Source organism: Salinibacter sp. (genome assembly GCF_036626415.1).
Taxonomy (GTDB): Bacteria; Bacteroidota; Rhodothermia; order Rhodothermales; family Salinibacteraceae; genus Salinibacter.
Map to the genome: position 1 here is coordinate 1 of NZ_JAZKRW010000004.1, position 54,501 is coordinate 54,501.

The 54,501-nt window shown below is 67.0% G+C and carries 37 protein-coding genes; 23 read left to right on the forward strand and 14 right to left on the reverse strand.

All coding sequences use genetic code 11. The annotated features are described in order from the left end of the window. Positions 1-332 precede the first annotated feature (332 nt). The 7 genes from murD (at position 333) to ftsZ (ending at position 9,495) form a co-directional block, all read left to right on the forward strand. Entirely contained in the window at positions 333-1,700 is a 1,368-nt protein-coding gene (murD, locus tag V5A20_RS01210; protein WP_332326562.1) for a UDP-N-acetylmuramoyl-L-alanine--D-glutamate ligase, read from the forward strand. 118 nt (positions 1,701-1,818) lie between these two features. Further along, complete coding sequence (locus tag V5A20_RS01215) at positions 1,819-2,988, forward strand: FtsW/RodA/SpoVE family cell cycle protein (RefSeq protein WP_332316786.1); 1,170 nt, start codon at positions 1,819-1,821, stop codon at positions 2,986-2,988. Positions 2,989-3,049: 61 nt separating this feature from the next. Continuing rightward, positions 3,050-4,162 (forward strand): undecaprenyldiphospho-muramoylpentapeptide beta-N-acetylglucosaminyltransferase, encoded by a 1,113-nt coding sequence (gene murG / locus V5A20_RS01220; protein ID WP_332316787.1) that lies wholly within the window; start codon positions 3,050-3,052, stop codon positions 4,160-4,162. 75 nt (positions 4,163-4,237) lie between these two features. Beyond that, entirely contained in the window at positions 4,238-5,659 is a 1,422-nt protein-coding gene (murC, locus tag V5A20_RS01225) for a UDP-N-acetylmuramate--L-alanine ligase (protein ID WP_332316788.1), read from the forward strand. Between the two features lie 129 nt (positions 5,660-5,788). Further along, positions 5,789-6,568 carry a cell division protein FtsQ/DivIB gene (locus V5A20_RS01230; RefSeq protein ID WP_332316789.1) on the forward strand — a complete coding sequence of 260 codons (780 nt, stop codon included), beginning with the start codon at positions 5,789-5,791 and terminating at the stop codon, positions 6,566-6,568. Between the two features lie 136 nt (positions 6,569-6,704). Continuing rightward, positions 6,705-7,964, forward strand: a complete 1,260-nt coding sequence (gene ftsA / locus V5A20_RS01235; protein ID WP_332326563.1) for a cell division protein FtsA — start codon at positions 6,705-6,707, stop codon at positions 7,962-7,964. 217 nt (positions 7,965-8,181) lie between these two features. Then, a complete protein-coding gene (gene ftsZ, locus V5A20_RS01240; protein ID WP_332314805.1) occupies positions 8,182-9,495 on the forward strand; it encodes a cell division protein FtsZ in 1,314 nt (437 codons plus the stop codon). A 361-nt stretch (positions 9,496-9,856) separates the two neighbouring features. Here ftsZ and V5A20_RS01245 read toward each other — a convergent pair whose 3' ends face one another. Both V5A20_RS01245 and V5A20_RS01250 read right to left on the reverse strand, forming a co-directional pair. Continuing rightward, positions 9,857-11,560, reverse strand: coding sequence for a S8 family peptidase (locus V5A20_RS01245; protein WP_332314806.1), 1,704 nt, complete (start codon positions 11,558-11,560; stop codon positions 9,857-9,859). Positions 11,561-11,596: 36 nt separating this feature from the next. Further along, on the reverse strand, positions 11,597-12,169 hold the full coding sequence (locus V5A20_RS01250; protein WP_332314807.1) for a hypothetical protein: 573 nt from the start codon (positions 12,167-12,169) through the stop codon (positions 11,597-11,599). Between the two features lie 261 nt (positions 12,170-12,430). Here V5A20_RS01250 and V5A20_RS01255 point away from each other — a divergent pair, with 261 nt between their 5' ends. After that, on the forward strand, positions 12,431-13,600 hold the full coding sequence (locus tag V5A20_RS01255; protein ID WP_332326564.1) for a glycosyltransferase: 1,170 nt from the start codon (positions 12,431-12,433) through the stop codon (positions 13,598-13,600). A gap of 33 nt (positions 13,601-13,633) precedes the next feature. Continuing rightward, positions 13,634-18,691: a C25 family cysteine peptidase gene (locus tag V5A20_RS01260; RefSeq protein ID WP_332326565.1), complete on the forward strand. Its 5,058-nt coding sequence runs from the start codon at positions 13,634-13,636 to the stop codon at positions 18,689-18,691. On the opposite strand, the gene V5A20_RS01265 is transcribed toward V5A20_RS01260, so the two are convergent. Then, entirely contained in the window at positions 18,675-19,841 is a 1,167-nt protein-coding gene (locus tag V5A20_RS01265; protein ID WP_332326566.1) for a glycosyltransferase family 4 protein, read from the reverse strand. The two genes, V5A20_RS01260 and V5A20_RS01265, sit on opposite strands and share 17 nt — an antisense overlap. A gap of 165 nt (positions 19,842-20,006) precedes the next feature. Here V5A20_RS01265 and V5A20_RS01270 point away from each other — a divergent pair, with 165 nt between their 5' ends. The 3 genes from V5A20_RS01270 to V5A20_RS01280 all read left to right on the forward strand — a co-directional run bounded on the left by V5A20_RS01270 (position 20,007) and on the right by V5A20_RS01280 (position 23,120). After that, the gene (locus tag V5A20_RS01270) at positions 20,007-20,906 is read left to right on the forward strand and encodes an alpha-1,2-fucosyltransferase (protein WP_332314811.1); all 900 of its coding nucleotides are present in this window, start codon (positions 20,007-20,009) and stop codon (positions 20,904-20,906) included. Between the two features lie 42 nt (positions 20,907-20,948). After that, entirely contained in the window at positions 20,949-21,920 is a 972-nt protein-coding gene (locus tag V5A20_RS01275) for a glycosyltransferase family 2 protein (RefSeq protein ID WP_332326567.1), read from the forward strand. Between the two features lie 129 nt (positions 21,921-22,049). After that, a complete protein-coding gene (locus tag V5A20_RS01280) occupies positions 22,050-23,120 on the forward strand; it encodes a mannose-1-phosphate guanylyltransferase (RefSeq protein WP_332326568.1) in 1,071 nt (356 codons plus the stop codon). 36 nt (positions 23,121-23,156) lie between these two features. Here V5A20_RS01280 and otsB read toward each other — a convergent pair whose 3' ends face one another. The 5 genes from otsB to V5A20_RS01305 all read right to left on the reverse strand — a co-directional run bounded on the left by otsB (position 23,157) and on the right by V5A20_RS01305 (position 29,228). Further along, the gene (otsB, locus tag V5A20_RS01285) at positions 23,157-23,855 is read right to left on the reverse strand and encodes a trehalose-phosphatase (RefSeq protein ID WP_332314814.1); all 699 of its coding nucleotides are present in this window, start codon (positions 23,853-23,855) and stop codon (positions 23,157-23,159) included. Positions 23,856-23,994: 139 nt separating this feature from the next. Continuing rightward, the gene (locus tag V5A20_RS01290; protein WP_332314815.1) at positions 23,995-25,359 is read right to left on the reverse strand and encodes an alpha,alpha-trehalose-phosphate synthase (UDP-forming); all 1,365 of its coding nucleotides are present in this window, start codon (positions 25,357-25,359) and stop codon (positions 23,995-23,997) included. A 186-nt stretch (positions 25,360-25,545) separates the two neighbouring features. Then, a complete protein-coding gene (locus V5A20_RS01295; RefSeq protein ID WP_332314816.1) occupies positions 25,546-25,851 on the reverse strand; it encodes a hypothetical protein in 306 nt (101 codons plus the stop codon). Positions 25,852-25,931: 80 nt separating this feature from the next. Next, positions 25,932-26,888 (reverse strand): glycerophosphodiester phosphodiesterase family protein, encoded by a 957-nt coding sequence (locus tag V5A20_RS01300; RefSeq protein WP_332314817.1) that lies wholly within the window; start codon positions 26,886-26,888, stop codon positions 25,932-25,934. A gap of 12 nt (positions 26,889-26,900) precedes the next feature. Next, positions 26,901-29,228 (reverse strand): S9 family peptidase, encoded by a 2,328-nt coding sequence (locus V5A20_RS01305; RefSeq protein WP_332314818.1) that lies wholly within the window; start codon positions 29,226-29,228, stop codon positions 26,901-26,903. Positions 29,229-29,470: 242 nt separating this feature from the next. On the opposite strand from V5A20_RS01305, the gene alr reads away from it, so the two are divergent. From alr to V5A20_RS01325, 4 genes are all read left to right on the forward strand, one after another. After that, positions 29,471-30,694 carry an alanine racemase gene (gene alr, locus V5A20_RS01310; RefSeq protein ID WP_332314819.1) on the forward strand — a complete coding sequence of 408 codons (1,224 nt, stop codon included), beginning with the start codon at positions 29,471-29,473 and terminating at the stop codon, positions 30,692-30,694. Between the two features lie 169 nt (positions 30,695-30,863). Further along, positions 30,864-31,577, forward strand: a complete 714-nt coding sequence (locus V5A20_RS01315) for a response regulator transcription factor (protein ID WP_332314820.1) — start codon at positions 30,864-30,866, stop codon at positions 31,575-31,577. A gap of 53 nt (positions 31,578-31,630) precedes the next feature. After that, positions 31,631-33,097, forward strand: coding sequence for a sensor histidine kinase (locus tag V5A20_RS01320; RefSeq protein ID WP_332326569.1), 1,467 nt, complete (start codon positions 31,631-31,633; stop codon positions 33,095-33,097). A gap of 335 nt (positions 33,098-33,432) precedes the next feature. Further along, complete coding sequence (locus V5A20_RS01325) at positions 33,433-35,712, forward strand: alpha-ketoacid dehydrogenase subunit alpha/beta (protein WP_332326570.1); 2,280 nt, start codon at positions 33,433-33,435, stop codon at positions 35,710-35,712. Between the two features lie 15 nt (positions 35,713-35,727). Here the strand turns inward: V5A20_RS01325 and V5A20_RS01330 are convergent, their stop codons facing one another. From V5A20_RS01330 to V5A20_RS01355, 6 genes are all read right to left on the reverse strand, one after another. Continuing rightward, positions 35,728-36,297: a DUF2231 domain-containing protein gene (locus V5A20_RS01330; RefSeq protein WP_332326571.1), complete on the reverse strand. Its 570-nt coding sequence runs from the start codon at positions 36,295-36,297 to the stop codon at positions 35,728-35,730. A 283-nt stretch (positions 36,298-36,580) separates the two neighbouring features. Continuing rightward, positions 36,581-38,158, reverse strand: coding sequence for a polysaccharide biosynthesis protein (locus tag V5A20_RS01335; RefSeq protein ID WP_332326572.1), 1,578 nt, complete (start codon positions 38,156-38,158; stop codon positions 36,581-36,583). 29 nt (positions 38,159-38,187) lie between these two features. Beyond that, positions 38,188-39,423, reverse strand: coding sequence for a glycosyltransferase family 4 protein (locus tag V5A20_RS01340; RefSeq protein WP_332326573.1), 1,236 nt, complete (start codon positions 39,421-39,423; stop codon positions 38,188-38,190). 9 nt (positions 39,424-39,432) lie between these two features. Next, entirely contained in the window at positions 39,433-40,071 is a 639-nt protein-coding gene (locus V5A20_RS01345; protein ID WP_332314826.1) for a NeuD/PglB/VioB family sugar acetyltransferase, read from the reverse strand. Continuing rightward, the gene (locus tag V5A20_RS01350) at positions 40,064-40,681 is read right to left on the reverse strand and encodes a sugar transferase (RefSeq protein ID WP_332314827.1); all 618 of its coding nucleotides are present in this window, start codon (positions 40,679-40,681) and stop codon (positions 40,064-40,066) included. The genes V5A20_RS01345 and V5A20_RS01350 overlap by 8 nt, the downstream gene beginning before the upstream one ends. A 4-nt stretch (positions 40,682-40,685) precedes the next feature. Next, positions 40,686-41,852, reverse strand: a complete 1,167-nt coding sequence (locus tag V5A20_RS01355) for a DegT/DnrJ/EryC1/StrS family aminotransferase (RefSeq protein WP_332314828.1) — start codon at positions 41,850-41,852, stop codon at positions 40,686-40,688. Between the two features lie 714 nt (positions 41,853-42,566). Between V5A20_RS01355 and cysD the strand changes: the two genes are divergently transcribed. The 7 genes from cysD (at position 42,567) to V5A20_RS01390 (ending at position 54,294) form a co-directional block, all read left to right on the forward strand. Then, positions 42,567-43,478 (forward strand): sulfate adenylyltransferase subunit CysD, encoded by a 912-nt coding sequence (gene cysD, locus V5A20_RS01360; protein WP_332314829.1) that lies wholly within the window; start codon positions 42,567-42,569, stop codon positions 43,476-43,478. Positions 43,479-43,621: 143 nt separating this feature from the next. After that, the gene (cysN, locus tag V5A20_RS01365; RefSeq protein ID WP_442978379.1) at positions 43,622-45,526 is read left to right on the forward strand and encodes a sulfate adenylyltransferase subunit CysN; all 1,905 of its coding nucleotides are present in this window, start codon (positions 43,622-43,624) and stop codon (positions 45,524-45,526) included. Positions 45,527-45,843: 317 nt separating this feature from the next. Next, positions 45,844-46,266 (forward strand): type VII toxin-antitoxin system MntA family adenylyltransferase antitoxin, encoded by a 423-nt coding sequence (mntA, locus tag V5A20_RS01370; protein WP_332314831.1) that lies wholly within the window; start codon positions 45,844-45,846, stop codon positions 46,264-46,266. Beyond that, positions 46,253-46,669 carry a type VII toxin-antitoxin system HepT family RNase toxin gene (hepT, locus tag V5A20_RS01375; RefSeq protein ID WP_332314832.1) on the forward strand — a complete coding sequence of 139 codons (417 nt, stop codon included), beginning with the start codon at positions 46,253-46,255 and terminating at the stop codon, positions 46,667-46,669. Before mntA ends, hepT begins: the two co-directional genes overlap by 14 nt. A gap of 51 nt (positions 46,670-46,720) precedes the next feature. Then, a complete protein-coding gene (locus V5A20_RS01380; protein ID WP_332314833.1) occupies positions 46,721-48,565 on the forward strand; it encodes an SLC13 family permease in 1,845 nt (614 codons plus the stop codon). Between the two features lie 217 nt (positions 48,566-48,782). Then, entirely contained in the window at positions 48,783-49,907 is a 1,125-nt protein-coding gene (locus tag V5A20_RS01385; protein WP_332314834.1) for an FIST signal transduction protein, read from the forward strand. Positions 49,908-50,187: 280 nt separating this feature from the next. Continuing rightward, positions 50,188-54,294 carry a PAS domain S-box protein gene (locus tag V5A20_RS01390; protein ID WP_332326574.1) on the forward strand — a complete coding sequence of 1,369 codons (4,107 nt, stop codon included), beginning with the start codon at positions 50,188-50,190 and terminating at the stop codon, positions 54,292-54,294. Positions 54,295-54,501 lie beyond the last annotated feature (207 nt).

The window sequence follows — 54,501 nt, forward strand, 5'->3', positions numbered from 1 at the left end:
ACGAGGCCCTCGGCCTCCACGAGGCGAAAATCGTAACGCGCTTTTGGATTGTGACGGCCATCACCGTGATTGCTGCCCTGCTCGTCCTCCGCATCCGCTGATTCTGGATGAGGGGACCTCGGTCCTCAAACCCGGCTGGTGGACTGTTGAATCGCTGACTCTTTACAGACTGTGACTCGTAATGCGCGAACCGTGAATGCGTGAACCGTAATCGATGGTCGACAGACGTCCTCACGCATCACTCCACACGCATCATGCTCCGTAGAGGGAGCAGCAATGAGAAATTCGCCCCCGCAAAAAAACGTTCGGGCCTGTTCATGACCCCAGAGGATGTGCACACAAAACGAGCCACCGTGGTGGGCGGCGCCCGGAGTGGGCGCGCCGTGGCCCGGCTGCTGGCCGAGGCGGGGGGTGAGGTGTTCCTGACCGAGCAGGGCGACCTGCCGGACGGCACCGCGGCGGCCCTCGACGCGGCCGGGGTGGACTACGAGTCCGGGGGGCACACGGCAGCGGCCCTCGACGCCGACTTCCTCGCGCTCAGTCCGGGGGTGCCCACGCAGTCAAGCATTGTACAGCAGGCGCTGCGGGCCGGGCTCGACGTGTACTCCGAAATCGAGGCGGCGTCCTGGTTCTGCGACGCCCCCATCGTGGCGATCACCGGCACCAACGGAAAGACGACCACGACGAGCCTCGCGGGGCACGTCTTCCGGACGGCCTTCGCGGACGATCCGGGCCGCGAGGCCATTGTGGCCGGCAACATCGGGCATCCGTTTTCCGACTGCGTGCTCGACGCCGAGCCGGAGGACGTGGTGGTGCTGGAAGTGTCCAGCTTTCAGCTCGACCACGTCGACACGTTTCATCCGCGCGTGAGCGTGCTGCTCAACATTACCCCGGATCACCTGGGGCGCTACGACCACAACTTTGAGGCCTACGCCCGGGCCAAGTTCAACATTTTCCGCAACCAGGAGGAGGGGGATGCGATGATCTACAACCGCGACGACCACGACGTGCGGGGCGGCGCGAAGCAGGCGGCGGCCGAACAGGACGTTCGCCCGCTGGCGATTACGACGGACGGGGTGCCGGCGGCCGGGGCCGGGCTGCAGGACAATCGAATTGTGCTTCGAACGGATGACGAGGAGGAACCGCTTATGGCTCAGGACGAGCTCGCCCTTCGAGGTCAGCACAACGTGTACAACTCGCTCGCGGCCGCGGTCTCCGCCCGTGTGATGGAGGTCGAGAACGACGTCATCCGCGAGAGCCTGTCCGGCTTCGAGGGCGTGCCGCACCGGCTGGAGGCGGTGCGCACGGTCGACGACGTGCTGTACGTCAACGACTCGAAGGCCACCAACGTGAACGCCGTCTGGTATGCCCTGGAGAGCTTTGACCGGCCCATTGTGCTGATTGCCGGCGGGCGGGACAAGGGCAACGACTACACGGACCTCAAGCCGCTCGTCCGCGACCGGGTGCGGGCGGTGGTGGCGCTCGGGGAGAGTGCCGAGACGGTGGTGCGGGAGCTCGGGGCCGAGGCGAGCGCGCACCGCCGGGCCGACACCATGGAGGCGGCCGTGAGGCAGGCCCAGCGCGCGGCCCGGCCGGGCGACGTGGTGTTGCTGAGCCCGGCGTGCTCCTCCTTCGACATGTATGAGGACTACGAGGAACGGGGCGACACCTTTCGCCGCCTCGTGGAGACGCTTCTATAGCGTATTGCGTGTTGCGTATTGCGTACGCCGTCGGAGAGATGGACCATTTACGCAATACGTACTACGCACTACGTACTAGGCCGAAGATTTGAGACTTCTGACGTAGCATGGACACTCGATGAGCTTCATTCAGACCCTCCAACATAAGGTCACCGACCGCCCCCCAGCGGACAAGTACGTGGTGTGGATCGTGTTGGCGCTGTCGGCGGTGGGGGTCGTGGCGGTGTACAGCGCCGTCACGTACCTGGCAGAGGTGCGGGTCGGAACCGAGCCGGTGCACTTCCTGCTGCGTCACCTTGTCCGCGTGGGCATTGCCCTCGGGGCGATGGGGGTGGTGAGCCTGATTGATTATCGCACGCTGGCCCGCTACAGCCGTGTCGCGCTCGTGGGCGCCCTGGTCCTGCTAGTCGCCGTGAAGGGCGTCGGCTTCTTCTCCGAGGGGGCCGACCGCTGGCTGCAAATTGCGGGGATCGGGTTTCAGCCGTCGGAGCTTGCGCGGGTGGCGCTGATCTTCTACGTGGCGGTCCTGCTCGTGCAGAAGCAGGACTACGTGAAGAGCTTCAGCCGCACGTTTCTGCCGGTGCTGGTGTGGGTGGGGCTCGCGGTGGGGCTCATTGGGCTCGACGATCTGTCAACGGCCCTCGTGCTGCTGCTCGGCGTGCTGCTGATGAGCTTCGTGGGGCGCGTGAGCCTCCTCCAGATCGGGGGGCTCGTCGTGCTGGGCGGTGTGATGGCGTTTGGCGTCCTGTCGACGTCGCCCGACCGCGCCGCCCGCGTGGAGGCGTACCTCGGCATGAATGTGTTTCCGAACACCGACATGGAACAGGTCATGGACGCGAGGGGGGAGCAGTATCAGTCGCGGCAGGCCCGGATGGCGTTTGCGGCGGGAGGGTTGACCGGCGTGGGGCCGGGGAAGAGCGTCCAACGCGACTTTCTCCCGGAGCCCTACAACGACTTTATTTTCGCCATCATCGCCGAGGAATACGGGGTCCTCGGGGCCCTGGCCCTGCTGGCCGGATTCTTCGTGTTGCTTTTTCGGGGATACCTCCGCATTGCGCGGGACGCCCCCGATCCCCTTGGCCTCATCCTGGCGGTCGGGGTCACCACGCTAATCGTGACGTACGGGTTCGTGCACGCGGGGGTGGCGAGCGGGCTGTTGCCCGTGACCGGGCTTCCGATGCCGTTCGTTTCGTACGGCGGCACGTCCCTGTTGGCCAACGGCATCATGGTTGGAGTCCTGTTGAATATCTCCCGCCACGCGGGACCGCGGTCCGCCGAGCGGGGGTGAGGGGCTCCGGTTCAATATTCTTCGGGCCTTCGGGCCCATCGACGACGATTTCGAGATTCTCATGAGCACGCGCGCTCCGCACATACTGATGGTTGGAGGGGGCACCGGGGGACACGTGTACCCGGCCATCGCCATTGCCGACGCGGTGCAGGCCCTCCGTCCGGACGCCCGGGTCGTGTTTGCGGGCACGCAGGACCGGCTGGAGGCGCGGGCGGTGCCGGACGCGGGCTACGCCCTCCACCCCATCACGGCGCAGGGCCTCCAGCGTCGCGCCACGGCGTCGAACCTCCTGCTCCCAATCCGCGTGGCGCAGGGCCTGATGCAGAGCTGGCGCCTGGTGGGGGCCATCGAGCCGGACGTGGCGGTGGGCACGGGCGGGTACGTGGCCGCCCCGGTGCTGATGGCAGCGTGGCTGCGCGGACGGCCCCTGCTGGTACAGGAGCAGAACGCCTACGCGGGCCTCACCAACCGGGTGCTCGCGCGCCTCGCTGCGCGCATCCACCTCGCCTTCCCCGAGGCGGAGGACTGGGTGCCCGCCGACCGCGCGGTGGTGAGCGGGAATCCCACGCGCCAGGCACTTCGAGACGCAGATCCCGCCACGGCCCGGGCCGCCTTCAACCTTCCGGAGGATGGGCGCGTGGTGCTGGCAATGGGGGGGTCGCTGGGCAGCGCGGCGATCAACGGGGCGGTGCGGCGTACCCTGGGCGCCCTACTGTCCGAAGACGACGTACACGTGGTGTGGCAGACGGGAAAACGGTACTACGACGACATTGCCGAGGCGGTGGACGAGCACCCGCAGCTTCACATTCTGGAATACATCGATCGGATGGAGCACGCCTACGCCGCGGCCGACCTCGTGGTGTGCCGGGCCGGGGCCCTTACCTGCAGCGAGCTAATGGTGACCGGCACGCCCGCCGTGCTCGTGCCCTCCCCCAACGTCACGGCCGACCATCAAACCAAGAACGCGCGGAGCATGGAACAGGCCGGCGCCGCCGTCCGGCTGGAGGAGGCGGACCTCGACGCCCGGCTGGAGGCGGTGCTCCTCGACCTGCTCGACGACCCCGAGCGGCGGGCGCAGATGGCCGAGGCCGCCCGCGACCGGGCCCGCCCCGACGCCGCGGAGACCATTGCCCGCGACGTCCTCGCCCTTGCCGACCAATACCGTACGAACTGACTGCCGACCCTCAATCCCTGACGATCCGCTCCGGACACTCCGGCGAGGACCCTCAACCCGAACGAATTGACTTCGATGGCTGAACTCCGCACACAACCGGCTTTGGGCCGCATCCGCCAGGTCCACATGGTGGGCATCGGCGGCATCGGCATGAGCTCCATCGCCGAGGTGCTCCTCAACCGCGGCTACACCGTGACGGGCTCGGACCTGGAGCGGAGCGACGTGACCGAGCGCCTCGAGGCGGACGGGGCTACCGTCTATGAGGGGCATGCCGCCGAGCAGGTGGGCGAGGCCGACGTGGTGGTGTACTCCAGCGCCGTCGATCCCGAGGAGAATCCGGAGACCCGCGAGGCCGAGCGCCGCCGCATTTCCCTCATCCCCCGGGCCGAGATGCTGGGCGAACTCATCCGGATGAAGTTTGGGGTTGGCGTGGCCGGGACGCACGGCAAGACGACCACGACCTCGATGGCAGGGCTCGTCGTGGCCGAGGGCGGTTTCGATCCGACCGTGATCGTGGGGGGGAAGGTGACGGCGTTTGGGTCCAACGCCATCACGGGGGAGGGCGACGTCCTCGTGATCGAGGCCGACGAGTACGACCGCACGTTCCTGCGCCTCACGCCGTCGCTGGCCGTCATCACGAGCATCGAGGAGGACCACCTCGACGTGTACGAGGACCTGGACGACATCAAGGCGGCCTTCACGCAGTACGCCAACAGCGTGCCGTTCTTCGGGGCGGCCATCCTCTGCCTCGACGACCCGAACGTGCAGGCCATCGTGGGCGACGTGGAGCGCCGCATCGTCACCTACGGCACCACCCGCCAGGCCGAGGTGCGGGCCGAAAACATCCGGCGGGACGAGATGACGACGCGGTTCGACGTGGTGGTGCGGGGCGAGCGCCTCGGCACCCTCGAGCTGCACGTGCCCGGCCTGCACAACGTGCGCAACGCGCTCGCCGCCGTGGCAGTGGGGCAGGAGCTTGAGATCTCGTTTGAGAAGGTGCGGGACGGGCTCGGCATGTTCACGGGCGTTCGCCGCCGGTTCGAGAAGAAGGGGGAGGTGGGCGGCATCACGGTCCTCGATGACTACGCCCACCACCCGACGGAGATTGAGGCGACCCTCGACGCCGCGCATCAGGGCTTTCCCGACCGTCGTGTGGTCGCGGTCTTCCAGCCGCACATGTACTCCCGCACGCAGAATTTCATGGACGCATTTGCGCGCTCGTTCTTCAATGCCGACGTGCTCGTGTTGACCGACGTGTACGGGGCACGCGAGGCCCCGATTGAGGGGGTGAGCGGCGGGCGCCTGGCCGAGCGGGCCGAGCAGTTTGGCCACCGCGCCGTTCACTACGTGCCGGACACGACGGACCTGCCGGGTCGTCTTCAAGAGCTTGTGGAGCCGGGCGACGTCGTCCTGATGCTGGGGGCGGGAGACATCTGGCGGGCCAGCGAGGCGTTCGTGGATTTGCTCAATGAGAAGGAGGCGGAAATTACCGAGTAGTGCGTGTTGCGTAGTGCGTAAGGCGTCTATCTACAGCGACACACGCAATACGAAATACGCAATATGAAATACGCAATACGAAATATGAGCCACGCTTGACGAGAGCCTACATACTTTGACGCTCCACTCATGACTTCTGAGTCGGCAAACACATTCGGACGCCGGGCCCTTCGCCTTGGAGGCGTGGGGCTCCTCCTCGCGGGGGTTGTCGCGCTGGGCCTGCTGGGGTGGCAGTGGCGGGCGAACGCGACGGTCGACCGTGTGGCCGTTGCCGGCACGCAGCATGCCCCGGCCGACACGGTGCGTCGCCTCGCCCGGGTGGACCGCGGCACGGCGATGATGGCGGTGGAGCCGTCGCTCGTAGCCGACCGCGTGGCTCGCCATCCGTGGGTGAAGGGAGCGACCGTCGAGCCGCAGTGGATGAACGGCGTCCTCGCACTTACGGTGACGGAGCGCACCCCCGCAGCCCTGGCGGTGGATGCGCAGGGCCGTCCGGCCTACTACCTCGACCGGGGCGGCCACGCGATGCCGCTCCCCGACAGCGCCGGGTACGACGTGCCGCTGGTGCGAGGCCTCGAGGCCGAGGCGCCCTGGACGCACCCCGACACGATACAGGCCCCGTCGTCGCTGCGCCGGGTGCTGAGGGCCCTCCCCAAGGCGGACGTGACCGACCTCGTTGCCGAGATTGAAGTGGGGCCCGACGACACCATCCGGTTCATGACAACCCCGATCGGCCCGCACGGGGCCCTGCCGGTGCGCCTTGGGCGTGGCGACGTGTCCCAGAAACTGCGCACGCTCCGCGCCTTTGCCCGGCAGGTGCTCGCGACCGCGTCCGACGAGCCGATCGCATACATTGACCTCCGCTTCGACGGACAGGTGGTCACCCGAACACAACCGCTCGACGGATAATGAGCACGATCCATCTCGCATAATGCGCTGCCCTTTGCTCAGTGATGGGTGAGGCGTGACGCGCGAGTCGTGAGACGGCGCGCGCAATCACGCGTCCCGACTTACGATTCAGCCTGACATTGACCCCCAAATTGCCATGAATGAAGACATCGTCGTAGGAGTCGACATCGGCACGACCAAGGTGTGCGCGGTCGTCGCCGGCAAGGACGAGCTCGACCGCGTGAACATTCTTGGGGTGGGCATGGCCCCCTCCGACGGCCTCAACCGCGGGGTTGTCGTCAACATCGACCGCACCGTGGCGGCCGTCCGGGAGGCGGTGGAGGAGGCCGAGCGGGCCGCCGGCGTGGAGGTGCAGAGCGTAGTCGTGGGCATTGCGGGCGACCACGTGCAGAGCTTCCAGACGCGCGGGGTCGTCACGATCAACGCCAACGAGATTACTCAAAACGACGTGCAGCGCCTCCTAGAGGACACGACGCACGTCGCCCTGCCCGCCGACCGTGAGATCCTGCACGTCATCCCGCAGGAGTTCATCGTGGATGGGCAGGACGGCGTGGCCGACCCGGTGGGCATGAGCGGGGTGCGCCTGGAGGCGGACGTCCACATCATCACCGGCCTCGTCTCCGCCGCCAAAAACATCTATCGCTGCATCGAGAAGGCCGGCTTCCAGGTGTCCGACCTGGTGCTGGAGCCGCTCGCCTCCTCCTTCAGCGTGCTGCACGAGGACGAGAAGGAGGTGGGTGTGGCCCTCATCGACATCGGGGGAGGCACCACCGACATTGCCGTCTTCGAGGACCACACCATTCGCCACACGGCCGTCATCGCTGTGGCCGGCGACAAGGTGACCGACGACATCCGCAAGGGCCTCGGCGTCATGCGCGACCAGGCGGAGCAGCTGAAGCGCCAGTTCGGCGTGGCCCTGGCCGACGAGGCCGACGCGGACGAGAAGATCGAGATTCCGGGCATCGGCGGGCGGGACGAAAAGACGATCGGGCGCGACGCCCTGGCACAGATCATCCAGCCCCGCATGGAGGAGGTGTTGGAGATCGCCGCGATGGAGATCAAGCGCAGCGGCTACGGCCGACACCTGGGCGTGGGCTGTGTGCTCACCGGCGGCGGCTCCCTCGTCCCCCATACCGACGAGCTGGCCGCCGAGGTGCTCGGCATGGAGGCCCGGGTGGGGCGCCCCATGGGCCTGAGTGGCGGGCTCGTGGAAGAGGTCAGCGACCCAAAGTTCTCGACCGGCGTGGGCCTCGTGCTCTACGGCATGCGCCCCGACATTATCGGCGGCACCACGCTCTCGGAGGAGGTGCGGGCCCACCAGAACGGCCAGGCCCCCGGAGAGACGCTCATGGCCCGCATCGCCAACCGCATGAAAGCCTGGTTCGACGAACTGTAAGTGGTTGAACGCTGCCAGGGGAAAGGTTGAACGTTCACTCGTTCTGCCGGTCTACGCCCAGTTTGCCAACGTTCAACCCTTCAACTTTTCAAGCTTCAACTTCAACACCGACCATTTCACACCGATGGCCCGGCACTCAACGGCTTGAAGCCGCTCACTTCAGGCCCGCCGGGCTGCGCTCTCACACTCTCAATACCACAGACCCACTGGAGGGACCATGGACCAAGATTTTAGCTCAAAATTTTCGTTCGACGACGCTGCAAATGAGGAAGCCAAGATCTGCGTCATCGGCGTCGGCGGCGGAGGCGGCAATGCCATCAACAATATGGTGCAGAAAGGCATCCACGGCAGCGTCGAATTTATCGCCGTCAACACCGACGCCCAGGCGCTCAGCGAGAACCGCGCGCCCCAAAAGATTCAGGCGGGCCAGGACCTGACAAGCGGCCTGGGGGCGGGGGCGCGGCCCAGCATTGGGGCCGAGGCCATCGAGGAGAACAGCAAGGAAGTCAGGCAGGCCCTCGAGGGCTACGACATGGCCTTTATCACGGCCGGGATGGGAGGGGGCACGGGCACTGGCGGCGCGCCCGTGGTGGCGGCCATCGCCCGCAGCCTCGACATCCTGACCGTCGCCATCGTCACCAAGCCCTTCGACTGTGAAGGGTCGCGGCGCATGAACACGGCGCTCGAAGGAATCGAGCTGCTGCGCGAGAACGTCGACACGCTTATCGTCATCCCCAACGAGCGGCTGCTCGACATTGCCGACCCGGACACGAGCCTCATCGAGGCGTTCGAAAAGGCCGACGAGGTGCTCTACAACGCCACCCGCGGCATCAGCGACCTGATCACGGTCCACGGCCTGATCAACCTCGACTTTGCCGACGTGCAGACGACCATGAAGGATGGCGGGACGGCCCTCATGGGCTCGGCCACGGCCACCGGCGAAAACCGCTCGGAGAAAGCCGCGGTGCAGGCCATCAGCAGCCCGTTGCTCGACGGCCTCTCCATTGCGGGGGCCACCAACGTGCTGGTCAACATCACCAGCGGCCCGTCGCTCGGGATTCGCGAGGCCACCCAGGCCACGAGCGTCATTCAGAAGGAGGCCGGCGAGGACGTGGAGGTCATCTTTGGCACCGTCATCGAGGAGGACATCGAGGACAAGCTTCGGGTGACCGTCATTGCCACAGGCTTCGACCGCGACAACGAGCCGGAGAACGACGGCGGCGATGGGCGGCGTACGGTGCCGCTCGAGGACCAGGAGGAAGACGACGAGACGGCGGAGTACAAAGGCGAAACCAACCTCCGACAGCTCGACACCCCGGCCTACGAACGCCGCAACGCGCCCCTTCGCTCTCAGTCGTCGGAGGGCGACTCTCCCGACGAGACGGACGCGGACGACCGCGACGACGCCCCCAACATTCGTCGCCTAGAGGCCGACGACCTGGGAGAGCGAGAGGACCGCGACGAGCGCTCCCGCGCCGACGAAGAGGATGACACCGACACCCCGGCCTTCCTCCGAAAGATGATGGACTGACGGCACTGTCGAGACGCGATGCTCGAAGGGGGCAGGCAGGGGCAGCGGCGTCCGTGAGCCGCATCGCTCCCGGGTCGGCCGCCCTTCGCGGATTCTCAGTCGCCACCAAGCGGGCCCTCCAGCCCCACCACAGGTCGACCGGAGCAGCGGCGGGACTCTGTCCTGGTTTGGGGCAGAACAGGTCCTGTCGGGTCTCGTCCCGCCGACTGCCCGGACGCCTGATCGCAACGTCTGAGCAGCGTTGCGGCACTGTGGTTGTGTGCAAGAGGCCTCGGGCGTTTCCGGCTGGCCTCTGCCACGCACGCAAGAGCCACGCCCGGCCCTGCGCCGGCGCGTGGCTTTTCGTGTTTGGTGGAGACGGTTACCGCGCGGCGGTCCTCTCGTCGGCCCGCCGGAGGGCGGCTGGGGCGTTTACGATGGCCCCGGTGTCGGAGAGCGTGCCGAACGGGACGGACTTAGAGTCGCCGGGGCGCGTGACGAGCTGGTCCCGATGGGGCGTCGCCGTGTTGAGGATGATGGTGCGAACGTCGGTGGCACTCAGGGACGGATAGTGGGCCATGATGAGGGCGGCCAGCCCGCTCACCATGGGGGCCGCCATGCTCGTTCCGTCGTTGCGCTTGTACGCGTTGCCGGGGACGGTAGAGTAAATGGAGTGCCCCGGTGCGAAGACGTCGACGCGTTCTTCCCCGTAGTTGCTGAACGGAGCGGCCAGCTTTTTGCCGCCCTTCCAGGACGAGGCCCCCACCTCGATCCACCGCTGGGCCCGCCCGCCGCCGTCGTAGTAGGGCGAAGGGAAGTTGTTGGTCGAATCCACGTTGGCCCCGTCGTTTCCGGCGGCGTGGACCATGAGAACCCCCATCGAGTCGGCGTATTGGACGGCGGCGTCGACCACGTCCTTGTGGGGGGAGTAGGCCTTGCCGAAGCTCATGTTGATGACGTCGGCCCCGTTGTCGACCGCGTACCGGATGGCATTGGCCACGTCTTTGTCCCGCTCGTCCCCATTGGGCACTGCGCGGACGGACATGAGGCGGACGCCCCGCGCAATGCCGTCGATGCCGACCGTGTTCGCGCGGGTGGCGCCGACGATGCCGGCCACGTGTGTGCCGTGCCCGGGGTCCGGGCCCTCCGCGTCGCTGTTCCCGTACCGGCGCTCGGTCTTGTCCGCGTAGTCGTCGCCCACGATGGGACGTGGGTTAAAGTCGGGGTTGTAGTTGTACTCGACCTGCCGCGCCAGCTGGTCCTTGTAGTCTGCGAGGTCGGACGGAGCGAGGTCCTGGTCGTAAAAATACTGGAGGGTCTGCTGGGCCCGGCGCACGTCCTGGCGGGGGCTGGACACCGAGCGGACGGCCGACGGGGTGAGGCTGTCGGTGTCGAGGTGGGTCTTCAGCACGTCCACGGACGCCTGGACGGCCTTCTGGGCCTTCCGGACCCCTGTGAGCCGCTTGCGGGCCTCGCGGCGCTTCTCTTGAAACGTGCGCTTGATCTCCTGATACCGCTCGTATTGGTCCCGCTCGTCGGGGGCGACGGCCGCCGAGTCGACATCGGCGAAGCGCTCCCGCAGGTCGACGTAGATCCGGGTGAGCTCGTACGTGTCCTGGTTGACATTTTTGCCGTCGGGGCCCCCGATGAAGTTCCAGCCGTGCACGTCGTCGACGTAGCCGTTGCCGTCGTCGTCCACGCCGTTGTTGGGGCGTTCGTCGGCGTTGGTCCAGGTTTCGGCCGACAGGTCTTCGTGGTCGAGGTCGAGGCCGGAGTCGATAATGGCGACCTGCACGGTGTCCCGGGGCGCCCGATCCCGAAGCACGGTCTGGTAGGCCGCCCGGGTGTCGAGGCCGGGGCCGCTGCGCGGAACGCGATCGAGGTGGTACCAGTCCTGCGGGGCGCGCTCGGGGGCCGGGGGCGCGTCGGCCGTCTCGGAGGTTGTTTCGGAGGTTGTGTCCGAGGCGGCCGGGGCGGAGGCCGTGGTGGTGTCCGGCGTGGTTGGCGTGGTGGCCGGACGGCTTCCGGAGCAGCTCACCAGCAGAAGGGCCACGAAAAGGGCGGAGAGGGGCGGTGCGTTCTTCATGGAGCGAGAGATCCTGGAGGGACAGGGGCAGAAAGGCTACGCCACGATCGGACCGTGGAGGTCGCGCTTCAGGTCCGGCGGCAGGCCGGTGTGCTCGTCGCGGAAGCCACCGAGGTCGTCGATCGTTTCGCTGGAGAGGCGCTGCACGAGGGCGTCGATGGCTGGACCGCCCATCAGCAGGGGGAGGTGCGTGAGCAGCAGTTCGTCTCCCTGACAGTGGGCCACGACCTGGTACTCCTCGAGCTCCTCTCGGGGCGTGTCGTGAACCACACATCGACGCGTCCAGTCGGCCGGATCGTGCGAGTCGGCGTCGAGGAGACGTCCGGTCCGCGCGGCGAGGTCGACGTGTTCGGACAGATAGGCCTGACACCGGCGCTTCGAGGATGCGGAAACGGACTGCTGCATCGTGGCGTGGCACTTCATGCAGAGGGCATGCCCGAAGACCGTTTCCCGGACGTCATAGGCCTCGTATTGGCGGTAGCCCTTCTCGATCAGGTACTCGGTGGGGCCGTCCAACAGCGACCGGTCGCAGGCGAGACACGTGGCGATCGGGTCTCCGGTCTCGATGGAGTGCAGCGACTCGGGAATTGGGATCCGTTCGGGAAGCACAGACGGGGCCCGGTGCGTGTAGGGAGCGTGCGAAGAGACTGCCTCCCTCTTTTGAGGCAGTGCCCCTTTGTAAATGCGAGCGTTGGGGAAGGTTCGGTTTTGCCCCGCCCGCCGCTCTGGATTGGAGGGGGCTCCTCCTTGCAGCGTCCGTTCATCGGCGGCACCCTGCCCCGAACACCGGGCAGACCGCGGTGTATCTTCACCGTGTGGTTACATGCTCAGACTGGAATGCTCAGACTTGAAAGGGGCTGCTCGGCCGCCATGCACGTTCTCGTTGTTCCGTCCTGGTATCCGACCACCGAGGCGCCCCTGGAGGGGATCTACTTCGCGGAGCAGGCGTGCTGCCTGCAGGCACACGGGATGGAGGTGGGGGTGGTGTACCCGGAGCAGCAGAGCCTGCGCCGGGCCACCGCGGGGGCGCTCCGGCGCAAGCACTTCCAGACGGAATGGACGACGAACCACGGGGTCCCGACCCTCCGCCGGTACGGGTGGAATGTGTGGTGGCGCTTCCCGCCTGGCTTTCGCCTCCGGATCCGTGGTGCCGTGCGCCTTGCGCGACGGTACGTGGACCGCCGCGGCCTCCCCGATGTGATTCATGCCCACAGCGCCCGCTGGGCCGGAGCGGCCGCGGCCCAGATAAGCGACGCGTTGGGCGTGCCGTACGTGCTGACCGAGCATTTCAGCGGCTTCCTTCGGGGGACGATGTGGCCGTGGCGCCGGCCGCTCGTGGACCGGGGACTCCGCCATGCAAGCGGCCTCGCGGCCGTCAGTACGGCCCTCAGAGACGTTCTCAGGGCCCGGAGAGGGGCTGCCTCCGAGGACGTGGCAGTCCACCCGAACCCCGTCCGGGCCTCGTTTTTCACGCGCCCCCCCGAGGGGCGTCCGTCGCCGCCCCCATTGCGCTTCGTGACGGTGGCCGGGCTGAACCCTCGCAAAAACGTGGGTGGACTGATCGAGGCGTTTGCGCGGGCCTTCGATTCCTCCCAGGCGGCGGTGCTCAGCATCGTGGGCGACGGGCCGCGGCGGGCGGCGCTGGAGGCGCAGGCGCGTCGGCTCAACGTTGCGGACCGGGTGGACTTCCGGGGGCAGCAAGGTCGCGCCGGCGTGCGGGAGGCGCTCTGGAACGCCCACGCCTTCGCCCTCTCGAGTCGCCACGAGACGTTTGGCGTTGCGCTCGTGGAGGCGATGGCGACGGGGCTGCCCGTCATCGCAACCCGGTGTGGCGGCCCGGAGGACATCGTGACGGAGGAAACGGGGGTGCTCGTGCCGCCCGCGGCCCCGACCGCGCTGGCCCAGGCCCTTTGCACGATGCAGGAGCAGAGGGCCGCGTACGCTCCTGGTCGCATCCGGGCGCACGCAGTGGATCGCTACGGGCCGGAACCTTTCGTTCGGCGCACGCAATCACTCTATCGGCACGCCTGCACCATCTGATCGGGGCCGTCTCGCTCCCCTTCCGTGTTTGCTATGCTCGACCGTCGTGGCCTCTTTCCGTGGGTGCTGTGGGGCGTCCTGCTCCTGGCGCCCGCATCGGCGGTGGGGCAGGTGGGCAATGACTTCGACCCGGCGTGGTACGACCCAGGGGCGCCCCACGTCCAACTGAGCGTCACCACCGATGGGGTGTACCGCGTCTCGGCGGAGGCACTGGCGGCGGCGCTTCCGGAGGGGACGACGCTGGCCGACATTCCTCCGGAGACCATTCGTCTCTTGGAGAATGGGGACGAGATCCCGATCCACGTCGAGGGGGCGGGGGACGGTGTGCTCGACCCGTCGGACACGATCACGTTCGTGGGGCACCGGAACCGGGGAACGGACGAGCGCTGGGCCTACGACGGGGACGCTTCGGCACAGAGCAGCACCCACCGCAGCCTCTACAGCGACACAACCCACTACTGGATGACCTGGGGCGGGGAGGCCGGGCGTCGATACGCACAGGGAACCCCCGACGCCACGTCCGTGGTGCGGGCGCTCCGCGACACGGTTCGCATCGAGCAGGACCAGACCTACTACTTCGGCCGTCCCAGCAGCAACGGCAACCCCCTCTACACCGAGTCGGAGGGCTACTACTGGCGCCAGTTTCGGCACAACGACACGGCGCCCATTTCTGAACGGTATCTCCTTCCGGTCGGGCGCCGGGCGGACACGGGCGCGTCGCTCGACCTTCGGGTTCGGGTCGACGCCGCGAGCAGCTCGTGCCACCGCGTCGAAGTGGAAGGGAAGCTCCGGCAGCCGGATGGCACCCAGGCCTTCGAGTCGCTCGCGGCCGCGGAGTGGAAGAACCTCGCCCGGCGGACGATCGAGGCGTCCGTCGCGCAGGACCGCGTGCCAGAGGGGGGGCTGGAGCTGCGCCTCACCTCCTACAACGACGGGTTCTCGGCCGACCTTGAGTGCTCCGACCCGTCGAGCACGCCGAACTACGTCCTGTTCGACTGGGCGGAGGCGGCCTACACGCGGACTCTCGCGGCCCAGGACGACGATGCGCAGCGCCATGTCGTCCCCACAACCGAGGCCACCACCTTTGCCCTAACGAACCACGTGGGCGACTCGGTGCGCGTGTACAGCCCGGCCGATGCTCGCCGGTACGAGGCTGCCATCGAGGCCGACACCGCGTTCGTGGAGGCCGCCCCGTCGACGGCGCCGGCGCCGCATTGGGCCGTGGGGGCGGACGGGTACAAGACGCCCGCTGCGATCCAGCCGGACGCGTCCAGCAACTGGTCGGACCCCGACGCCCACAGCGCCGACTACCTTCTCCTCACCACCGAGGCGCTGCTCCCCGCCGCCGAGCAGCTGGCCGACTACCGCCGGTCGCACGACGGCTACGAGGTGGAGGTGGCGCTCGTGCAGAATGTCTTCGACGAGTTTGACTACGGGCGGCCCACCCCGATTGCCATCCGTCGCTTTGTGCAGTCCACGCAGTCGTGGTCCAGCCCCCCCGAGTACCTCGCCATCTTTGCCGACGCCCAGTATCCCATCCGCGACGGCTCGGTTGATACGCTGTATCCGGAGTGGAGCGTCCCCTCGTTCGGCTACGCGCCCTCGGACGGGTGGTTTGCGATGCAGAGCGACGGGCCTGACGACTGGTCCGAGCTCCTCGCCGTGGGGCGCATTCCGGTGCGGTCCGTGGCGCAGGGCGAGCTCTTCGTCGACAAGCTCCAGACCTACGAGGCGGCGCCCCTGAAGCGGTGGCAGAAGCGCATGCTTTTGCTTGCGGGGGGCACGACCGAGAGCGAACAGAACCAGCTCCAGTTCTACTCCAATCGCTGGGGCAAGATCGCATCGGACACGGAGGCGTCCATCGACGGATCCGAGTTGCCCGTGCACACCGGGGCGGACACGCTTCGGTACTACAAAAAGGTCAACGATCCCCTGGACGCCAGCTTTCAGGACTCCCTGGCCGTCGATCTGCAGCGGGGCGCCGGATGGCTCAACTACTTCGGCCACTCGGGCGCCCAGACGTGGGAGATCGTGACGGACCCCCCTGCGGAGTTTAACAACGCCGGTCGCCTCCCCGTCGTCGTGTCCCTCGGCTGTCGCACCGGGTCGTTCGCCGGGGGGCGCTTTGAGGAGAAGAGCACGCCCTCGCTGGGCGAGCAGCTCGTCGTGGGCTCGGTACGCCCCGACGGCACGCCGCGCGACGGGGCCCTGAACGGCGGCATCGCCCATTTTGGCGAATCGGCCCTGGGCAACCTGGTGCCCTCGGCCCGCCTCAACGACGCCCTCGTGCAGCGCGTCTTCGTCGATACGATGCGCGTGCTCGGCGAGGCCATCCGCTCGGCCAAGGCGGAGATCGCCGCCGACTTCGGCAGTAGCGACTTTTACGTAAAGCACCTCCTGCAGTACGGCCTGATCGGGGACCCCGCCACGAACGTGGCCCTGCCGGCCAAGCCCGACCTGCACGTGTCGCCCGACCTCATTGCAACGGAGCCAACGGCCCCGGTCCCGTCCGACGCGCTGACCACGACGGTGCAGGTCCAAAACCGCGGCCTCATTCCGTCGGACAGCGTCACCGCCCAACTCACCTGGGAGCGCCCAGACGGGCGCACGACCCGGCGTGCACGGCGGGTCGACCGGTTTCCCCTCGAGCGCACGCTTTCCTTCTCGTTCTCTCTCGACGAGGAGACCATCGGAAGCAACACGTTTCGGGCGGGCGTCGACCCTGCCGACGCGTACGACGAGGTGAACGAGACGAACAACACGGCCGAGCGCGCCCAGGTGGTGTTCGACACGGGCGTCTCGCTCCTCACCCCGCCCGACTACGGGACGATTCCCGCCGAGGAGCCGTCGCTGGAGGTTGTCGTCTCCGGCCAGGCGACGGGGCCGATCCCGGTCGTCCTCCAGCTTGACACGGTGCCTGACTTCTCGTCGCCGGCCCGCCGCGAGGTGCGGCGCGAGGTGGACGGCCTGCGCGGCACCTGGCGGCCGTCCGGCCTTGCTGCGGACCAGACCTACTACTGGCGCGCCCGGCTGGCCGACGGAGGCACGGAAGCCTGGCGCACGGCCCGCTTTACTGTCGAAGGAGAGGAGGGCGATGGGGACGCCTCGTGGCTCCAGCGCGGGCGGCTCTTCGCGGAAAACGAGAGTCCTCGGCTCCGCCGCGCCGGACGCTCCTGGACGTTCGACACGTACACCCGAAACGTGCTGGTCTTCTCCGAGCGGGGACAGGGATCCCGGACGGATGGCTTCATCATCGACGGAACTGCCGACTACGAGTACCTGAAGTTCGGGTTTGGCGTGCTCGTCATGGACGGGCTCACAGGAGAAGTGCGGGCCAGCGAGTCGTTTCCCACCTACGACCTGCCGACGCAGTGGGAAGAGTACCTGAAGGACCGAGGAGAATTTATTGGCGACGGGCAGGATGCCATTGATGCCCTCGACAACTTCCTCAGCACCGTGCCGCAGCAGGGCGATTACGTCTTCGTTCGCACCCGGCACCTCGCCCGCCAGGGTGGGGCGACCATTCCCGATGAGGTAACGTCGCTCTTCCAGGACCTGGGCTCGGCCGCCGTCGATACGCTCACGTACAATCACGTTTGGGCCCTGAAAGCCCGGAAGGGGCATCCCGACGAAACCGTAGAGCAGGTCTCTCCGCCCTCGGAGGCGGGAGACGTGAATGAGGTCAGCCTCGTGTCGGAGCCTCCGTTCTCACACGCTACCGGGCGCACAATTTCGTCACGCATCGGCCCGGCCAGCGACTGGGAGACGCTGCGGTGGGAGGGCACGGCCCCGGACGCGTCGGACGCGATCGCGCTCGACGTTCTCGCCGCGGACTCGACGGTTCTCATCGACGATCTCGCCGGGCCGTCGGGCGAGCGGGCCCTCAGTTCCATCGACGCGGAGGCCCATCCCTACCTGCATCTGCGGGCCACCCTCACGGACTCGACGGCCCGCACCGCGCCGCAACTCGATCGGTGGAGCGTGGCGCACACGGGCGTCCCCGAGCTCGTGCTGGACCCTTCCGGGCTGGCGTCGCTTTCCGATACGCTTCGGCAGGGGGAGCAGGCCTCGGCGCCCGCCTCCGTCGTGAACCTGGGCCCGGTGGCGAGCCGGCCGGTCCGTGTGCGTGCGACCCTCCAAGACGCCTCCAACACGACCACAACCCTGCTTGCCGATACCCTCGCGGCGCTGTCTCCGGATGGAGGCCGCGACACGAGCGCGCTTTCCCTCTCGAGCGCCGAGTTCCCGGGCGGAAATGTGCTCCGGGTGGAGGCCGCTGCGGACGGGCCGCCGGAGCGCCTCCCAAGCAACAACACCGCGGTCCGAAATCTCTTCGTGCGGGCGGACGACCAGCCCCCCTCTCTGCGCGTGCTGGCCAACGGCCGCGAGCTCCCCCCCACCTCCGACGACGTGACCAACCTCCAGGCCCCCGAGCTGCCGTTTGTCTCGACGCAGCCAACCCTCGAGGTGCTCGTGCAGGACGACAACCCGTACCTCGTCCTCGACGACACGAGCCACGTCGACGTGTATCTGAAAGGCGGGCTTCCGAGTCGGGGCCCGGGCCTCGGGACCGACTTTCGGCGCGTTCCATTCTCGGACCCGGCCCTCTCGCTCGTCCCTCCCGACTCGGGGACCACCGATCCGCTGCGACTGCAGTTTGAGCCCGACCTTGGGGCACGCGACTCGACGTATACCCTGAAAGTGGAGGCCGAGGACACGCGCGGCAATGCCGTGGAGCCGTATCAGGGCAGCTTCCGGGTGCAGCAGGCACAGGTGATTCGGGACGTGTACCCGTACCCGAATCCGATGAGCACCCACACGACGTTTGCTTTTCGGGTCGAAGGGGGACGCAATGAGGCGCTTCGCGACTTCACCCTCCGCATCTACACCCTGTCCGGCCGCCTCGTGCGCCAGTTGGAGGAGCGCCACCTCGACCAGCCGCTGCGGGTGGGGTGGAACACGCTGCGCTGGAACGGGCGGGATGAAGACGGGGACCGGGTGGCGACCGGCGTGTACCTCTACCGCGTCGACATTGAGGGCAGAGAGTCCACCTTCCGGGGCGACGTCGAGAAGATCAGCGTGATTCGGTAGTAAGCGTTTCGGGCATGTTGTCGGGCAGCACGTGACGGCAGAGCCGTGCGAAGCGCTCGCCGATCGGCCCCCACCGATACTGCGAGGCCGCCTCCCGGGCGTTCTCGGCGCACCGCCGGTATCGCTCTGGATGGGCTTGCCATTCGTCGAGCACGTCGAGCACCGCCGCCGGATCCCCCGGCGGCACCACGGCGCCGCACCCGTGCCGCTCCACGAACCGCCGCCACAGCGGAATGTCTGAGCAAATCAGGGGCAGGCCGTAATGCAGGTATTCGTAGAACTTTGTGGGGATGGAACCTACGTGGTTGGGGTGCGGCTCGCAGAGGGCGAGTCCCACGTCGGCCCGGCGGTAGTGCGGCGGCATGGCCGAGGGCCGGACGTACGCGTCCCAGCCCACACGGTCGACGACCGCACCGAGCCCCCCACGTCGGATCTGTTTTTCGGTCCGGGCCCGCTGGGTCGGGTAGCGACAGATTCCGACGAGGGTAATGGTTTCTGGACGGTCTGCACGACGGATGCGGGCCGCTAGGTCAATCATCGTTCCGAGGCCGCGGCTGTCGGACAGGGTGCCGGTGTAGAGAAGACGCGTCGGCGGCTCTCTGATTTCCACGGGGGGAGGCGGGTGCTCCTCCCCGATCGGGCGGACGTAGTTGGGAATGTAGGTGTGGGGCACCGCGTGGTCCTCCACGATCGCCCGATAACTCTGCTCGGCGATCAGCACGTGATCGACCCATCGGAAGGCCCAGCGCTCCAGTGCTCGAAGAAACCGGCCCAGCATCGCCCCCTTCGACCGGTAGTTCTCGTGCATGTCGTAAACGACCTGGGCCCCGGTTCTCGTTTTCAAAAGACCGGCGAGGGGGAGCAGTTCGGGGTCGTGGATGTGATACAGCGCGGCATTGAGCGCGCGGGCCGTCCGGAACACCCGAGGCTGAAGGGCGAGCCGGTGGGCCCGATTCTGGGGCCGCGGCAGCCCATGAATGGAAATGCCGCGGACGCGCTCGGTGCGTTCATGGGGGGCCACGAGGTGGGCGTCGAAGCCGGCGTCCCGGAGCGACGCGAGCTGCTTGTGAAAGATGCGCGGGTCGAATGGATGGTGCACCGTGGTGAGGTGCGCGACCCGGCACCAAGAACGGACATCCCGCTGGTTCATGGGAGGGGCCGTCGTCGACTCAACAGGCCGGGCGAGTAGAGTCGTTCGAACCAGAGCCCTGAGGGACGGTTCGCACGACGGGTTCTTGTTTCTACCGGACAGGAGGGCCCCGCTGAGGCCTCGGGTCCTCCCGAACCGTCCTGTTCTCCACCTCTCTTGCGCCGCATGCCCACGGTAACACTGCACGGAGGGCTGGGGAATCAGCTCTTCCAGTACGCGGTCGGCAGGGCCCTCGCGCACAAGACCGGGGCTACGCTTTTTCTGGATGTCTCCGTTCTTGCGGGGGCGTCGACGGCCGGGCTGCCCTCCCGAGAGTTGCATCTGCCCGAGTTTGCCGTTCAGGGAACGGTGGTTCGACGACCGATTGAGGACGCACCTCTCCTAAAGGGACGATTCAAGCTGTTCAGTCGACTCCGACGGGTGGCCCGCGGGCTCGGGGTCCGGATCTGCAGGGTTCACAAGAACCTCCAGGACCCCCATCGCTTCGACCCGACGGTGCTTCGCGCCCCCGGAGGCACGCGCCTCTACGGCTACTACCAGTCTGAGAAGTACTTTCGTTCGATCGGGGAGGTCCTACGGGAAGAGCTTACACTACACAGCGAAGCAAGCGGCCCCACCCGGCGCTGGAAAGAGCAGATCGCGGAGAGACCCTCGGTGGCGGTACACGTCCGACGCGGCGACTACGTGGACCAGGGGTGGGCCCTCCCGACGGCGTACTATCGACGTTCGGTGCGCAGACTGCAGGGGGAGAAAGATCCGTGTTTGTTTTTCTTTTCGGACGACATCGGGTGGGTGAGGGAGAACATAGGCCGCGTAGTTCCCCAAGGGACATCGCTGGAAAATGTGAGGTTCGTGGACTGCAACGGTCCCCGCGAGCCCTGCGAGGATCTTCGACTGATGAAGGCGTGCGACCACAACATCATCGCCAACAGTACCCTGAGCTGGTGGGGCGCCTGGCTGAATCAGAACGAGAACAAGACGGTCCTCACCCCGGCCTACTGGATTCGAAACCGTGTTGAGAGGTTAGACGTGGTCCCGAACCGATGGGAGACCGTCGACTGGTAAGCGATGCCCCGCGCATTGCGTCACAGATCCTCTCGAACCACAATGCCTGAGGACATTGCCCCCGCGTCTGAGGCAGTCGTAATTTGCACCCGGAACCGTCCGGATGTATTGAGAGAGACCCTTCGAAGTGTGGCGTCACAGTCTGGTGCGGCGGAGCGTCCCGTTCTCGTCGTCGACGGGAGCGACCGCGAGGAGGCCGAACGCACGGCCCGTGTCGTCCAGGATTGGTCCGACGAAGAGGCGCCCGTCCACTACCATCGCTATTCCGGGGCGCCGGCCGCCACGCGGCAGCGCAACGCGGGCGTAGCCCTGTTGCCGGACTCGGTCGAGATCGTCCACTTCATCGACGACGACGCAACACTGCGGGCTGGCTACTTCGATGCGCTTCGCGCGGCCCTTGAGCATCACCCGCACCTTCTGGGGGTCGGGGGCATCATCACAGCATCCGGCGGGACTTCTCCTCGGCCGTCGGTGCACTGGGGGCACCGCCTCTTCCTGCTTCGGGTCGATCGGCCGAGCCGCGTGCTTTCCTCTGGCCAGACGACGCCCGCGTGGCCAATCGGGACCGAAGACTTACAGCCGGCCGAGTGGCTCAGCACCTGTGCATCTAGCTATCGGGCGCGTGTGTTCGACACGCATCGCTTCGACCCTGCGGTCGAGGGGCCGTCGCCCCGTCTTGAGGACCTCGACTTTTCGGCTCGCGTAGCCGAGGACGGACCGCTCGCCGTGGTGCCCGGCGCCCGGTGTGTCCACCGCGTGTCGTCCCGCAACCGTCGCGGCACAGCGGCCACTGCGCGCGAGCGCTTCGTCCGGCGGTACTGGTTCGTCCGGAAGAACATGGACCACCCGCTGAACCGCCTCGCGTTCTGGTGGAGCGCCCTGGGCCAACTCGCTGCGCTCGTGGTGTCCTCGCATCCGGACCGCAACGCGGCCCTCTGGGGCTACCTGCAGGGGGTCTGGCAGGTCTGGACCCGGGCGCACTCCCTGCTCTATGAGGAGTCGACCGGTGCCTAATCGAGGTGTGCAACTTCCAGCGGTAGGGCCTATGTTTAAGACGCGTTCCACGACGCTCGGCTCGCTGTCTTGCGCCTGGCGTTGCCGACTGAACCGAACACGTTTCTCTCAAAATCCGACTGCACATCGATGAAGTACGCCGTCATCATGGCCGGAGGCATTGGCACGCGCTTCTGGCCCGTCAGCCGCAAGGAGCACCCCAAGCAGTTCCTGGACATCTTCGGGGACGGGACGCTCATCCAGAACACCATCGCGCGGCTGCAGGGCCTTGTGCCCCCGGAGCGCTGCCTCATCGTCACCCACGAGCGGTACACGGAGAAGACGAAAAAGCAGCTTCCGGCCGTGCCGGAGGAAAACATCCTCGCGGAGCCCATCAGCCGCAACACGGCCCCGTGCATTGCCTACGCGGCCACGACGCTGGCCAAGCGGGACCCGGACGCGACGATGGCGGTTCTCCCGGCCGACCATGTGATCGGGGACGTGGCGCAGTTTCACGACACGCTCGACGTGGCGTTCGACGCCGCCCAGGAGGACGACGCCCTCGTGACCATTGGCATCGACCCCACCTACCCGGCCACCGGCTACGGCTACATCCAGTACGACGGCCCCGGCGCCGCGGCCCCGGACCTCACCGCCCATCCCGTGCGCACCTTCGCCGAGAAGCCGGACCAGTCCACGGCCGAACGGTTCATTGACTCCGGCGACTTCCTGTGGAACAGCGGCATGTTCATCTGGCGGGCGGACACGATCCTCGACCAGATCGAGACCCATCTTCCCGACGCCCACGAGGCGTTTGCGCCGGTCCGGGCGGCCGACGGGGCAGTCGATGCCGATACCCTCACGGACGCCTTCCGGGACAGCCCGCACATTTCCATCGACTACGGGGTGATGGAGCAGGCCGACACGGTCTACGTGGTGCCGGGGACGTTCGACTGGAACGACGTCGGCGACTGGCGGGCTGTCTATGACCTCAGCGAGAAAGACGAGCACGGCAACGTGATTGAGGGGGAGGTCATCATGCAGGACTCCAGCCGCTGCTACGTCCAGACTGAGGATCGACTCGTGGTGCTCGTGGGCCTCCACGACAAGGTGGTCGTCGACACCGGCGACGCGGTGCTGGTGTGCGATCGGGAGAGCGCCCAGCAGGTGAAGCAGGTGGTGGAGTACCTGCACGCCCATCAGTTCGAGGAGTACGTCTGAGGAAGGCCGCGGTCCGCGGACGGCCGACGACGACAATCAAACGTACCGGTGCAGGTAGTCCATCACGGCGTCGGGGCCGAGAAGGCGGGCGTCGGCCTGCGTCTCGCCCTCGCCCACCTTGATGGTGACCGCCTCGCGATCCATGTTCTGCAGGGCCGCAAAGGCGTCCTCGTCCGTCACATCGTCCCCGAGGTAGACGGGCACGCGACGGGGGTGCTGGTCCGCGATGCGACGCACGGCGGTGCCCTTCGTGAGCCCATCCGGGCGAAGCTCCACCACCTTCTTGCCCCAAATGGCGTCGAGCACGTCCGGCAGGTCGGCGAGCCAGTTCCTGAGTTGGCGCCGGGCCGTCTCTTCGTCCGCCGCCTCGCGGTAGTGCACCGCGAAGGACTGGTCTTTCTCTTCCACCTGAAGCCCCTCGACTGCCGGCACGGATTCGCGGAGGCGGTGGAGGGCCTCGGCGGCGGCGTCCGACATGAGGGTGTGAGCGTCGCGGCCCACGGTGCCTTCCTGCGCCCCGTGCAGTCCAATTGCCGAATAGGGGCGATCGAGAAACGAGGAGAGGGCCTGCAGGTCGCGTCCCGTCACGATCCAGAGGGGATGCCGGGCGTCGAGCGTGCGGAGCAGGGCGGGGGCCTCGGGGTGGGGCACGGCCGCCCCCGGGTCGTCCACGATGGGGGCGAGCGTGCCGTCGTAGTCCAGAAAAAAGAGGGGATTTTCGACGACGGGGGGCATAGGAGGTTCGTTCGTATTTCGTATTGCATGCTTCGTCCCCACAGGCTGAGACGCACTACGCAATACGCACTGCGCAATACGTGCGTCTGTGCCGGAGAACGTCTGCGTCCCGAAATGCAGACCAGAGACGGCGGAGCTTCTACTCCTGAATCGACCCCAGGAAGTTGCCGGCCCAGTTGTGGACATCGAGGGTCTCGATGGTCTCCTTCAGCCCGGCGAGGCGCTGCTCACGCTCCGCCTGCGGCATCTCAAGGGCGGTGCGGATGGCGTCGGCAACCCCGGCGTGGTCGTAGGGGTTGACCTGCACGGCTTCGGGGAGGAGGTAGGCCGCACCGGTCAACTCCGAGAGGACGAGCACGCCGTCCTGAGAGGCGGTGACGAACTCCTGGGTGACCACGTTCATCCCGTCGCGGAGGGGCGTGATGAGTGCGGCGTCGGCCGCCCGGTAAAAGGCGCACAGCTCGTACTGGGTGTAGGTCCGGTAGCGATAGTTCACCGGCACCCAGCTCTCCTGCGCGAAGCGGCCGTTGATCCGGCCCACGACCTCGTCCACCTCGCGCCGGATTTGCTGGTACGACTCCAGCTCCGTGCGGCTCGGCGTGGCAATCTGGAAGAAGCTCACGTTGCCGTGATACTCGGGGTTCTCCTCCAGAAACTTCTCGAACGCCAGCATGCGGGACCGAATGCCCTTTGTGTAGTCGAGCCGGTCGATGCCAATGACGATGTGGTCGGAGCCGAGTCGTTCCCGAAATTTCCGGGCGTCCTGCTCGATGGAGGCGTCCCGAGACATTTCCTTGAACCGGTTGACGTCGATCCCAATCGGGTGTGCCTCCACCCGGGTCACCTGCCCGTCGTACTTGATGCGGGGGCCGTCCACCTCGGCGTCGAGCAGCACGTCGGCGCTCTCGATGAAGTTGTCGACGTACTCCTGCACGTGGAACCCGATTAGGTCGCACCCCAGCATGCCACGCAGCAGCTCGCGCGACCACGGCAGGATGCGGAAGATCTCCATGGCCGGCCACGGAATGTGCCAGAAGTGCCCGATCGTGGCCTCCGGCCGCTCCTGCCGGATGAGGTTCGGCGACAGCATCTGGTGGTAGTCCTGGATCCAGATGACGTCCCCGTCGCCCTTCTCCGTTTCCGAGAGGACGGCCTCGGCGAAGCGCTTGTTCACCTCGCGGTACGTCTCGATGAACGCGTCGTCCAGGTTGAGGTGCTGGATGAGGTAGTGCGAGAGGGGCCAGAGGATCTGGTTGGCCATGCCGTAGTAGTACCCGTCGAGCTCTTGGGAGCTGAGGGGCACGCGCCGCACGAGGAAGTCGGGATCGTCGGCCGGGTACTCCTGGCGCTCGGGCAGCTCCGGGTCCTCGCCCATCCCGACCCACATCCCGCCCTCCTCTTCGAGCACAGGAAGCAGCGCGGTGGTGAGGCCGCCCACCGACGTTTCCCAGCCGTCGTCGGTCTGTCGAATGGGGACACGGTTCGCAACTACGGTCAGACTCAAGGCGATGGGCGTTGCGTGGTCAGAGAGGCAGTGAGGGGACACCGGCGCCCTTCCGGGCGTCCGTCGACTCGTCCCCGGGCATGCGGGGAGGATGTTACTAGCATACCGGTGCGGACGAACGAAGGCAAGAGCAACGTCGGGGGCTCTCGTCTCGCCTCCGCCGGCAGGCGCTCGCGCCCGACGTCCTCATCGCCGGGAAGCGTTTAGGCCATCGGACGAGTCGGTGCCTTCCGACTTCCGAGACCACTCGTAGAGGGCGCGGTGCTTTACGGCGTCGCCGAAGAGGCACAGCCCGGCGTTGAGGGCCACGAGGCTGGCCGTCCCGGCGGCCACCCACTTCCAGGTCGGGGCGTCGCGCCCTTTCAGGAGGGTCGACTGCCCGACGCCGCTGGCGCCGAGGCCCGTGGCCAGGAGGCCGAGCGGGGCGAGGGTTTTCCAGGTCCGATAGTGCTGGTCCGCAGCGTCGTCTGTGCTTGGGGGGGCGTGCGTCATAAGAGAGGGGGGCGAAAAATGGGAACGATGGACAAGAAAATGGGAGCGACGGAGAAAGGGGCCGGGACGACCGGCAGCTGTCAATCCGAAGCGGCCAGTTCCTCCACGACGTTCGCGCCGACGTCCGGGTAGTCGGTGATCAGTCCGTCGACCCCAAGGCGGATGAGGCGGCGCATGGCGTCGCGCTCGTTCACGGTCCAGGGCACCACGCGGAGGCCGCGGTCGTGGGCGGCCCGGAGCAGTGCCTCATCGACGGCGGAGTGGGCCGGGCTGTAGACGGCCGGGGAGAAGCCGAGGGCTTCCAATTGATCGGCGAGGGGCGCGGCCGCGTCTTGCGTCACGAGAAGGGCAAGCTGCACGGTCGGTTCCGGGGCCCTATTCTTTTCGCGCAGGCGCCGGGTCGCTCGGAGGGCCCGCGCGTCGAACGACTGGACCGTGGTCCGCGCCGCGACCTCCCCTTCGTGCACCGCGGCGAGCACGCGTTTCGCGAAGGCCTCGGGGGCGGGGTGAAACGTCCCGTCCCACTCGGGCCGCGACTTGATCTCAATGTTGTACCGTGCGGGCGGTCGGCCGTGGTCGGCCGCGTAGGCCTCCGCCATTTCAATGACGTCGCGGAGGAGGGGCTTGGACGCGGGCTGGGGCTCCTGCCGCGGGAACTCCGGGTGCGGGCGCCGCCCACAGTCGTACCGCTCAATCTCGGCGTACGGCATGTGGTAAAGGTTGTGCTCGCGGGCGTTCGCCTCGGCGACCGGCGCGCCGGACGGGAGTGTGCAGAGGGCCGGATTCATCCACGGCTCGTGCGACACGACAACCTGCCCGTCGGCGCTGATGACGACATCCATCTCCAGCGTCGTCACGCCGATCGCCAGGGCCCGCCGGAACGCCGGAATCGTATTTTCCGGGGCGAGGCCGCGGGCCCCCCGGTGGCCCTGAAGGTCAAACTCCGTCGGCGGACCGGCGGGGGCAGGGGCGGGCGTCGTGGCGGGCATCCCGATCCCGACTGTGGCGAGGAGGGAGAGAAATACGGCGGAGGTCATTGTGGAGGGCGCCTATTCCGTGTGCTGCGAAGCACCGTCGGGAGACAAGTGCTCGGTGACGTGGTTCGTGATCATGGTGAACAGGTGTAGCCGCGTTTGGCCCCCGGCGATGCCGTGCTCGTGGGTCGGGTACATCATGAACCGAAACTGCTTGTTGGCCGACTGCAGTTGGTTTACCATCTGCACGCTGTTCTGGAAGTGCACATTGTCGTCGTCGTCGCCGTGCACGATGAGCAGGTTCTGGTCGTCGCGCAGGCGATCGGCGTAGGCCTGCGGGGCGCCGTTCTCGTAGCCGTCCGCGTTCTGGTCGGGGGTGGACATGTAGCGTTCGGTGTAAATGGTGTCGTAGAGCCGCCAGTCGGTCACGGGCGCCACGGAGACGCCCGTATCGAACGTGGAGGGGCCCTCCTCCCTCAGCATGGACAGGAGGGTCATGTAGCCGCCATAGCTCCAGCCCCAGATGCCGATGTTGTCCGCGTCCACCCACGCAGAGTCGGCCAGGGCCTGCGCCGCGTGGATCTGGTCGGCCGACTCCGGCTGGCCGAGGCGCTGATACGGCACGTCCTGGAAGGCCTTGCCCCGCCCCCCGGTGCCCCGGTTGTCGACGCTGACGACGACCATGTCGTGCGCCCGGGCAAGGTACTGGTGCCAAAGCTGTCGGGGGCCTCCCCACTGGTTGGTCACCGTCTGCACGCCGGGCCCGCCGTAGACGTACATCAGCACCGGGTACGACCGCGACGGGTCGAAGTCTTGGGGTTTGATGACGTACGCGTTGAGGGAGGTGTCGTCGGCCCCGGGGAGGCTCGTAAACTGCTTCCGCGGGAGATCAAGGCTGTCGAGGCGCCCCTCGAGGGCGTCGTTGGCCTGGAGGGTGGTGAGACGCTCGCCCGACACGTCGTGAAGGGTCCAGGTGGGGGGCGTGTCCGTCGTCGAGTGCCGGTCGATGTAGTAGGCGTGGTCCGCCGACAGGTTGAGGGCGTGCCAGCCCGGACGCGATGTCACTTTGCGGACGGACGGGGCCGTCTCATGCGGGGTGAACGACACGTCTGCCGCGTAGAGGTGCCGCTCCAGTGACGTATCGCGGGTGCCCGTGACGTAGGCCGTCGAGGCGTCCTCGTTCACGCCATGGAACTGCGTCACCTCCCACGCCCCTCCGGTGAGGGGCCCCACCTCCGTGCCGTCGACGCGGTACAAGGAGGCGTGGTTGTAGCCGCTTCGCTCGGACAGGAAGACAAAGTGCTCCCCGCCGTCGAGGTAGGTGAGCTTGTCGTCCGTCACGTCGATGTACGTGTCCTGCGTGTGTTGAAGCACCTGCTCCGTCTCCCCGGTCTCGGGGTGGCCGTACAAGAGGTCCAGCACGTTTTGATTCCGATTGAGGCGGTACATCCAGACCCGGTGCGTGCCGTCAACCTCGGGGGTCCATCCCATGCGGGCCAGGTACTCGTGCGTCCGGCCCCCGGCGTTCCACGTATTGGTGTCGAAATACCGGGTCGCCTGCGGCTGGCCCTGCGCGGTCGTGTCGACGGCCGCGAGGTCGATCACCCCAATCTTGATCTCGCTGTTCTGCTCGCCCGCCTTCGGATAGCGAAACTCTGTGGTTTCTGGGTAGCGGGTGGTGTTGTTCATCAGCGGGAACGACCGGGTGCCGGACTCGTCGAGCTTGAAGAACGCGATGCGCTCGCCGTCGGGGCTCCATTTCCACCCGTCGCGCAGGCCGAACTCCTCCTCGTAGACCCAGTCGAACGTGCCGTTGATAATCGTCCCGTCCTCCCCGTCTGTGGTGAGGGCCGTCTCCGTCCCCGTCCTGAGGTCGACGACGTGCAGGTTCCGATGTCGGACGAAGGCCACCTTCGTGGCCGACGGGTTGAACTTCGCGAACATCTGGTAGCCCTCGTCGCGATCGGAGACCGGCGTGAGCGTCTGCGTGTCGAGGTCGTAGACGTAGTAGTAGCCCTTCGTGTTGGCGCGCCACACCTCCTCCGAGTCCGTGTAGATGAGCACCTTGTCGCCCGATTCGCTGAACGTGTAGTCCTCAATCGGCACGAGGCGATCCACGTCGTCCGCGTGCAGGTTCGTGCCATCGATCACCCGTGTCTGCTCGTCCGTCCGCAGGTTGTACCGCAGGAGATGCGTCGCGTCGGCCGTGTCGGCGGGCTCGATGTACGTGATGACGGGGCCCTGATCCGTCCACTTTCCGCCCTGGAAGGAGCTGGGGCGAAACGTGGTCGAGGCATGGATGCTCTCGAGGGTCAATTCGGGGTCGTCTTGGGCCCGAACGGGCTCTGAGGGGAAGGGGAGGACCAGAAGAACGACGAGCGAAAGAACAGCGCGGCGAATCATCTACGGGGAACGGATCGGTGCGAAGAGAACGGGCGGGCCGACTGCCGAGAACATATCCTTCTTGCGGGGCTTTTGCAATGCACGATGCCTCTACCGGCCCGGAGCCGCGCGGCTGGCAGAACCGGTCGTCTCGCCCCAAATGGGTGGCGTTCTTCTTGTCGGGCCCCGAGCACGCGTTCGAGCATGTGTCGGGGAACCATCGTCCAGCCGGACGCCTATGAAGCGCTTGCTTATTCATTTTCGTGCGCAACCCCACTTCGCTTGCCATCAATCGGTCGGCCGACATCGTCGAAGGCGCTCCGGTGACCGCCACCGTGGACCTGGCGGCCATTCGGCACAATGCACGCATTCTGCAGGAGCGGGCCGGCGAGGCGGAGCTCATGGCCGTCATCAAGGCCGATGCGTACGGGCACGGGGCGCGTCCGGTGGCCCGAGCGGCGCACGAAGCGGGGGTTCGGCACTACGGGGTGGCCCGGTTGCCCGAGGGCATTCACCTGCGGGAGGACGGACACACGGGTCGAATTCTCGTCCTCGGGGCCCCGTCCCCGGAGCAGCTGCCCCGGTATGCCGATCACGACCTCGACCTGACCGTCTCCTCGGCCGATGTCGCGGCGGCGGTCCTGCGGCGCGCGTCCCCGACGGCCCCGCTCCGGGTGCACGTGAAGGTCGATACGGGCATGGGACGCCTGGGGCTCCCCCCCGACGACGTGCCGGCGATCCTGGCCCGCCTGTCCGATGCGCCCGGCGTTCGTCTGGCGGGGCTGTGGACTCACTTCGCAACGGCCGATGCGTCCGGAAGCGCGTTCGCGCAGACGCAGCTCGACCGGTTCCGGGCGGTGGTAGAGGCCGTCGACGTGGACGTGGAGCACGTGCACGCGGCCAATACCGGAGCCCTCCTCACCGTTGGGGAGCCCGCCTACGACTTTGGCGCGTCTCTCGTGCGGAGTGGGATCGCGCTGTACGGCCTGGCGGCCACCCCAGAGCTGAGCGCCCGCCTCGACCTGCGCCCGGCCATGCGGCTCACGGCCCGCGTCACCCAGCTTAAGACGGTCCCGGCCGGGACCCCGATCTCGTACGGCGCGCGTTGGCAGGCCCCGCGCCGAACCCGCATCGCGACGCTGGGCGCGGGCTACGGCGACGGCTACCCCCGCCGGGGATCCGGCCGCGCCTCGGTCCGGATTGGGGGCGCCTCCTGCCCCGTCGTGGGCACCATCTGCATGGACATGTGTATGATCGACCTTGGCCCCCCGGACCAGGCCCCGGCCACCCGTGTCGAGCGGGGCGACGAGGCCGTCCTGTTCGGGCCCGCCGGGCCCACCGCGCACGAGGTGGCGCAGTGGAGCGACACCATCCCGTACGAGATCTTCTGTGGCGTGTCCCCCCGGGTGCCCCGACGGTACACGGACCGGGCCGACGACGCTTCCGTTCAGGCCCGTCCGGTCCAGCCCGCCGCGTCGGACGCCTGATCGGAACACATCATTTTCACACTTGGGTCGGCGCCCACGATGCGAATGCTGCATCCCATCCTACGGCTATCGCATAGGATGTAGGCGGTAAGGGAAACGTTCTTCCCCGATCCTCGATCAAAGAGACGTACAAAGTTTTTATTTTCCACTCATCAATCTCCTATAAGCAATGCCTATCACTGCTGACCCTAGTGACATCGATGTTCTCGTCGTCGACGATGAGAAAGATGTTGTCGAAGTCGTCGGTCACTTTCTGGAAGAGGAAGGGTACACCGTTCATACAGCCTTCGACGGAGAGGAAGCCCTCGAAACCGCCTCGGGGAAGATCGATCTGATTGTTCTCGACATCATGCTCCCGGGCGTGGACGGCTACGAGGTGTGCAAAGAGCTGCGCTCTCGCGTCGAGACTGAAGAGATCCCGATCGTCTTTCTGAGCGCGAAGACCGAGGAAGAAGATCAGATTGAGGGCCTAATGCTTGGGGGCGACGACTACCTCACCAAGCCTGTCTCGCCCCAGGTGCTCGTGGCGCACGTGAAGGCCGTACTGCGTCGCTCCGGCGTGGAGGAGAGCAGCATCCTCGAGGTCGACGGCCTTAAGATCTACGAGGACGAGTACCGCGCGGAGCTGAACGGAGAGGACCTTGGTCTGACGCTGACGGAGTTCGAGCTCCTTCGCTACCTGGTGCGCCATCCCCGCAAGGCGTTCACCCGCCAGCAGCTGCTGGAGACCATCTGGAAGGACGCAATGATGGTGACCGAGCGGACTGTGGACGCGCACATCAAGAACCTGCGCGAAAAGCTGGGCGACTTCGCCAAGCACATCCAGACGGTTCGAGGCGTTGGGTACCGGTTTGTGCAGGAGGAGGAGTCGGCCGAAGCGTGACCCCCGGCCCCGCCTCGCACTGATTTGCGGGAGTTGGTTCTCGCCTGCGTCGTATGTCTGTTGCTTCGTCGATTCGTGACGCGTTGCTGCCCCGCCGGGCCTCGACGCAGACCTGGATGGTTCTGACGTTTGCCCTGTTCGTGGGCACGGCCGTCGTGGGCACGGGGCTCTACGTCGTGCTGGTGCTGCGGGGGGAGATGCGGACGGCCATGCAGGAGACGCTTCGCAACCAGGCCGACCGGATTGCGGTGCAGGTGGAGCAGGAGCCGAATCCGGTGCGGCGGGGGCGCATCGTGGACAACCTGACGGAGCTGCGCGACCTGCACATCGCCCTCGTTACCCCCGACACGACCTACCGCCCCTCGTCTCGGGCCGTCCCGTCTGTGCCGGCCGATACGCTGGTCGACGTGTCGGCCCTCCAGGGGATGACGGACGAGACGGTGCGGTTTGCACGCCACACGTCCGACGACGGAACGCAGTTTTTCCTCGCGGCCCTCTACCGCCCGTCGTCGAACCTGATCGTGCAGGTGGGCCAGCCGCCGCCGCCCCTGTACCGCCTCGCCCAGCGCTCCCAAGTCGTGCTCGTCCTGGGCCTGATCCTGGCCCTCGTGCTGGCCCTCATCGGCAGCTTCATTGCGGCCTACCAGGTCACCACCCCCCTCACGCGCATCAGCAAGACGGCCCGCCGGGTGGCGGAGGGAGAGTTGACCGGCAAAATCCGGGTCGAGTCGCGCGCGGCCGAGTTTCAGGACCTCGCCGAGAGCCTCAATCGCGCCTCCGACACGTTCCGGGAGAAGATCGAAGAGCTGGAGCGCATGACCCGCCTGCAAAGCGAGTTTATTGGCAACGTCTCCCACGAGGTCCGCAATCCCATCTTCTCCATCAGCGGATACCTGGAGGCCCTCGGCACCCCCGGGCTCGACGATGAGCAGCGGAAAATGTACGCCGAAAAGGCGCTGACCAACCTGAATCGCCTCCAGAACCTGTTCAACGACCTGATCGACATCGCCCGGCTCGAATACCGAGAAGACCTCATTAACCGATCGGCGTTCGACCTCAAGAACCTGGTCGACGAGGTGACCGAGATGCTGCGGCCCAAGGCCGAAGAGAAGGCCCTCGACCTTGAGGCCGACGTGCCCCGGTTCTTCGTTCGCGCCGATCGGTCCCGCATCCGCCAGGTGCTGACCAACCTGATCGAGAACGGCATCGCCTACACGAACAGCGGATCGGTGCGCTGCCGGGTGCAGCGGCGCCTCGACAAGATCCGGGTAGAGATCGTAGACACGGGGCAGGGCATCGACGAGGATCATCTCGACCGCATCTTCGAGCGCTTCTATCGGGTCGACCCCGATCGCTCCCGCGAGAGCGGCGGCACCGGGCTCGGGCTTAGCATCGTGAAGCAAATCCTGCAGGCCCACGGCGAAGACATCCACGTCGAGAGCACAAAAGGACGGGGCACTCGGTTCTGGTTTGAGCTTCCCTACGAATCGGAGCCGGAGCCGGAAGCCGTTGAGGCGTAACCCGCCACGCAGTTCCCGGCGGCCTCCGCCCAATCGCCTCCGCATTCTTCCGGAGTCTTTCCGGAAGGACCTTTTCGGAGATCGAGAAATTCCATATACTGTGCCCAGCGTACGTCCTGTGTGCCCGCAACTGGGCACTCCCGAATTTCGGAAGCGCTTTCAAGGCTGGGCAGGGTGGCATCCCTCGGCTCCGGGCCCCGTTGCCTCGTGCTTTCGTGGGGTTTTGTGTGCGGGGCGCGTCTCGTGTGTAGGGGCGCGCAGGGGGCCGGGGATCCTTTGGCCCTCAATGTCGTGTCGACTCACCAAATTGGCTTCGATCAATGGCTACACCCGAGATGCAAGACACGAACGACTCGGACCTTGATGCTCAGGCGAATGCCTCGTCGGGCGCCCCGAAGGCCGACTCGCCGGAGCCAGAACGGCCGGATGGCGAACCGCCCTCCCCGCCCTCCCCGCCCGACGCGGAGACGGCCGTGGAGGCCGCTGCGGAGGAGATCCCGGCCGAGAATCTTATGCATGGGGACGGCCACGCCGCCATCCCCCAGATCCCCTCCATCACGTCGGACGAGTCGATCGAGGTCGACGAGCTCTCCCCCGCGGACTTTGAGCCCGATGATCTGCGGCAGCGGCTCCGCACGATGATGCTCTCGCGGCGGCTCGACGAGAAAATGATGACGTTGCTGAAGCAGGGGAAGGGGCACTTTCATATCGGGTGTGCCGGGCACGAGGCCGTGCAGTCGGCCCTCAGCCGCTACTCCAATCCCGGCCAAGGCCCGGGCCACGACTGGTTTTGCTTTTACTACCGAGACCTGTGCATGGCGCTCTCGCTGGGGATGACGCCCCGAGAAACCCTGCTCGCCCACCTGGCAAAGGCCGACGACCCAAACTCCGGCGGGCGGCAGATGCCGGAGCACTTCGGCCTGGAGCACCTCAATGTGATGACGACCGCCTCCTCGGTCGGGGCACAGTTTAATCCCGGGCTTGGGTTCGGGTTTGGGATCCAGCAGCGCGGGGACGACAACTACGTGTACATCTCGTGCGGCGACGGGGCCACCTCGCAGGGCGACTTCCACGAGGCCCTCAACTGGGCGGCCCGCGAGCAGGCGCCCGCCCTCTTCTTGGTTCAAGACAACAAGTACGCCATCAGCGTCCCCATCGAGGAGCAGACCGCGGGCGGCACCCCCTACAAGCTGGCCGCGGGCTACGAAGGGCTCAGCCGGATGCGGGTGGACGGCACCGACTTCTTCGCAAGCGCCTCCGCCGCGCAGGCCGCCATCCAGCACATCCGCGACGGTCGGGGGCCGGTCTGCCTCGTGGCCGACGTGGTGCGCCTGCTGCCCCACTCTTCTTCGGACGACCATACCAAGTACCGCACCCCCGACGAGCTGGAGGCCGATCGGAAGATTGACCCCATTGCTCGGATGGAGGCGGCCCTGATCGACGAGGGCGTCTTGACCAAGGACGAGGCGGAGGCCCTGCAGGAAGAGGTTCACGAGACGGTGGACGCGGCGGCCGAGTGGGCCAAGCAACAGGACGACCCCGATCCCGAAACGGCCACCGACCACGTCTTCTTTGAGGGCGAGCTCAACATCGACTACAACTCGGAGGACGACCTCGACGAGGACGCCGAGCCGATGGTAATGGTCGACGCCATCAACCGTACGCTCAAGGAGGAGATGGCGCGTGACGAGTCGGTCGTCGTCTACGGTGAGGACGTGGCGGGCGACAAGGGCGGCGTCTTTACCGCGACGAAGGACCTCACCGACGAGTTTGGCGGGGATCGCTGCTTCAACTCGCCCCTGGCGGAGGGCTCGATCATCGGCACTGCGGTGGGGTACGCCGCGAGTGGCTTCACGCCGGTCGTCGAAATCCAGTTTGCCGACTACATCTGGCCGGCGATGCAGCAGCTGCGCAACCAGGTGGCCCCCTTCCGCTACCGCTCGAACGGGGAGTGGAGCTGCCCGATGGTGATCCGCGTCCCCTGTGGCGGCTATATCCACGGCGGCCTCTGCCACTCGCAGAACGTGGAGTCCATCTTCGGCCACACGCCCGGCCTGAAGGTGGCCCTCCCCTCCACCGCCGCCGACGCGAAGGGCCTCCTGGCCACCGCCATCCGCTCGGAGGACCCGGTGCTTTTCCTGGAGCACAAGGCGCTCTACCGCGCGGCGTCGGCCCGCACGCCCACGCCGCCCGAGGACTACACGCTGCCGTTCGGGGAGGCCCGCGTTGCCCGGGAGGGGACCGACCTGACGATCGTCACCTACGGCATGATGACGCAGAAGTCGCTCAACGTGGCGAAGGAGCTGGAGCAGGAGGGCGTGGACGCAGAGGTGGTGGACCTTCGCACCATCGTGCCGCTCGACTCCGAGACAATTCTGGAGTCGGTGCAGAAGACGAACCGCGCGCTCGTCGTCTACGAGGACCACGAGTTCATCGGCTTTGGGGCCGAGCTCTGCGCCCAAATCGCCGACGATGCATTTACCTATCTCGACGCCCCCATCCGCCGGGTGGCCGGCGAGTTTACGCCGATTCCGTTTGCCCACGACCTGGAGCGCGCCGTGCTGCCGAGCGACGAGGGCATCTTGGAGGGGGCCCGCGACCTGGTCGCGTTTTAGACCCCCTTGGAGGTGCTACGGCGCCTCGGCCCGTGGCGTGGACTCGGAGGCCTGCATGGTGTCCGGCTGCGCGGAGTCCGGGGCCGGGGAGGCGGTAGACGGCACCTCCTGGACGCGGGTGACGCCCACGCCGCGCTTGTACACCATGGCCCCGCCGTTTTCTCCCGTCTCGTACATCGGATACAGGGTTCCCAGCCCCAGAACGAACAGGACGACGTGGACGGAGCGTTGGGCCCGAACCCAGGAGACAAACAGCCCGGCGGTTCGGAGCAGGGCGTACCCGCTCGTGGACACCATGGTGTACCACGCCCAGAACGAGTGTGTCGACAGGGTTGAGGCGGCCCCGGGCGTCACGATCGGTACCGTGTCGATGGCCCAGGTGCCGCTGTAGTAGCTCGCGGCTGCGCTCAGCCCCGTCGCCGCGTACAGCCCCGTCGCGACCTCCTGCCCTGTTTCCCAGCGCTCTCCCAGCCACAGGGCCAACGCGTCGGCGGCAACGGCAACAAAGATCAGGGCGATGGGAAAGTGAACGATGAGCGGGTGGGCGTTGGGGACCCACTCGGGCAGCAAAAAGTCGGGGACCACAGCGAAACGGACAGATTGTAGAGATGGCGTGGACACCCCCGAAAACCCGCCGCCGCGAAGACGTGGTTCTCGTAGATCGTAATCAACTCGCCATTGCCCTGCTATACCTCAACGAAAACGGAATAATCGGTCGTCCCGTGCCCTCCTCGACCGGGGTGCTCTGAACCGGGCCCGGGCAGGAAGGGGCCGGTTCCGCTTGTGAACAGAAGCCGGTCCGGCCCAAGAAGCGATGTTTCCGGAAACGTCGGGCACTGGAAACGTCGGGCACTGGTGCGCGCGATGCCTACGGCTTGAGGTAGGCGTGCGCAGAGCCGTTTGTCCGGGGCCGGTCGCCAGGGCCGGTTTCCAAGAGCAGGCGTCGCAGGCGGACTCGCGACTCGTGCGACGGGCCCGCGACCGACCGCAACCGCTGGAGGTAGGCGTTCAGGACAGCACGGGTGTGCGGCACAGGGCCCTCCAGTCCGAGAATGTTCGGGTGCTCGGTGGGGTGTACGGTCTCGTCGTCCCACACGAGTCGCTCGCTGAGCTTCTCGCCGGGCCGTCGGCCCACGTACTCGATCATCGTCTCCGGGTCGATGTGGGGATGCGCGCGCCGGATGAGGCGCTTGGCCAGCCACGCGATGCGAAGGGGATCGCCCATTCGGAAGATATAGGTGGGACGGGCCCCGAAGGGGAGGGTGTGAAGGACCAGCCCACAGGCCTCCTCGAGACTCATAAAGTAGCGCTCCATGTCCGGGTGCGTCACGGGCAGTGGCTCGCCCGCAGCAAGCTTTGCCTGAAATCGCGGCACGACGCCCCCTTCCGTCCCGAAGACGTTCCCAAAACGCACCGTTGTACAGTGCGTCGGGCCCGAGCCGGTGCGCATGTACCACTCGGCCAGCTGCTTGGTCGCGCCCAGTACGCCGGACGGATGCACGGCCTTGTCGGTCGACACGAAGGTGAACCGGTCGACCGCGTGCTCTTCACAGAGCTGGAGGAGCTGGATCGAGGCCTGCGTGTTGTTGCGGAACGCCTCGGCGGGATGCTGCTCCATGAGGGGGACGTGCTTATAGGCCGCCGCGTGAACCACGACGTCGGGCCGGTGGTGAGCAAGAAGCGCATCCATGCGGGGGGCGTCGCGCACGTCGGCGATGCAAAAGTCGAGGCCCCCCCGATGAGACTCGGAGCAGAGGGCAGTCTTGAGCTCGTACAAATTGTGCTCGCTCACGTCCACCAGGACGAGTCGGGACGGCTCCAGGGCCAGCAGCTGGCGGCTCAACTCCGCCCCAATGGCCCCGCCGGCCCCCGTCACGAGCACCGTGCGGTCGGACAGCATGTTGCGCAGGGCGTCCCGGTCCACGTCCACCGGCTCGCGGGACACGAGGTCGTCCAGGTGGGGGCCAGGGGCGGCCGTTTCGGGCGTCGGCGGGGCGGGCGGGGGCGTCCTCCTCATGGAGAGAAGCCCCCGCCATCCCAGGCGAAGGCCGAGAATCCCGACGAGGGCCACTGGCCCCAGCCCCGCAAGGACGCTTCGAGGCGGCACGGCGGCCGGGTCGATCGCGTAGACGAGGGCCCCCGTGCATCCCCACGCCCCGACGAGCCACGCCCCCACGCGCAGCAGATCCGCCGGGCGCATCTGGCGGGGCGAGAGGCGGTAGGCACCGCTGGCCCCCAGTGCGGCGCCGTACACGGCCAGAACGAGGACGGAGCCGGCCGCCTCCCACGCCGTCGTCTGGAGAAAGCCCCAGCCCCCGGAGTGAAGCGTGTATCCGAGGAACAGTCCCCCGCACAGGATCAGCGCATCCGGAAGGGCCAAAAGGACCGGGCTGCGGAGCCACGACTTGGAGGCAGGGAGGAGTGCGCTGAGGAAAGGGGTGGACATAGAACAATACCAACGGGTTCAGGAGTCCTCTAGGATGTCCTGGGGTGAGGGAGGTGCCGGGCCGGAGAGGTTCTGCCGACGTCCTCCACGAGAGCCGTGTACCGGTCGAGGATGGTCGCCCGGTCGAAGTGCCGCTGGGCCGCGGCCCGGGCATTCTGGCTCGCCTCCCTGCGAGCCCCGGGAGACGCAAGGACCGACTGAATTTGGTCCGCAAGGGCGTCCGGCGCCTCGGGCGGGACGACCCATCCACAGCCGTGTTGCCTTACGAACCGCTTCGTCCAGCCAGGGTTCGTCACCACGACGGGCGTTCCGGTCGCGAGGCTGTCGAACAGCTTGCCCGGCGCGTTGGCGGCCAGCACCGGGCGGTCGCGGAAGGGGACGAGGGAGAGGTCGGCGCGTTCGAAGAGCGCCAGGGCCTCGGGGTAGGGGAGGGGCGGAACCCGCCGGATGGCGTCGTGCCGGTGGGCGGCCTGGTCCACGAGGGGGGTGTGGTGGCCCCGCCCGGCGAGGGCCACGAGCACGTCCGAGCGGGCGCTGACGAGCCGACGAGCCGCGTCGAGCAGCGTGGGAATGGCGTTGGCGCGGCCGAACGTGCCGGCGTAAAGGACCAGGAAGCGGCGATCAGGGGGCAGGTGGTGTGTGACCGAGCGGCGGGCCTCTTCGCCGGCCGCATCGAGGAGGGCGGGAGCGGCCCCGTACGGCAGTGTCGTCACCGACGCGGAGGGGGCCTGGACGCGGACGTGCTGCTCCATGTCGGGCGACACCGTCACGACCTCGGCCGCGCTCCGATACAGGGCCGCCTCGCCCCACCGCAGCAGGGCGTGCAGGCCACAATCCGGCAGGGCGCCCATCTGGATCGGGAAGGCAGGCCAGAGGTCGCGCACCTCGAAAACCCAGGGCACGTCGCGCAGGTGGGCCACGAGGCCCGCCGCCGCGGCCGCCGTCAGCGGCGTGGATGAGCCGAGGATGAGGTCCGGTTGTGGCATTTGCAGGCCATGCCGGACGGCCCGGGCCGCGTAGTTCAGAAACGAAGTAAGTCGTTGGGCGGGCGACATGCCGTTGGCGTAGGGCACGTCGAACCGCACGAGGTCGACGCCCGGTGGCGCCCACGGAAACCGATGGGCCGTCCGCGTGTCCTCCCACGCCCGGGTCGTGATCACCGTCACCGCGTGGTCTTTCCCCAGCCGTTCCACCAGCGCGTAGGGCCGGGCCGCGGTGGGACAGTCGGGCGTGTGGTAGTGCTGCAGAAAGACGGCGATGTGCATGAGGCAGGGCTATTGGGGACGAGCAGGGACCCCGACGGCGGTGCAATGGGGCGGCAGGTCGTCGGGGACCACCGCCCCGGCCCCCACCGTTGCGCCGGCACCGACGGTGACGCGAGGGAGCACGACGGCACCCGCCCCAACGGTAACGCCCGTTTCCAGGTGCACCGCCCCGGAAATATGGGCCCCGGGGCGGAGCGAGACACAGGCGTCGAGCACCGCGTCGTGGCCCACCGTACAGTGCTGGTCGAGGACCGCGTGCGGGCCAACCTGGACGTCGACGGTCGGGGCGGCGCCCCGGCAGAGAATCGCCCCGGGACCGAGAGTGACCGTCCGGTGGACCGACACGGTGGGGTGGACGAGCGCAGCGGGCTGCAGATCGGCAGCGGCGAGGCGGTCGGCGACGGCGCGGCGGCTCTCCCCATCCCCAAGGGCGAGGGCGAAGCGGGGGCCCCTCTGTTGGGCGAGCCAGTCGACGCCGCCCCGGACGGGATGCCCCATCACGTCGGTGTCGTGCAGGGCCGGGTCGTCATCCACGAAGCCCTGGAGGGCCCACCGCGGCGTCTGCGTGTTCACGGCCTCGACGAGCGCGGCCACCTCGCGCCCGAATCCGCCGGCCCCGACCAGAAAGAGGGGGGTGGGCTCAGGCATGCGACCGGGAAGCAGGCGAAAATGAAGGGTTCGTCCCGTCCGTCCCGGTGACGCCAACGCCCTGCACCAGCGTGATGGGGGTGCGGAGCAGGATCCACAGGTCGAGCAAAAGACGCCGGTGCCGCACGTACCATACGTCGAGGTCGATGCGCTCGGGCCACGAGAGGGCATTGCGTCCGTGGATCTGGGCCCAGCCGGTAAGGCCGGGGCGCACCTGGAGGCGCCGTCGCTCGTGCGGGCCGTACTGCTCCACCTGCTCCGGCAGCGTGGGGCGAGGACCGACGAGGCTCATCTCCCCGCGGAGGACGTTCCAGAGCTGGGGCAGTTCGTCGAGCGCCCAGCGCCGGAGCACTGCGCCGACCCGCGTCGCATGGGCCGCCGGCTGCGTCGGATCGTCCGGCTCGCGGGTGAGCGTGCGAAATTTATAGATGCGGAACGGTTGTCCCCGGTGTCCGGCCCGCGTTTGGGTGAAGAGCAGCGGCCGCCCGTCGTCGAGCCAAATGCAGAGGGCCACGAGCCCGAACAGGGGCGAGAGCGCCACCAGAAGCACGCTCGTGCCCCCGAGGTCGAGGGCCCGTTTGGCCGTCGTGTATGGACCGGAGCGGTGCATGGTGCTACGATTGACGGGGCAGAGAAGGGAGCGTCTCGGCCAGGGCTTCGGCCACGCGGCTCACGTCCGTGCGGGACATGTCGCCGAAGAAGGGCAGGGCCAACGTCCGCGCCGAGACCGCCTCGCACATCGGAAAATCGCCCGAGGCAAACCCGAACCGGTCGCGGACGTGGGGCTGCAGGGGGATCGGGGGAAAGTACGGCGCGCAGCCGATCCCGCGGGCCTGCAGGCGATCCATGAGCTGATCGCGGGCGTCGGTGGCGAAATGGTCGCGCAGACGCACCACGTACACGAACCAGCTGCGTTCGGCGTCGGTCGGAGAGGGAGGACGCACCAGGTCGTCGGCAAGGGGGGCGAGGGCGTCCCGGTACATCGCCGCGACGGCGGCGCGGCGGTCGAGCAGCGTGTCCAGGCGGTCGAGCTGTGCGCAGCCGAGGGCCGCCGACATCTCGTCGAGGCGGTAGTTGTAGCCGAGGCGGTCGTGGCGAAGCGCGCCGTCGTCGGGGGGGCGGCCCTGGTTGCGGAGCGCACGGCACCGGCGGGCCAGATCGCCGTCGTCGGTCGTAATGCAGCCGCCCTCGCCGGTCGTGACCTGCTTGTTGGGGTAGAACCCAAAAGTCGCGGCGTCGCCCCAGCTCCCGACGGGCCGCCCATCCACCGATGCCCCGATCGCCTCGCAGGCATCGTCGATAAGGGCGAGGCCGTGCGCCTTTGCCAGGGCCGTGAGGGCCGGCCAGTCCGCGGGCACGCCGAACACGTCGACCGCAAGGATCGCCTCGGTCTGTGGCGTGAGGGCGTCCTCCACGCGGCCCACGTCGAGATTGTAGGTCGCCGGGTCAATGTCGACGAATCGGGGGCGCAGGTCCTCGTACAACAAGACGTTGGTGGACGCGACGAAGCTGAAGGGGGTCGTGAGGACCTCCGCGCCCGGCGAAAGGCCGAGGGCCGCGACGATGCAGTGCAGTGCGGCCGTTCCACTACTGACGGCCACGGCGTGCTCGGTGCCGCACCGCTCGGCCATGGCGGCCTCGAAGGCATCGAGCGCAGGGCCGCGGGAAAGACGGTTCGAGCGCAGCACCTCCAGCACCCGCTCGCGCTCGTGGCGCGTCACGTCCGGACGAGCGAGCGGAATCGAGGGGGCATCCGTGGAATGAGCAGCGGGGTGGCTCACGTGCGTGCGGGACAGGGGTCGGTTGGTGGAAAACGTTAACACTGAGAAGCTGTTTTGGCGGACTGTCTATGGCCACCCGGCGGGTGCTCGGTCGCACTCCACCAGCACTTCCTCGCGTACGCTCAGGGCGCTCCGCGCCCAGCGCTGCGACTTCGCGGGGTCCGGGCAGAAGGAGTTCTGCACGCGCCCGGCAGCTCACCAGGGGCCTGACCTCGCTCTTGCACGGCCCCCGATACAAGGCTCCGGGCCCCGTTTGTGCCCGTCGCCCGCTGTGCTCGGCTTGATACCCACCTACCGAACAGCTTCGGAAGATTCAAACCAAACATAAGAAGGCGTCCGGCAAAGTCGAAATGAAGTCGGGCTGCCGGTCTCGCGTGAAGAAACAACGGATCCGAGGGGAATGGGCCGTCGCCGCGTCCATCACGGGGCATCAATGTCTGGGTTCGGGCATTGCTTTTCCGGTCGGTCTTCCCGACGTTCACCTGCGGTTGGTTCCACGTCTCCCGAAGTCGTTGCCTGCACGTGCCGCGTGTCGGGTCCTGTGTCGTGTCCCCTGAATCATTCGGACCGGGGGTATACGTGTGGCATCGCTTTTGAGGCCTGTAGACGTAGACTGGAGGCAGACGTAGGATGGAGGCCGGCTTCCCCTCGCGTCGCCTTGATCGCCGTCCCTGTTGCGCCAGACTTTTTCAGACACCCTGCGTTCTCATCACCATGCCCATTTCCAACGACACGTCCGACCACCTCGACTGGCTCGAGTCGGAGGCCATTCACGTCATGCGGGAGACCGTCGCCCAGTTCGACAACCCCGTCCTGATGTTCAGCGGCGGAAAGGACTCGCTCACCATGATCCACCTGGCCCGGAAGGCATTCTACCCGGCCAAGGTGCCGTTCCCGATCCTCCACGTGGACACGGGGCACAACTTCCCGGAGACCATCGAATTCCGGGACACCCTGATGGACAAGCACGACCTGGACCTGATCGTGGGGAGTGTGGAGGAGACGATTGAGTCCGGGCGGGCCAAAGAGGAACAGGGGCCGGACGCGAGCCGCAACAAGCTGCAGATCGTGACCCTGCTCGACACGATTGAAGAGTACGGGTTTGATTCGGCCCTCGGCGGGGCGCGCCGGGACGAGGAGAAGGCGCGGGCCAAGGAGCGCTTCTTCTCGCACCGCGACCGGTTCGGCAACTGGGACCCGAAGAACCAGCGCCCCGAGCTCTGGAGCCTGTACAATGGCCGGAGCGGCCAGGGCGAGCACTTCCGCGTGTTTCCGCTCAGCAACTGGACGGAGCTGGACGTGTGGCAGTACATCCAACAGGAGGGCGTCGAGATTCCGAGCCTCTACCTCGCCCACGAGCGGACGATGTTCGAGCGGGACGGCGTGCTGCTCCCGAAGTCTCCCTACAACGACCTCCGCGACGACGAGCACTACGTGGAGAAGATGGTGCGCTTCCGCACGATCGGCGACATGACCTGCACCGGCGCGGTGGAGTCGACGGCGACGACGCTCGACGAGGTGATCGCCGAGGTGGCCACGACGCAGCAGGCCGAGCGCGGGGCGCGGGCCGACGACCAGCGCGCGGAGGCGGCCATGGAGGAGCGCAAGCGGGAAGGGTACTTCTAATCAATGACTCATCGGGGCATTGACTCATTGGGGCAGTTGGGCAAGAGGCATTGGGCGTGAGCAAGGGTCGAAGGTCGAAGGGGGGCTTGCCTGACACTCGACACCTCCGCCCGCCCAACTCGATTCGACACTCGCAACTCGACATTCGACACGGACACATGGACGTACTTCGGTTTACGACGGCCGGCAGCGTGGACGACGGCAAGAGCACGCTCATCGGGCGACTCATGTACGATACGCAGGAGATCTTCGAGGAGAAGATGGAGGAGATCGAGCGCAACACCCAGCGGGACGACGAAGAGCTGGAGCTCGCGCTGTTGACCGACGGCCTCCGCGCGGAGCGGGAGCAGGGCATCACGATCGACGTGGCCTACCGGTACTTCTCGACGCCGGAGCGCAAGTTCATCATCGCCGACACGCCGGGCCACGAGCAGTACACCCGCAACATGGTGACCGGCGCCTCGACGGCGGAGCTGGCCGTGGAGCTGATCGACGCCCGGAACGGGGTGCTGGAGCAGACGCGGCGGCACGGCTTCATCACCTCGCTGCTGCAGATTCCCCACGTCATCGTGGCCGTCAACAAGATGGACCTGGTCGGCTACAGCGAGGAGCGCTTCCGCGAGATCGTGGCCGCGTACGAGGACTTCGCCGACAACCTGGACGTGCAGGACATCACGTTCGTCCCCATCTCGGCCCTGAAGGGGGACAACGTGGTGCACCACTCTGACAACATGCCGTGGTACGAGGGATCGACCCTGCTGCACCGGCTGGAGACCGTGCGGACGGAGTCGACGCGCAACCAGGTGGACTTCCGGTTCCCGGTGCAGACGACAATTCGACCGCACCAGGACTTTCGGGGCGTTGCCGGTCAGGTGGCGTCCGGCACGATTCGGCCGGGCGAAGAGATTACGGTGCTTCCGGCCGGCTACACCTCCGAGGTCGACACGATTACAACGCTGGACGGCGACCTCGACGAGGCGGGCCCCGGCGACTCGGTGGTGCTGTCCCTCGAGGATGAGCTTGACGTCAGCCGCGGCTCGATGCTCGTCCGGAGCCGCAACAAGCCGGACGTGACCCGGCAGCTGGACGCCGATCTGTGCTGGATGAACGAGGAGGCGATGCGCCAGGACCGCCCCTACGTCCTGCAACACACCACGCGCCGGACGCAGGCCTACGTCTCGAAGATCGTGTACCGGACCAACGTGGAGACCTTCCATCGCGAGGAGGCCGACACCTTTGCGCTCAACGACATTGGGCGCGTGGAGATCGAAACGGCCGACCCGTTGTTTATCGACCCGTACAAGATCAACCGGGCGACCGGCAGCTTCATTTTGATCGACCCGGACACCAACGACACGGTGGCCGCCGGCATGATTCGGGGGGTGGCCGAGGACGTAACGCCGTTTGGCGAAGTGACCGAGTCCTCGGGGGAGGACGAGACGGAGACCTCGCCGAACGTGGTGTGGGAGGGGCTCCAAATTCCGCGGGAGGAGCGGGAGCAGAAGAACGGCCACAAGGCGGGGGTCGTGTGGCTGACGGGCCTCTCCGGCGCCGGCAAGTCCACCATCGCGAAGGCGGTGGAGGAGCGCCTCTTCGACGAAGACGTGCAGACGATGATGCTCGACGGCGACAACGTGCGGCACGGCCTGAGCGGCGACCTCGGCTTTGCGCCCGCCGACCGCAAGGAAAACGTCCGCCGGGTGAGCGAGGTGGCGCGTCTCTTCTTCGAGCAGGGCAACGTGACACTCTGCTCGTTCGTCTCGCCCTACCAAGAGGACCGCGACCGGGCCCGCGAGCTGCTGCCGGAGGACGTCCGCGACCGCTTCCTGGAGGTGCACGTCGACTGCCCGCTGGAGGTGTGCAAGGAGCGCGACACGAAGGGCCTCTACGCGAAGGCCGAGGCCGGTGAGATTGCCAACTTTACCGGCGTCTCGGCGCCCTACGAGGCGCCCTCGGATCCGGACGTGGTGGTGAACACCGACGCGGACGACGTGGAGGCGTGCGTCGATCAGATCGTCGAGGCCCTGGAGGCGCGCGGCATTATCTAACCCAAGTTGCGTGTTATTTCGCACCCCGGTGCGGCGCTTGAAGTAAAGCGACCGAGTAGTCTCTGGGCTGTGTTGGATGCAAAGCGACCGAGTGCACCAGGGATGAATCTCCCTTAGTTGAGCAGATTGTGCCATAGAGATTCTCCGTCGGAACATGCAGACTCCTGAATCCGGTCCAGAATGACCGTCTTTCGGGCAGGGGGGTAAATCGTCAATCTGAAGAGACAGATGAGGCTTCGATCTTCCTGGAAGATGCGTTGTTTTCGGTATTGAGCATTGGTCATTGAATTCCGTCCTTCGCTAGAGGCCGCCCTTCCATGCTTTCCGAGACCACTTCGCACCGTCTCCGGGACGTCTTCGCTGATCATCCTGTCGTACAGGCGGCATACGTCTTCGGATCGGTGGCGGCCGAACGTGAGCGGCCCAACAGCGATCTCGACCTCGCGGTTGTCGTTGACCCGAAACGCTGGGAGCCGTACGACAAGGTCCGATTAACCACCGACTGCATGGAGGCGGCGCAGCGGGACCACATCGATCTGGTCGTGCTTAACGACGCTCCCCTTGTACTGCAGTTTGAGGCGGTGCGGGCCAATGAGCCTCTCTACAGTGCAGCGGACTTTAATTCCGGAGCGTTTGTCTCGAAAGTGGCCCGCATGTACTGGGATTTTGAGCCGTATCTTGACTCCCAGCGCCGAGCCTACAAAGAACGTCGCCTCAAACGTCCCGATGGTTCGTCCTGAAACCCTCCGGCGTCGCCTGCAGAAGCTGGATGAGTTCATCGAATATCTGGAGTACGCGCAGGCGTACTCGTTTGAGGAATTTGCGTCTAACGTTGAGGTCTACAGTGCAGTTGAGCGGAACCTGCATCTCTCCATCGAGGCCCTCAACGATATGGCAGGACACCTCATTGTGGACGAAAACCTCGGCACCTTCGAACGGGCTCAGGATTTGCCGGCCCTCCTTGAAGAGCACGGGTTCATCGATGAAGGAGATCGAGACACTTGGCAGGACATGATTGGCTTCCGAAATGTACTTGTCCATGAGTATGCGGACATTGATCGGCGGACGGTCTACGCAGCACTTCAGGAGAACCTCGATGACATCCGTCGTCTCTCGCACGTCTTCGATCGTTTTCTGGAATAGGGGAATTCCTCTTGGAAGCTTCGCGGAGAGAAGGGCTCAGTTGTCAAACCCATGACGCCTCATCCCTTGCTCGGCCCCGACGCTTGGATTACGGGGGCGGTGGTGCTGGGGCTAGTGGGCGCCTTGATGGCGGACTGGGGCCGGCCGGATCTTGTGCTGTTGAGCGGGCTCTCCGTCCTGCTGGTTACGGGCGTCGTGTCGCCCGACCAGGCCTTTGCCGGGTTCTCCAACTCTGCGGTCCTCACCGTCGGCGCCCTTTACGTGGTGGCCGGGGGCGTGCAGCACACCAACGCCCTCTCGACGCTCGACCGGGTGCTCTTTCCCGACACCACGCGGCTGGGGCCGCTCCTGGCCCGCTTCATGGTGCCCACGTCCGTCCTGTCGGGGCTGCTCAACAACACGCCCATCGTGGCGATGCTCATTCCGCGCCTGCAGGCCTGGGCCGATGCGCAGGACATCCCCGCCTCAAAGCTCATGATCCCGCTCTCCTACGCGGCGATCACCGGGGGCATGATGACGCTCGTGGGCACCTCTACGAACCTCATCGTCGCGGGCCTGATGGAGGCGGAGGGCTACGAGCCGCTCCACCTGTTCGACGTCACCTGGGTCGGCGTGCCCGCGGCGCTGGTCGTCATCGCGTACTTTGTCCTGGGCGGCCACCGGTTGCTGCCGGACCGGGGTGGAGGCACGGCGGCGGTGGAGGAAGAACTCGGCCAGAACATGTTTGAGGTGACCGTCACCGCGTCGTCGCCCGTCGTGGGCCAGACGGTGGCCGAGGCCGGCCTGCGCGACCTCGGCGACGCCTACCTTACCCACGTCCGCCGTGGGGAGCAGGTCTTGCAGGGCCGCCCCGACCGGGGCCTCGAACAGGGCGACATCCTGGCCTTCAACGGCAGCCTCGCCGCGCGTGAACGACTGCTGGAGCGCCCGGGCCTCGAGCGGACCCTGCCGGCCCCCGAAGGCCCGCAGGGCGATCCGGTCCGCTACGAAACGCTTCCGCTCTACGAGGCCGTCATCGCCGAGTCGTCGGACCTCGTGGGCACGACGCTCGGGGCGGCCAACTTCCGCGAGCAGTATCAGGGCGTCGTCCTCGGCATCCAGCGCCAGGACGAGCCGGTAACGAGCCCGGTGGGCACGACGGAGCTGCAGGCGGGCGATCTGCTCATTGTGGAGGCGCCGGACGACTTCGAGGAGCGGTGGAGCAGCGGGAGCCGGGAGGAATTCTATCTCGTAGCGCCTCGCAACGGGCAGGCCCGGCAGGCCGCAGCGACGGAGGGCGAGGAAAGGGGGGGCGATGAGCGAGCGCGCAGCCGCCGGGCCCCGCTCGCTCTCCTGCTCACGGCGGGGATGGTGGGAGCCGCGGCCACCGGCCTCGTTCCCATCGTCACGGCCGCCTTCATCGCGGCCCTGCTTATGATCCTGACCGGGTGCATCCGGGCGGCCGAAGCGCAGCGGGCCCTCAACGTGCAGGTGCTCGTGGTCATTGCCGCTGCGCTGGGCATCGGGAAGGCCCTCCAGACCACCGGCCTCGCCAAGGCTGTGGCCCAGAGCGTACTGGCGTTCACCGAGCCCCTCGGGCCTGTTGCCGTGCTCGTGGCCCTGTATCTCATGACCAATCTCCTCACGGAGATGATCACGAACAACGCCGCTGCCGTGCTCATGCTGCCCATCTCGATGGCCGCGGCATCGAGCCTTGGGGCGCCGCCCGTCGCTTTTGGCCTCATCGTGGCGGTGGCCGCCTCCGCAAGCTTCCTGACCCCCATTGGGTACCAGACCAACCTGATGGTGATGTCGCCAGGCGGGTACCGGTTCAGCGACTACGCCCGCGTAGGCTGGCCGGTCACGCTCCTGGTGATGACAACCTCGGTCACGATCATTGCTTTGGTGTGGCTGTAATGCCGTTTTTGACGTCCCCGTGTCGGATCGAACACGAGCCGAGGTCGGAACCGAGGGAGCTCCTGAACACTCGCACCTCTACAGCACCAAGGCGATTCGTCGAGCGAGTTCCCGTCTTAATCGAATGAAAATCGGGCTTTGTCGAAGAGAGTAGGGAAGGGGGAACCTGCTTTCCTATTTTCGGAAGCGCTAGACGTCTCCCATTCTGGCGTTGCGTATGGCGCCCGCCTTCCCGTCTGCAGACGAGTCGCCTCTGATGTACGTCCCCGATCCGTCGCCGGCCGCACTGGCTTCTCACCTCCGCAAGACGACAGCCCCCGACGAAGTGGCAGTGGTGTTTCTGGGGGACGCACACAAAGATGCATTCTCGCAGTGGGAGCGTCTCGGGGCCGAAACGGAGTGTCCGGTGGTCGCCGGCCTGTTTCCCGGGGTCGTCGACGGTGCCCGCTGGCACCGCAAGGGCGCCGTGGTGTTCTCGGTCCCGGTTCAGGGAAGGCCGCAGGTGCTCGACCTCACCGGTCCCGTCCCCGATCCGACCGAGGGGGAGACGGCCCTCTCCAAATCCTCGTTCCTGGTATTGGTGGACGGGCTCTCCGAGCACGTTGGAAAAGCACTTTCGTGGCTTCGAGACCGGTGTGGAACGGAGCGCATCTGTGTGGGAGGAGGCGCGGGCCGCCGGTCCATGACACAGGGGCCGTGTCTGATCGCGAACGAGAGGCGTTGGCAGGATGCCGCCGTGGTCATTCCCCTGGCCGGACAGGTAGACCTTGGCGTGCGGCACGGCTGGACGCGAACCGGGACCTCACTCGTTGCCACGCGGACCGATGGTGCCGTCATCGAACACCTTAACTGGGAGCCGGCGGCTGAGGTCTATGCCCGGTCCGTGGAGGCGCACCAGGGCGCGCCGATGGCGCCGGACGCGTTCGCCGAAATGGCCGCCCGGCACCCGTTCGGCATCCTCCGCGAGGGCCGCGAGGACATTGTCCGCGATCCCGTCGCCCACGCCGACGACGGTAGCATTCGCTGCGCCGGGCCGGTTCCGGAGAACACTGTCCTGCATGTGCTTGAGGGCAGCGCCGACGCCCTCATTGATGCCGCCGGGCAGGTCGGCGCCGAGGGAGAGCCCTCCGAGTCGACCCCGGACACGGTGTTCGTGGCCGACTGCGTCTCCCGCCAGTTCTATTTAGATGACCGCATGGACGAAGAGCTGGAGGCCATCGCGGCGGGCGGACGTCGCAACGACCCAACCCCGTACGGCGTACTGAGCATCGGGGAAATTGCTTCCGATGGAACCGGGCACCTCGAATGGCTCAACAAGACGACCGTCCGGGCCTCGTTCTGAATGTCCTCGTCGTTCTCAACGTCCTCGTAAGGGAACGGTGAGGGTGCAGGTGCACAGGCGTTGAGGCGAGCAGGACGCGGAGGAGCTGTGGAGGGGCCCTGCCGGGACCGGACGGGGAGGCTTCCACCATCGTCAGATGGGCTCCAAATCGAGTTTGGGGCGACGGAGGTGGGGTTTTCTCCCGGAGGAAGCAGTCTTCCGGCGGTGCGCACAGGCCTTACACAACAGCACAGGCCGTTCTCAGAGCTCGGAATTCGAACGCACTCCAGCGCATGCTGCCATGGCCGATTCGTCCGAACTTATCGACCAGCTTTCCCTGTTGTACGAGCTGTCGCTCTCCGTGGGAGCGACGCTGGAGCCGGCTGAGAATGCGGCGGCCTTTGCCGGAACGCTGGCCGCGCGGAAGGACCTGGAGGGAGCGGCCGTCTGGAGGTGGAACGAGGGGGAGAACGGCCTCCATCTCCTCCACGCCACGCCCTCGTCGTACGTCGAGACGGAATTTCTGCCCGCCGGTCATGTCCTCGTACAGCGTCTACGGGCCGACGCCTCTGTCTCCGGCCACGCGTCGGACCCTGAGTTCGACTCTCTGGCGACGGGGCGGGCTGCCCGCGGCGGCGCCCTCGCGGCCCTGCGCCTGGGCGACCTCGGCTTCCTGGAGCTTCACGACTCGCGACGCGAGGCCCCTTTCCCGCCCCGTGAGCTGCGCCAGCTCGATCCCGTCCTCGTCAAGCTCGAACAGGCCCTCCGCGGGGGGCGCTCGCACCAGCAGCTCGAAGAGGAAGTCGAGCGCCGCGTCCGCACCGAAGAGGCCCTTCGCCGGTCCCGCTCCCAGCTCTCCGCCCTCGTTCAGAACCTGCAAGACGCCGTTCTGCTCGAAAATGAGGAGCGTGAGTTGTTGCTGGTCAATCAGGCCTGTTGCGACCTGTTCGAGATTCCTCAACCCCCGGAGGCGCTCTCCGGTGCCGACTGTGCGGCGGCCGCCGACACCGCCAAGGATCTCTTTTCCGACCCGTCGGACCTCACCGACCGGGTAGAGGTCATTCTGGACGCCGGAGAGCCGGTGCTCGCCGAAACCCTCCACATGGACGATGGGCGCATTGTGGAACGCGACTACGTGCCCGTCGATTTTGGCGACGAGACGACCGGTCACCTCTGGAAGTACCGAGACGTCACCAAGCAGCGGCGGCTCGATGCCCGTCTCCAAGAGCGCGAACGCGCCTACCGTCGGCTCGTCGAGTCTGCCAGTGATATCATCTACCGCTGCGACCGGGACGGGTGCTTCACGTACGTGAATCCGGTAGCGGCAGAGGTAACGGGGTACACGCACGACGAGCTGGTAGGACAACACTTTACAACCCTGGTGCGCCCCGACCATCGCGAGCGGCTGGTGCGCTTCTACCGGAACCAGATCGAGGAAGAGATTTCGGACACGCGCCGGGAGTTTCCCATCGTGACGGCGGACGGGAACGAACTCTGGGTCAGCCAGCAGGTGCAGCTCGTGCGAGAAGACGGGGCCGTTGCGGGGGTACAGGCCATTACCCGTGACATTACGGAGCGCAAACAGGCCGAGGAGGCTCTTCAGAAGAGCGAGGCCCGCTTCCGGACCATGTTCGAGCGCCACAGCGCCCCCATGCTCCTGATTGACCCAGAGAGCGGGGCCATTCGCGACGCCAACGCGGCGGCAGCGGAGTTCTACGGCTACACCGACACGGAGTGGGAGCAGCTCCACATCCAGGACATCAACGACCTGCCTGCCGACGAGGTGGCCGCCCGCCGCGCCGACGCGGAGGGGGGCGAGCAAAACACCTTCGTCTTCCCGCACCGCCTGAAGTCGGGCGAGACGCGCAGGGTGGAGGTCCGCTCCACGCCCATTGAGGTGCACGGCACCTCGCTGCTCTTCTCTATCATCCACGACATCACCGCCCGAGAGGAGGCGCGCGAAAAACTCCGTCGGAGCGAAGAGCGGTGGCGCCGCCTCGTGGAGTCGAACCGCGACCCGATTCAAATCACGGTCGACGGCACCATCCGGTACATCAACCCGGCCGGGGCCCGCATCTTCGGCGCCGAGGCGCCCGAGGAAGTCATCGGCCGGTCCTCGACGGACTTCGTCACCGAACCGGATGTTCTCGAAAAACTCCGTACTCGCAGCCGGCAGCTCGACCGCGGCGAGCCGACGGAGCCGCTGGAGCACACCATTCGGCGCCTGGACGGGGAGGAGCGCATCATCGTCTCGTATTCCCAGCCCGTCGAGTACAAGGGGGAGGCCGCGGCGCAGACCGTGCTTCGCGACGTGACCGAGCAGCGCGAGGCGGAGAAGGAGCTTCGGCACCTGAAGGACTTCTACGAGCAGGTTCTCAACGCGATGCCGATCGACCTGGCGATCTTCGGGCCGGAGGGTCGCTACGAGTACGTCACCCCCAGCGCCGTAAGCGACCCCGAGCGCCGCAGCGACATCCTCGGGATGACGGATGTGGAGTACGCTCGGATGCGAGGGCACAACGTGGAGGTGGCCCGCAGACGCCTGGAAACCATCCGGCGCGTGGCCCGCACCCGCGAGATGGAGCAGTTTGAGGAGACGATCGAGGACCAGAATGGGAATTCCCAGCACTTCATTCGGTTCGTCACGCCGGTGGTGCAGGACGGAGCGGTAATCAATGTGCTGGGCTACGGGCTGGAGATTACGCAGCGCAAGCAGGCGGAGATGAAACTGCGAGACGCCAAAGAGCAGGCGGAGGCGTCGCTGGCCGCCAAGGAACGCTTCCTGGCCACCATGAGCCACGAGGTGCGCACGCCCCTCAACGCCGTCCTCGGCATGGCGCAGCTGCTGGCGCGTACCGACCTGACGGAAGACCAGCGCTCGTACTTGCAGAGCATCCGCTTCTCGGGCAGCACGCTGCTGACCCTGCTCGACACGGTGCTCGACTTTGCGAAGCTGGAGGCGGGCGAGGTGGACCTCGAACAGGTGGCCTTCGATCCTGTGCGTCTGGCCCACCACGTGCGGGACATGCTGCGCAGCAAGGCGGAGGAGAGCAACCTCGACTTTCGGATTGAAGCCGATCCCCAGCTCCCCACCTCGGTCGTGGGCGATGCCGCCCGGGTGGGGCAAATCCTCACCAACCTGGGCAGCAACGCCCTCAAGTTTACCGACGACGGGTCCGTGGTCATTCATATCGAAACCAGCACCGCGCCGGCGGCCGCAGCGGACGATCCTGAGGCGTCGACCTGGATCACGTTTCGGGTGGAGGACACCGGCATTGGGATCCCGCCCGAGCAGCAGGACCACATCTTCGGCCACTTCAATCAGGCCGACGCCGATACGGGAGAGACGCGCAAAGAGACGCGCGAGGGCACGGGGCTGGGACTGGCCATCGTGCAGACGCTGGTCGACCAGATGGGCGGGACGATCGACCTGGAGAGCACCCTGGGGGAGGGCTCTGTCTTTACCGTACGTCTTCCGTTTGCCACCGACGGGGCCGAGTCGACGTGGGATGGCGAAGCGATCTCCGGGGCCCGGCCGGACCTCGCCGACACCCCGTCCCCCGACACCCCGTCCCCCGAGGCGGCTGTGCCCGCGGCGCGCCCGCAGGACCCTCCCGCGGAACGACTGAGCGGGGCGCGGCTCCTGGTGGTGGAGGACAACGAAACGAACCAGGTGGTGGTGCGCGACCTGCTGGTGGGGTGGGGCGCCGAGGTCGACGTGGTGGGCGATGGCGCGGCGGCCCTGGAGCGCCTGAACACGGCGACGTACGACCTGGTGCTCATGGACGTGCAAATGCCCCGGATGGACGGCCTGGAGGCCACCCGCCGCCTGCGCCAGGACCTGGGTAGCGACGTGCCCGTGATCGCGCTTACCGCGTCCATGCTCCGCGAGAACCGACAGAAGGTTTTCGCGGCGGGGATGGACGCTTTCGTCAGCAAGCCCTTCAAGTCCGAGCGTCTGTACCAGGCCGTTGCCGAACACCTGTCCGACACCGAGACCGTCTCCGCCCCCTCGCCCGACACGTCCGCCGCCTCCTCGTCGGCGAGCCGCCCGGCGGCGGAGACGGGCGCTCTGTCTACCCTCGACCTCACGTTCCTCCGCGAAAACATGGGCGGGGCCGAGGCGGCCTGGGACGTGGCGACCACGTTCTACAACCAGGCCGATGCGTTCGTCGACGACTTGGCGGCGGCCCGCGACACCGGCGACGATGAGCGCCTCGGCGACCTGTTTCACTCCATGAAGTCGGCCGCTCAGTTGGTGGGGGCCGAGCGCCTGGGTCAGCTTGCGAAGACGCTCGACGCCACCGAGCCGCCTTATTCTCCCGACCGGCTCGACGCCATCGCCGAGGCGGCCCGCGAAGCCCAGGCGGCGCTCGACGAGAAAATTGTGGACCTTGACCCGGACTGATTATCACCCGCGGGCACGCACTGCTCCCGGTCGTCTCCGGGTCTGGGTCCCCCGGCGCGGTCGTCAGGGCCGGGCCGCCGGAGCAGTGGCCCACGGAGGGGCCAGATTACAGAAAGAAAGGCCTGCCTACAGGAGCAAGGACAGTCGCTCCTGGAGCTCCTCCGGATTGAACGGCTTGTTGAGGTGGTCCTGGGCGCCGAGACGAAG

What these genes read in the sequence shown, in the direction of transcription:
- V5A20_RS01215 (WP_332316786.1), top strand. Translation starts at nt 1,819, where the DNA reads ATGAGCTTCATTCAGACCCTCCAACATAAGGTCACCGACCGCCCCCCA.
- murG (WP_332316787.1), top strand. Translation starts at nt 3,050, where the DNA reads ATGAGCACGCGCGCTCCGCACATACTGATGGTTGGAGGGGGCACCGGG.
- murC (WP_332316788.1), top strand. Translation starts at nt 4,238, where the DNA reads ATGGCTGAACTCCGCACACAACCGGCTTTGGGCCGCATCCGCCAGGTC.
- V5A20_RS01230 (WP_332316789.1), top strand. Translation starts at nt 5,789, where the DNA reads ATGACTTCTGAGTCGGCAAACACATTCGGACGCCGGGCCCTTCGCCTT.
- ftsA (WP_332326563.1), top strand. Translation starts at nt 6,705, where the DNA reads ATGAATGAAGACATCGTCGTAGGAGTCGACATCGGCACGACCAAGGTG.
- ftsZ (WP_332314805.1), top strand. Translation starts at nt 8,182, where the DNA reads ATGGACCAAGATTTTAGCTCAAAATTTTCGTTCGACGACGCTGCAAAT.
- V5A20_RS01245 (WP_332314806.1), bottom strand. Translation starts at nt 11,560, where the DNA reads ATGAAGAACGCACCGCCCCTCTCCGCCCTTTTCGTGGCCCTTCTGCTG.
- V5A20_RS01255 (WP_332326564.1), top strand. Translation starts at nt 12,431, where the DNA reads ATGCACGTTCTCGTTGTTCCGTCCTGGTATCCGACCACCGAGGCGCCC.
- V5A20_RS01260 (WP_332326565.1), top strand. Translation starts at nt 13,634, where the DNA reads ATGCTCGACCGTCGTGGCCTCTTTCCGTGGGTGCTGTGGGGCGTCCTG.
- V5A20_RS01265 (WP_332326566.1), bottom strand. Translation starts at nt 19,841, where the DNA reads ATGAACCAGCGGGATGTCCGTTCTTGGTGCCGGGTCGCGCACCTCACC.
- V5A20_RS01270 (WP_332314811.1), top strand. Translation starts at nt 20,007, where the DNA reads ATGCCCACGGTAACACTGCACGGAGGGCTGGGGAATCAGCTCTTCCAG.
- V5A20_RS01275 (WP_332326567.1), top strand. Translation starts at nt 20,949, where the DNA reads ATGCCTGAGGACATTGCCCCCGCGTCTGAGGCAGTCGTAATTTGCACC.
- V5A20_RS01280 (WP_332326568.1), top strand. Translation starts at nt 22,050, where the DNA reads ATGAAGTACGCCGTCATCATGGCCGGAGGCATTGGCACGCGCTTCTGG.
- otsB (WP_332314814.1), bottom strand. Translation starts at nt 23,855, where the DNA reads ATGCCCCCCGTCGTCGAAAATCCCCTCTTTTTTCTGGACTACGACGGC.
- V5A20_RS01295 (WP_332314816.1), bottom strand. Translation starts at nt 25,851, where the DNA reads ATGACGCACGCCCCCCCAAGCACAGACGACGCTGCGGACCAGCACTAT.
- V5A20_RS01300 (WP_332314817.1), bottom strand. Translation starts at nt 26,888, where the DNA reads ATGACCTCCGCCGTATTTCTCTCCCTCCTCGCCACAGTCGGGATCGGG.
- V5A20_RS01305 (WP_332314818.1), bottom strand. Translation starts at nt 29,228, where the DNA reads ATGATTCGCCGCGCTGTTCTTTCGCTCGTCGTTCTTCTGGTCCTCCCC.
- V5A20_RS01315 (WP_332314820.1), top strand. Translation starts at nt 30,864, where the DNA reads ATGCCTATCACTGCTGACCCTAGTGACATCGATGTTCTCGTCGTCGAC.
- V5A20_RS01320 (WP_332326569.1), top strand. Translation starts at nt 31,631, where the DNA reads ATGTCTGTTGCTTCGTCGATTCGTGACGCGTTGCTGCCCCGCCGGGCC.
- V5A20_RS01325 (WP_332326570.1), top strand. Translation starts at nt 33,433, where the DNA reads ATGCAAGACACGAACGACTCGGACCTTGATGCTCAGGCGAATGCCTCG.
- V5A20_RS01335 (WP_332326572.1), bottom strand. Translation starts at nt 38,158, where the DNA reads ATGTCCACCCCTTTCCTCAGCGCACTCCTCCCTGCCTCCAAGTCGTGG.
- V5A20_RS01340 (WP_332326573.1), bottom strand. Translation starts at nt 39,423, where the DNA reads ATGCACATCGCCGTCTTTCTGCAGCACTACCACACGCCCGACTGTCCC.
- V5A20_RS01345 (WP_332314826.1), bottom strand. Translation starts at nt 40,071, where the DNA reads ATGCCTGAGCCCACCCCCCTCTTTCTGGTCGGGGCCGGCGGATTCGGG.
- V5A20_RS01350 (WP_332314827.1), bottom strand. Translation starts at nt 40,681, where the DNA reads ATGCACCGCTCCGGTCCATACACGACGGCCAAACGGGCCCTCGACCTC.
- cysD (WP_332314829.1), top strand. Translation starts at nt 42,567, where the DNA reads ATGCCCATTTCCAACGACACGTCCGACCACCTCGACTGGCTCGAGTCG.
- mntA (WP_332314831.1), top strand. Translation starts at nt 45,844, where the DNA reads ATGCTTTCCGAGACCACTTCGCACCGTCTCCGGGACGTCTTCGCTGAT.
- hepT (WP_332314832.1), top strand. Translation starts at nt 46,253, where the DNA reads ATGGTTCGTCCTGAAACCCTCCGGCGTCGCCTGCAGAAGCTGGATGAG.
- V5A20_RS01380 (WP_332314833.1), top strand. Translation starts at nt 46,721, where the DNA reads ATGACGCCTCATCCCTTGCTCGGCCCCGACGCTTGGATTACGGGGGCG.
- V5A20_RS01385 (WP_332314834.1), top strand. Translation starts at nt 48,783, where the DNA reads ATGGCGCCCGCCTTCCCGTCTGCAGACGAGTCGCCTCTGATGTACGTC.
- V5A20_RS01390 (WP_332326574.1), top strand. Translation starts at nt 50,188, where the DNA reads ATGGCCGATTCGTCCGAACTTATCGACCAGCTTTCCCTGTTGTACGAG.